The organism is Nonomuraea sp. NPDC059007, from assembly GCF_042740555.1.
Taxonomy (GTDB): domain Bacteria; phylum Actinomycetota; class Actinomycetes; order Streptosporangiales; family Streptosporangiaceae; genus Nonomuraea.
The window spans coordinates 1-55,570 of the sequence record NZ_JBHYJD010000005.1 but is presented as its reverse complement, the minus strand read 5'-3'; the positions used below and the strand labels follow the sequence as shown (position 1 = coordinate 55,570).

Below are 55,570 nucleotides of genomic sequence, written 5' to 3'. Positions count from 1 at the left end.
ACAAATCCGGACTTGATGACCAGCTCCGGCTTCGCCCCGAACCACGCCGGATGCCACAGCACGATGTCGGCCAGCCGCCCCGGCAGCAGCGTGCCCACCTCGTGCGCCATCCCGTGGGCCAGCGCCGGATTCACCGTCAGCTTGGCCAGATACCGCAAAATCCGCTCATTGGCACTCCGCGACCCCCCGCCGCGCCCGCCCGCCGGCCCCCCGCCGCGCCCGCCCACCGGCCCGCCGCCGGGCCCGGCGGCGCCGATCGCCGCGAGCTCGCGCAGTTCGTGCAGGTGGGCGAGCTGCCAGGTACGGCGCACCGTTTCGGCCACGCGGCCCATGCCCATCGAGTCGGAGTTCACGATGCTGATCGCGCCCAGGTCGTGCAGGACGTTCTCGGCCGCGATGCCGTGCGCGCGCACCCGGCTCCTGGTCACCTCGACGTCGCTGCCGATGTGGTGGTTCTGCCGGTGCACGGTCATCGTCATCGGGAACAGCTCGCCGACCGTGTTCGTCGTGTACGGGATCGTCGGCGTCGTCGAGGACGGCAGCACGTGCGGCTCGCTGAGGATCTCCAGCAGGTCGGGATGCCCGCCACCCCCCTCCACGTGGTACGCGTGCACGGTCCGCCCGCGCGTCGCCGAGATCGTGTCGGCCAGGTACCCCGACTCGTTCATCGAGTCGGAGTGCAGCGCCACCGGCAGGTCGGCGTCCTCGGCTACCCCGAGACAGGTGTCGATGATGCGCGGCGTCGCCCCGAAGTCCTCGTGGATCTTGAAGCCTCCGGCGCCCGCCAGCACCGCCTCCTCCAGAAGCTGCCGCGAGCTGGAGGAGCCGCGGGCCAGGAAGGCGACGTTCAGCGCGGTCCCGCGCCAGGCGGACATGAGCATGTGCAGGTTGCGCGCCGGGTTCACGCCGACGTCCCACACCCCGCCGAGCCCCATGCCGACCACGGTCGTGACGCCCGAGGCCAGCGCCGCCGGGGCGATCTGGGGAGAGGACAGGTGCACGTGCGAGTCCACGATGCCCGGCGTCGCGATCAGGCCCTCGCCCGGCACGATCGCGGTGTGCGAGTCGATGATCGCACCCTGGAACGGCACGACCCGCCCGTCCTTGACCCCGATGTGCGTCTTGCGCACCCCGAGCACCGGGTCGATCAGCACCACCCCGGCCACGACCAGGTCCAGCGCCGACTCCCGGTCGCCGCGCGGGCGGGCCAGCAGGCCGTCGCGCAGCGTCTTGCCGCAGCCGCCGAGCAGTTCGTCGCCGTGCGGCACGTCGTCGTGCTCGACCTCGGCCCACAGGCTCGTGTCGCCCAGGCGGATCCGGTCGCCGGTGGTGGGGCCGTAGATCGCGTTGTAGGTCTCGCGGTCGATTCCGGGTGTGGTCATGACTCGATCACCTCCACGTCGACGCTCTCGCCGGGGCGGAACGCGGTAGCCGTACCGGCTGGGATGTCCAGGCGCAGGCCGGATGGGTCGCGGTCGAAGGTCAGCGCCGCGTTGACCTCCCCGAGCGGGAAGTGCGACGAGACGAAGACCGTGCGCGCGCCCTCGTTGGTCACCCGCAGCCTGGCGCGCGGGCGGCCGGGGTTGATCGCGACGGGCTCGGCGGCGGTCCGCACCGCGCCGGGTCCGCCCTCGCGGGCCGGGCCGATGGGGGCGTCGACGGCGACCAGCGCGGTGCCGTTCGGGAAGAGCGCCTCGACCTGGACGTGCGTGACGAGCGCGGCCACACCGTCCATGACCTCGCCCTCGTCCAGTACGGCCTTCGCCCCGGCGATGACCTCCTCCAGGGACAGGCCGTCCCAGGCGAGCTCCAGGATCTCGTCGCAGATGAGGGCGATGGACTCGGGCGCGTTGAGCGGGCGGCCGCGGGCACGGCGGCGGCGGGCGAGCTCCGCGAGCGTGAAGATGGTGAGCCGCTCCTGCTCACGAGGCGTCAGATGCACGTGCTTCCTCCCTTGCGGCCACCGTAAGCCCAGGTCACGGAGGTGGCCAACGGTGATACGGCGCGTAAACAACGCGTTAGATTGTGCATATGACCAACGATGTCGTCTCGCGGCTGGCCACGCGATGCCTGAGCGGCTACGACGACCTCATCGACGCCTGGCTGCCCGAGGTGATGGCCATCGAGCCCTACGCGCGCGGGCTCGTGCCGCCCGAGGAGGTGCGGGCGGGGGCGCGGGTGGGGTTCGCGCTGATCCTGCGCGTGCTGGCCGACGGGCGTACGCCGGAGGAGCTCGCGCCGCATTCGGAGGGCATGGGCGAGCGCCGGGCGGGGCAGGGCGTGCCCCTGGAGTCGCTGCTGGCCGCGGCGCGGCTGGACGCGAAGGTGCTGTGGCACGGCCTCATCGCCCAGGCCGAACCGGACGACCTGCCCGGCCTGCTGATCTCGGCGAACCTGGTATGGGAGGCGGTCGAGCAGCACAACACCGGCCTCATGACCGGCTACCAGCGGGCGGTGCTGGAGATGGGCCGCCAGCGCGAGGACCAGCGGCGCACGTGGTTCGCCCGGCTGCTGGACAACGACGGCCGCAACCCCGACGTGGTGCGCGACGCCGGACGGGTCCTCGGCTTCGACACCTCGGCCGCGTTCGTCGCCGTCGTCACCGACGGCAGCACGGGCCCGCTCCGCTCCGGCTCCGCGCCGTCGTCATCGCTCGCCGACCCCGCCGCGGGCGCCTCGCTCCGGGCGGCGGTCTCCACGCTGAGCTCGCTCGGCCTGCGCCTGCACCGCCACGACGCGCCGACCGGCGACATCCTCGTCGTCCAGCTTCCGGCCCGCGCGGGCGGGGCGGAACGCGTGGTGCTCGACGCGCTGGCGGGCGTCCCCTGTGGCGTCTCGCCCGAGGTGGCGGGCCTGGCGAGAATCCCCCACGCCGTACGGCTGGCCGCCGCGACCGCCCGCGCCTCGGCGCCGGAGGGCGGCCCGGTCCGCCTGGAGGACAGCTGGCTGGAGGTCTTCACCGCCCACAACCCCGAGCTGTCGGCCGAACTGGCCGCCCGGGTCCTCGGCCCTCTCTACGCGGTGGGCGCGGCCGAGCGGGAACGGCTCCTGGAGACGGTCCGCGTGCACCTGGCGGGCGACGGGGCGATCGCCGCCACCGCCGCCGCCCTGTACTGCCACCGCAACACCATCCAGCACCGTTTCGCCCGCTTCAAGGACCTGACCGGCCGCGACGTCCGCGCCCCCGAGGACGCCGCGGTGATCGCGCTGGCCCTGCGCGCGGCCACGTTCTGACCTACTCGGTGACCGTCCTGGCCGGGGCCGGGTCCAGGTGGTCGGCGGTGCGGCGCAGGGTGCGGGCCAGCCGGGCCCTGACGCGTTCGACGTCTCGGCCGGGCTGTCGCGGGGCGTCGGGCAGCGCGGTGCGAAGGCCGTCCTCATACCCCATCGCCGTCTGGTGGGCGAGCACTTGCATGGCATCCATGTTGCCTCCTTAATCCATTAAGAGCTTAACTGATTAAGAAGCCGTTCGCTAGGGTGTGTGGATGACCGAGCGAGTGACCCTGCAGACGATCGCGGACCGCGTGGGCGTCTCGCGCGCCACGGTCTCGTACGCCTTCTCCCGCCCGGACCAGCTCAGCGCCGAGTTGCGCGAGCGCATCCTGCGGGTGGCCGACGAGCTCGGGTACGCCGGCCCCAACCCGACCGCGCGATCCCTGAGACTCGGCAGGGCGGGGGCGCTGGGCCTGATCTTCACCGAGACGCTGCCCTACGCCTTCGCCGACCCATACGCGATCGGCTTCCTGCAGGGGCTGGCGGTCGCGGCCGAGGAGGCCGCGGTCGGGCTGCTCATCCTGCAGCAGCCGCGCGGCGTCGAACGTACCGAGCTGGTGCGCGACGCCGTGGTGGACGCCTTCTGCGTGTTCTCGCTGCCCGACGGGCACGCGGCGCTCGACGCCGTGCTGGCCAGGCGGCTGCCGACGGTGATGGTGGACGAGCCGTTCGTGGAGGGCGTGCCGTTCGTGGGAATCGACGAACTGGCGGCGGCCGGATCCGCCGCGCGGCATCTGCTCGACCTCGGGCACCGGCGGGTCGGGCTGGCCGTCGTCGGGCTCCACCAGGACGGCCGCCACGGCTGGGCCGACATCGAGCGGCAGGAGAGCGCGGTCTTCCAGGCCATGCGCAACCGGGTCCTCGGCTACCGCGCCGCCTTCGAGGCCGGGGGAGTCGACTGGGCCGACGTGCCGGTCTACGAGGTGGTGGGCAACGAGCGCGAGGCGGGCCGCGAGGCCGGCCGGGCGCTGCTGGCCCGCTCACCCCGGCCCACGGCGGTGCTGTGCAACACCGACGTGCTGGCGCTCGGCGTGCTGGACGCGGCGGCGGAGGCGGGCCTGAAGGTGCCCGGCGAGCTGTCGGTGGTCGGCTTCTCCGACAGCGCCGCGGAGGAGGCGGACCTCACGTCGGTCAGGCAGCACAGCCAGCTCGCCGGCCAGACCGCGGGCCGGTTGCTCCTGTCGGGCGACCCGCGGCCCGAGCGGCTGCTGCTCCCGCACGAACTGCACGTCAGGAACAGCACCGCCGCGGCCCCGGCCTAGCTCGGGGCGTCGCGCAGGTCCTTGAGCGCCTGGATGTCGATGCGGTACTCCGGCGGCTTGCCCGGCGTCTCGATGCAGACCGGGACCCCGGCCACGATGTCGTGCCGGAAAAGCTCGCCGAAGGCGGCCAGCCCGATCTCGCCCTGGCCGATCTTCTCGTGGCGGTCCTTCTTGGAGCCGCAGACGTCCTTGGAGTCGTTGGCGTGGACCAGCTTCAACCGGCCCGGCGCGATCTTGTGCAGCGCGTCGAGGGTCTCGGTGACGCCGCCCTCCTTGGCCAGGTCGTGCCCGGCGGCGAAGGCGTGGCAGGTGTCGAAGCAGATGCCCGCCTTCGGATGCCAGTCGAGCGCCGCGAGGTAGGGCTCCAGGTCCTGGACCGTCGCGCACAACATCGCGCCCTGCCCGGCCATCGGCTCCAGCAGCAGGTCGGGGCCGCCGTCGGGGATCTCCTCCAGGAGCGGCAGCAGGTGCTCGTGCAACTGCGCCATCGCGGCCTCGCGCGGCTGCGTGACCGCCGAGCCGGTGTGCACGACCACGCCCTTGGCGCCCGTCTCGACCCCGCGCCGCAGCGTGTAGCGGGTCAGCTCGACGGAGTTGGCGAGCGTGTCGGGGTTGGGCGAGCCGAAGTTGACCAGGTAGGGGATGTGGATGAAGCTCTCCACTCCCGACTCGGCGAGCTTGGCGTCCTCGTCGGGCTTGCGCTCGGTCAGCGCCCACGAGCGCGGGTTGGTGACGAAGACCTGCATCATCTCGGCGCCGATGTCGGCCATGAACTTCAGGCCGCCGGTGGCCAGGCCGCCCGCGACGGAGACGTGCCCGCCGATGAGTGAAGTGGGAGTCATGATGGCGTCCAGTCTATCGCCGCGCTCCGTCCGTCTCCGTCGCCATGACCTCTCTTTACCCGCCTAGCCCAGCCGCAGCGCCAGGAAGAAGTCCACCCGGTCCTCCAGCCGCGACAGGTCGCGCCCGGTGAGGTCCTGGATGCGCTGGATGCGGTAGCGCAGCGTGTTGACGTGCACGTGGAGCAGCTCGGCGCACTTGGTCCACGACCCCGAGCACAGCAGGAACGCCTCCAGCGTGCGCACCAGGTCGGCCCGGTGCACCTGGTCGTAGGAGCGCAGCGGGTCCAGCAGCCGCACCCGGAACATGTGCCGCACGTCGTCGGGCACCGACGCCAGCAGCAGCACGTGCGTGGCCAGCTCGTCGTGGCCCACGACCGCGTCGGGCTCGGCCCTGCCCTCGGCCATCCGGCGCGCGTAACGGGCCTCCTCGACCGCGCCGCGCAGGCCCTCCACCTGCGCCTGGCCGCTCACCCCGACCTTGAGCCTGCTGCCGCCCAGCCCCGGTGCCAGCGCGTGTACGGCGTCGCGTACCCGGCCGGTGACGTCCTCGCCGGTCGCCGGCACGAGGGCGATCGTCTCGTCCTCGACGACGCCGATGACGGGGCGCAGGCCGTACAGGATCTCCTTGACGACCGCCCGCAGCTCGCCGGGGCGCAGACTGCCCCCTGCCGCGGCGGCGACGGCGACGTAACCGGCCGCGTCGGCCAGGCCGGTCACCTGCAGGCGCGGCAGGATGTCGCTGGGCCGTCCGTCGGTCAGCACGAGCCGGACCAGTTCCTGGCCGATGCGGCCCTCGGGGCTGAGCCGGTCGTCCAGCCGCATGCGCTCCAGCGCGGCGACGGCCGCCAGCTCCGCGGCCAGCGCGAGCCGTTCCTCCGGCCAGTCGTCCATGGAACCCTCGAAGGCCACGAACCAGTCGGCCACCCGCGAGGTGGTCTGCTCGTCCACGGGGAAGATCGTGTAGCCGCCGCGTACGCACGGCAGCCGCTTGGCCGTCAGGAACGCCCTGGCCAGCATGGCCGTGTCGGATGGCGGCTCGGCGCCGGCCACGGTACGGCCGGAGGCGGTCAGCACCCAGCCGCGCATGCCGAGGTCGCGCCCGATCATCTCCATCACGGGGTCGAGCCCGGCGCCGGAGACGAGCTGGCGGTGCCGGTCGAGCACGGCCTTGACGTCGGAGGCCCGCGCGCCCGACAGCCGGCGCACGATGTGCTCGGTCACCTCGGCGAACCCGAGCGCCTGCGGCACGTGGAACAACGGCACCCGGTGCCTCTCGCACGCGGCCACCAGGTCGGCGGGCAGGTCGCCGGAGGCCGCCTCGCAGGCGCCCAGCCCCGAGACGCCGGCGGCGGCCAGCGCGGCCACGAACGTCTCGCTGTCGGCGGGGGAGTTGCGCCAGATGAGGCCGGTCAGGACGAGTTCGCCGCCGCTCAGGTAGCGGCCCGGGTGGAGCAGGTCGGTGGTGACGACCCAGCGCAGCGGCCGGTCGAGTTCGTCGTGTCCGACCACGGTCGACAGACCCAGCTCCGGCATCTCCAGCAGCGCGTTGAGTCGCATGCACGGACAGTACCCGCGGGTGCGGGCTCCAAGAACTTGGAGCATGACACGAAAAGTCCTGACCAACCCCTGGAGCAGTTCGGAGTTCTTGCGGATGGACCGGGCACGAGAGCCCTGTGTGTACTTCTGACATGCCGAACCTGCAGACCGTGTCCGGGCTGGCCGACTTCAACGCCCTCGGCCCGGCCGACGCCGAGCGCGAGCTGATGGCCTGCTGCGCCTCGCCCGCCTTCGCCAGGACTGTGGCCGCGCTCCGGCCCCACCGGGACCTGGCCCAGCTCACCGCCACCGCCGACACCGCGGTGCGCGCGCTGGAGTGGCCCGAGATCCTGGAGGCGCTCGGCGCCCACCCGAGGATCGGGGAGCGCACCACGGAGGCGTGGTCCCGTCAGGAGCAGGCCGGAGTCGGTGACGACGTGCTGGCCGAGCTCGCGCGGGGCAACCGGGACTACGAGGACAGGTTCGGCCACGTGTACCTGATCTGCGCGACCGGCCTGAGCGGCCGCCAGATGCTGGACCGCCTCAACGAGCGCCTGCTCAACGACGAGGAGACCGAGCGCCGCGTGGTCCGCGACGAGCTCGCCAAGATCACCCGGCTGCGCATGGCGAAGCTGGTGGGCGTGGCATGAGCTTCTCCACCCACATCCTGAACGCCGCGACGGGCCGCCCCGCCGCGGGAGTCCCCGTACGGCTGGAGCGGGACGGCGAGGTCGTGGCCGAGGGCCGCACCGACGACGACGGCCGGATCAAGGGCTGGAACCCCGGCCGGGGCGTGCACCGCGTCGTCTTCGACACCGGCGCGCTGACCTCCTTCTACCCCGAGGTGGTCATCACGTTCGCCGTCGAGGACCCGGATCAGCACTACCACGTGCCGCTGCTGCTCAGCCCGTTCGCGTACTCCACCTATCGAGGGAGCTAGATGCCTGTCATTCTCGGGCCCAACCGCTACGGAAAGGCGGAGACCAGGGTCGTCCGGGTCGTGCGCGACGGCGGTGTCCATCACATCAAGGACATCAACGTCAGCTCGGCCCTGTCCGGCGACATGGCCGATGTCCACCTGACCGGCAGCAACGCGGCCGTTCTCCCCACTGACACGCAGAAGAACACCGCGTTCGCCTTCGCCAGGAAGCACGGCGTCGACCAGATCGAGGACTTCGCCCTCCTGCTGGCCAGGCACTACGTCGGCAGCCAGCCCACGATCGGCCACGCCCGCGTGGAGATCGAGGAGTACGCCTGGCGGCGCATCCCGGTCTCCGGAGAACACCGGCACTCCTTCGTCCGCGACGGCCAGGAGGTGCGCACCTGCGTGGTCCACCACGACAGGGACGGCCGCACCACCGTCGTGTCCGGCCTGAAGGACCTCGTGGTTCTCAACTCGACCGGCTCGGAGTTCCACGGCTACATCGAGGACGAGTACACGACGCTGCAACCCACCACCGACCGCATCCTCGCGACCGCGGTCTCCGCCCAGTGGCGCCACACCGGCGAGACCTCCTCCTTCGGCAAGTCCTACGACGAGGTACGGCGCTGCCTGCTCGAAGCCTTCGCCGAGACCCACAGCCTCTCCCTCCAGCAGACCCTCTACGCCATGGGCAGGCGGGTGCTCGACGCCCGCGAGGAGGTCTGCGAGATCAGGTTCGCGATGCCGAACAAGCACCACTTCCTCGTGGACCTAGCGCCGTTCGGGCTCGACAACGACAACGAGGTCTACTACGCGGCCGACCGGCCCTACGGGCTGATCGAGGGCGCCGTCCTGCGGGACGACGCTCCTGAGGCCGCCTTCGCCTGGGAGTGACTGACTGATGGAGTTCTTGCGGCCCACCACGTGGGCGGAGGCGCTGGCCGCCAAGGCGGACCAGCCGGAGGCCGTGCCCATCCAGGGCGGCACCGACGTGATGGTGGAGATCAACTTCGACGTGCACAGGCCGCCGGCGCTGCTCGACCTCAACCAGGTGGGCGAGCTGGCCACCTGGTCGCGGGAGGGCGACACCTACCGGGTCGGGGCGGGCCTGCCGTACGTGAAGATCATTGAGGAGCTCGGCGGGGTGCTGCCCGGGCTCGCGCAGGCCTCGCGGACGGTCGGCTCGCCGCAGATCCGCAATCGCGGCACCGTCGGCGGCAACCTCGGGGCGGCCTCGCCCGCGGGCGACAGCCATCCGCCGCTGCTGGCGGCCGGGGCGGTCGTCGAGGTGGAGTCGCGGGCGCGCGGCGTGCGGATGATCCCGGCGCACGAGTTCTACCTGGGCGTCAAGCGCAGCGCGCTGGAGCCGGACGAGCTGATCAGGGCGGTGCGGGTCGAGGCCGCGGGCGGTCCGCAGTACTTCTCCAAGGTCGGCACCCGCAACGCCATGGTCATCGCGGTCTGCTCGTTCTCGGTCGCGCTGCACCCCGGCGAGCGCCGGGTCGGGACCGGGATCGGCTCGGCCGCCCCCACCCCGCGCCGCGCCCTTGAGGCCGAGGAGTTCCTGGCGAACGAACTCGACTGGGACACCCGCCTCGACACCGCGGTGCTCAGGCGCTTCGGCGAGCTGTGCTCCCGTGCCGCCTCGCCGATCGACGACGTGCGCGGCACCGCCGACTACCGCAGGCACGCCATCGCCGTGATGGCCCGCCGCACGCTCACCTGGGCGTGGAACGACTACCGGAAAGTGAGGGCCGCCTGATGAGGGTCTCCTTCACCGTCAACGGCCGCGAAGAGTCCGTCGACGACGTGTGGGCCGGAGAGAGCCTGCTGTACGTGCTGCGCGAGCGGGTGGGGCTGCCCGGCTCCAAGAACGCCTGCGAGCAGGGCGAATGCGGCTCCTGCACCGTCTACCTGGACGGTACGCCGGTCTGCGCCTGCCTGGTCGCCGCGGGACAGGCCGAGGGCCGCCAGGTCCGCACGGTCGAGGGCCTGGCCGACGGCGACCGCCTCGACCCCGTGCAGGAGGCGTTCGTCGAGTGCGGCGCCGTCCAGTGCGGATTCTGCACACCAGGGCTGATCGTGCAGGCGCACGACCTCATCGGCAGAGTGCCCGATCCGTCCGACGCGGAGATCCGCGAGGCGCTCGCGGGCAACCTGTGCCGCTGCACGGGCTACGAGAAGATCCTCGACGCGGTACGGCTGGCCGCGTCGCGAAAGGCCGCCACCCCATGATCATCGAGAACGTCTACATCGCGCCGGTCACCGGCCCGGAGATCCCGTCCGGATATATCAGGATCGAGGGAGACCGGATCACGGAGGTCGGCTCCGGCGCCGTCCAGGCGAACCCGGGCGAGACCCGCATCGACGGCACCGGCTGCCTGGCCACGCCCGGCCTGGTCAACACCCACCACCACCTCTACCAGTGGGCCTCGCAGGGCCTGGCCCAGGACGCCACCCTGTTCGAGTGGCTGGTCGCCAGCTACCAGGTGTGGGCCGCCATGGACGCCGAGGTCGTCAAGGGCGCCGCCGCCGCCGGGCTCGGCTACCTGGCGCTGTCGGGCTGCACGCTCTCCAGCGACCACCACTACGTCTTCCCGAAGGGCCGCGGCGACCTGTTCGCCGCCGAGATCGAGGCCGCACGGGAGCTCGGCATCCGCTTCCACCCCGCCCGCGGCTCCATGGACCGCGGTCAGTCGCAGGGCGGCCTGCCGCCGGACGTGGTGGTCGAGGACCGCGACACCGTCCTGGCCGCCACCTCCGAGGCCATCGACGCCTACCACGACCCGTCGTTCTCCTCGAAGCTGCGCGTCGCGGTCGCGCCCTGCTCGCCGTTCTCGGTCACCGCCGAGCTGATGACCGACGCCGCCGAGCTGGCCAGGGCCAAGGGCGTACGCCTGCACACCCACCTGGCCGAGACGCTCGACGAGGACGAGCACTGCGTCGAGGCGTTCGGCGTGCGGCCGGTCGACTACATGGAGAAGCTCGGCTGGCTCGGCCCCGACGTGTGGTTCGCCCACACCGTGCACCTGAGCGACGCCGACATCGACAAGTTCGCCGCCACCGGCACCGGCGCCGCCCACTGCCCCTCCTCCAACGGCCGCCTCGGCGCCGGGATCGCCCGCGTCTCCGAGATGCTGCGGCGCGGGGCCAACGTCGGGCTCGGCGTCGACGGCAACGCCTCCTCCGAGCTGACCACGCTGTCCGGCGAGATGCGCCAGGCGCTGCTGTTCCAGCGCGCCGCGCACGGGCCCACCGCGCTCACCGCCCGCCAGGCGCTGGAGATGGCCACCATGGGCGGCGCGCGCAACCTCGGCCGCGCCGGCGAACTGGGCTCGCTGGAGGCGGGCAAGCTCGCCGACATCGCGCTGTGGCGCGTCGACGGCGCCTTCGCCGGCGCCGTCCAGGACCCCGTCTGCCAGCTCGTGTTCGCCACCCGGCAGCCGCCGCTGGCCCGCCTGCTCGTCGGCGGCGAGAGCGTCGTCGAGAACGACGAGTTGAAGACCGTGGACCAGGACGCGTCGGGACGCGCGGGCGCCGAGGCGCACCGCCGCCTGATGCGGCTGGCGCGGGAGCAGGGATTCTCCGTCGCCAAGGAGGTACACACGTGACACTCCCGCTGCGCGCGCCGCACGAGATCGCCGCCCCCGGCATCGGGGGAGTGGGCGAGAGCACGTTGCGGCCCGACGGGACGCTCAAGGTCAAGGGCGAGTTCGCCTACGCCTCGGACCTGTGGGCGGAGGGGATGCTGTGGGGCGCGACGCTCCGCAGTCCCCATCCGCGCGCCCGCATCGTCTCGATCGACGTCGCCGCCGCCCTCGCCCATCCGGGGGTGCGCGCCGTACTCACGCATGAGGACGTGCCCGGCCGCAAGCACTACGGGCTCGACCTCACCTGGGACCAGCCCGTGCTGGCCATCGGCGAGGTACGCCACCAGGGCGAGGCGATCGCGCTCGTCGCGGCCGACCACCCCGAGACCGCCCGCCGCGCGCTCGACAAGATCGCGATCGAGTGGGAGATCCTGGAGCCGCTGACCGACGCCAGGCGGGCCGCCTTCGACCCTTCCTACCCGCAGGTGCAGGACCGGCCGAACCCGGCCCGCCACCAGCCGGTCAGGGTCGGCGACGTCGAGGCCGTGCGCGCCGCCGCCGAGGTCGTGGTCACCGGCACCTACGAGGTCGGCATCCAGGATCAGGCCTTCCTCGGCCCCGAATCCGGCCTCGCGGTGCCCGCCGAGGACGGCGGCGTCGAGCTGTACGTCGCCACCCAGTGGATGCACAACGACCTCAAGCAGATCGGCCCCTGCCTCGGCCTGCCCGAGGAGCGCATCCGGATGACGCTGTCCGGGGTCGGCGGCGCGTTCGGCGGGCGCGAGGACCTGTCCATGCAGATCCACGCCGCCATGCTCGCCCTGCACACCGGCGCGCCGGTCAAGATGATGTACAACCGGCACGAGTCGTTCTTCGGCCACGTGCACCGGCATCCGGCCCAGATGCGCTACGAGTACGGCGCTTCCAGGGACGGCAAGATCCTCTACGCCGACGTGGAGATCGTCCTGGACGGCGGCGCGTACACCTCTGCCACGCTCAACGTCGTGGGCAACGCCGCTTCGCTCGGCGTCGGCCCCTACGAGATCCCGAACGTCAAGATCGACGCTTATGGCGTCTACACCAACAACCCGCCCTGCGGGGCGATGCGGGGGTTCGGCGCGGTTCAGGCGTGTTTCGCCTACGAGTCCATGATGGACAAGCTGGGTGAAGCCTGCGGGATCGACCCGGTGACCATCAGGCGAACAAACGCCGCCTCCCAAGGGTCCGCGCTGGCCACCGGGCAGATCATCCACGCGCCGCTGCCCATGAAGGACATGCTCGCTCAGGCCCGCGACCTGCCCATGCCCCCTCCGCTCGACAGCTCCGACATCCGCAACCTGCCCGGCGGCGCCTCCCAGACCACCCACGGAGAAGGGGTACGGCGCGGCGTCGGCTACGGCGTCGGCCTCAAGAACATCTGCTTCTCCGAGGGCTTCGACGACTACTCCACCGCCCGGGTGCGCCTGGAGGTCATCGGCGGGGCCGCGACCGCGCTGGTGCACACGGCCGCCGCGGAGGTCGGTCAGGGGCTGGTGACCATCGAGGCCCAGATCGCTCGCACCGAGCTGGGAATCGAGAACGTGGTCATCCATCCGGCCGACAACCAGGTGGGCAGCGCGGGGTCGTCGTCGGCGTCGCGGCAGTCGTACATGACGGGCGGCTCGGTCCAGGCGGCCTGCTGGGCCGTACGCGATCGCCTGCTCGCCCTGGTAGACGGGTTCTATGACGATTTGTCGCTCGTCGGGGGAAAAATCATCTCAGCCTCGCGAGGGGTGATCGCGACCATCGAGGACGTGCTGGGTGACCAGGTCATCGAGGAGACCCGCGAGTACCACCACCACCCCACCACCGGCATGGACCCGGTCACCGGACAGGGCGACACCCACACCCAGGTCGCGCTCTGTGTGCACCGGGCCGTCGTCGACGTCGACGTCGAGCTCGGCCTGGTGAAGGTGGTCGAACTGGCCGCCATCCAGGACGTCGGCAAGATCCTCAACCGCCTCTCCCTGGAAGGCCAGATCCACGGCGGCACCGCCCAGGGCCTCGGCCTCGCCGTGATGGAGGAGATCGTGGTCAGCGACGGCAAGGTACGCAACCCGTCCTTCACCGACTACCTCATCCCCACCATCCTCGACATGCCGCCCATGCGGCTGGAAATCCTCGAGAACGCCGACCCGCGTGCCCCATACGGGCTGCGTGGCGCCGGAGAGCCACCCACGCTCTCCTCCACCCCGGCCATCGTCGCGGCCATCCGCGACGCCACGGGGCTCGCACTCCACCGAGTGCCTGTGCGTCCGGAGCACATCACGGGATGAACCACTCCGGGTGAGTTGATCAACAGGGGCAGCCCGCACCCCCCATGTCAGCGGGACAGACTCCACAACCGCACCCAGCGGCAGCGCAGCCGCAGGTCGACCACGCCCGAGGAGGGCCCCGACCATGACCCAACTCCAGACAAAACCCCCAACCGGAGCGCTGGACCGGTTCTTCGACCTGTCGGGCCGGGGGAGCACCGTGGGCAGGGAGGTGCGCGGCGGCATCACCACGTTCGTGGCCGTCGCCTACATCATCCTGCTCATCCCGATCATCCTCAGCGGCGCCAAGGACGTCACCGGAGCCCAGCTCACCATCCCGCAGCTGACCACCGCGGTCGCGCTGTCGGCCGCGCTCACCACCATCCTGATGGGCCTGGTGGGCAACGCCCCGTTCGCGCTGGCCTCCGGGCTCGGCGTGGCACCGGTGGTGGCCTTCCAGGCGGCGCCGTTCATGACCTGGGACCAGGCCATGGGCCTGGTCGTGCTCGAAGGCGTCGTGATCGTCGTCTTCGCCCTCACCGGCATCAGGCAGCTCATCATGGACGCCATCCCCACCGGCCTGAAACACGCCATCGGGGTCGGCATCGGCATGTTCATCGCGCTCATCGGCCTCGTGGACGCCGGATTCGTCGGCAGGGGCGAGGGCACGCCCATCACCCTCGGCACCGGCGGCCACCTCCAGGGCTGGCCCGTGGTCGTCTTCTGCGCCGGGTTGCTGCTCATGCTCGGCCTGTACGTGCGCCGCGTGCCCGGAGCCATCCTCATCAGCATCGTCGCCGCGACCGCGCTGGCCATCGTCATCAACGCCGCCGTCGACGGGCTGAAGTGGGGCGTCGTCACCCCGGCCATGCCCAAGGACATCGTCGCCACCCCCGACTTCGGGCTGCTCGGCTCCGTCGACCTGTTCGGCGGCTTCGGCCAGGCCGGGATCCTGACCGCCACCGTGGTGCTGTTCACGCTGGTGCTGTCGGGCTTCTTCGACGCGATGGGCACCATCATCGGCGTCGGCGAGGAAGCCGGGCTGTCCGATGACAAGGGGCAGATCAAGGGCATCGGCAAGATCCTCACCATCGACGGCTTCGGCGCCATCATCGGCGGCGGCACCGGAGCCTCGGCCAACACGGTCGTCGTGGAGTCGGCGGCGGGAGTCGGGGAGGGCGCTCGCACCGGCCTCGCCAGCCTCGTCACCGGCGGGTTGTTCGCGGGGGCCATGTTCCTCACCCCGCTGGCCGCGGTCGTGCCCGCCCAGGCGGCGGCGCCCGCGCTGGTGCTGGTGGGGGCGCTCATGATGACGGCCGCCCGCAAGATCTCCTGGGACGACCTGGAGCTGGCCGTTCCGGCCTTCCTCACGATCTCCCTGATGCCGTTCACCTACTCGATCACCAACGGGGTCGGGGCGGGGATCGTCGCCTACACCGTGATCAAGGCGGCGCGCGGCAGGTTCTCCGAGATCCACTGGCTGCTGTGGCTGATCACGGCCATTTTCGTGGCCTATTTCGGGATCTCGTTCATCGAGGGGCTGTTCGGCTAGGCCCCTTCTGCCCGGGGGAACGCCCGGTGGCGTTCCCCCGCCTACAGCTCAAGGAGACACCATGCGTGATCTCGTCGACGACCTCCTGGCCTGGACCGGGGAGGGCCGGCGGTTCGCTGTCGCCTCCGTCGTCGGGGTCAGCGGCAGCGCGCCCCGCGAGCCGGGAGCCGCGCTGGCCGTGGCAGAGGACGGCACCGCCGTCGGCAGCGTCTCCGGCGGTTGCGTCGAAGGCGCGGTGTACGAGCTGTGCCTGCGCTCCCTCGAAGAGAACCGGCCCGTGCTGCAGACGTTCGGCTACAGCGACGACGAGGCGTTCGCGGTCGGGCTGACCTGCGGCGGCATCATCGAGATCCTCGTCTGGCCGAACACCACGGAGCCCGCCTTCCGCGCCTACCTGCGGGCGCTGGCCGCCGGTGAGCCGGCCGCCCTGGCCCGGATCCTGCCTCCGGCCAGCGGCGGCCCCTCCACCCCGACCCTTGAGGCCTCCCCGGCCCTTGCGGCTTTCCCGACTCTTGGGGCTTTCCCGGCTCTTGGGGCATCCCCGGCCCTTGAGGCCTCCCTGGCCTCTGAGCCATCCCTGACGCTTGGGGCTTCTCTGACGCTTGAGGCCGATGGGGGAACCACCGGCACGGCCGGCGACCCGGTCGTCGACCGCCTGGTGGCGGCGGAGGCGGCGGCCATGCTGGACACCGGCCTGACCGGCGTCAGGGAGGTGGGATGCGACGGCCTGCGGATGTTCGTGGAGACCTACGCGCCCCCGCCCCGGCTGCTGGTGTTCGGCGCCGTCGACTTCGCCGCCGCCCTCACCCGGGCCGGCCGCTTCCTCGGCTACCACGTCACCGTCTGCGACGCCCGCCCGGTCTTCGCCACCCGCAAGCGTTTCCCCGACGCCCACGAGGTGGTCGTCGACTGGCCGCACCGCTACCTGGAGCACACCCCCGTGGACGCCCGCACCGCCATCGCCGTGCTGACCCACGACCCGAAGTTCGACATCCCCCTGCTGGAACGGGCCCTGCGCACCGATGCCGGTTACGTGGGCGCGATGGGCTCGCGCCGTACCCACGACGAGAGGTCGCGCCGTCTGCGCGAGGCGGGCCTGTCCGAGGCGGAACTGTCGCGCCTGCGCTCCCCGATCGGCCTCGACCTCGGCGCCCGCACCCCGGAGGAGGTCGCAGTCTCCATCGCCGCCGAACTCGTGGCCACCCGCCGCGGCGGCACCTGCCGGCCGCTGACCACCACCTCCGGCCCCGTCCACGCCCTCACCCGCTAGGCGCGCCTGCGCTCCCGGTAGGCGCGGACCTTCGCGATGCTCCCGCACCCCCGTGAATCCGAACCACCCGGGCTCATCACGCACCACCGGCGGCTGCCGTTGCGGCTGTGGTCGTAGAAGACCCACGAGCAGTCGGGACAGGCCTTGAGCCGCGCCCACTGGCCGGCCCGCACCGCCTCAGCCACCACCGCCAGAACCCGGCCCGCCGCCGTGCCGTCCTCGGGGGTCAGCACGAGCGGCGGGCTCCCGGGGTCGGACGAGAGCTCGGCCCGCAGCGGGTGCCGCTCCAGCCATGACGCCAGTACGGCCGGCCGCTCGACCCCCAGCGCCGCCCGCAACGCCGTCCTGAGCTCCGACATCTCACCGAGGTCGGCCGGATCGGCCAGCGTCTCTGGCAGCCTGTCCTCGGCCACCCGCGTGTCGTTGGGCACCCACCACGTGTTGAGGAACGTCCGCACCTGCTCAAGCGCGCCCGGCGCCACACTCTCCGTCATGTAACCAGTTTACACGATAGCCGGTAACTGTTACCGTCTATAAGTATGACCGGTAAACAGTATGTGACAGTACTGCGTTCGCCGGGGGTCGGGGTCTGGTTCGCCGTCCTGGTCTGCCAGCGGTTCCCGGTGGCCGCCGCGCCACTCGCGCTGGTCTTCCTCGGGCACGCCGTCACCGGCTCCTACGCCGTCGGCGCCCTCCTGGGCGGTGGCCACGCGCTCGCCGAGGCGGTCGCGGCGGGCCCCCTGGGCCGGCGCTTCGACCGCCGCCCCGCCCGCTCCGAGACCGCCCTGGTCCTGGGCGTGGAGGCCGCGGCCTTCGCCCTGCTGGCCCTGCTCGCCACCGCTTCGCCCCGCGCCGAGTGGTGGACGCCCGCGGGAATGCTCGCCCTGGCCGGGCTCGGCGGCGCGATCTCCGCGGGCGCCCACGGCGGCCTGCGCGCCCTCCTGGTACGGCTGGCGCCACCCGAGCGACGCGTGCCCGCGCTCAGCCTCGAATCCGCGGCAAGCACGACCGTCTGGACCGTCGCCCCCGCGGTGGTGGCGCTCCTGGCCGTCGTGGACGCCCGCCTCCCGATCCTCCTCATGGCCGCAGTGGCGGCGGCCGGAGCGCTGGCCGGACGCCGCCTCCTCGACCCGCCCAGGACCACCACCGCCCACCGCGCCCGCCTGTGGCGGATCAGCTGGCCCGCGATGGCGTACGACGGGGCGATGATGTTCGCCTTCGGCGCCGTCAGCCTGGCCCTGCCGGTCCTCCTGGCCACGCACGACGCCGGCGCCGCCCTGGCCGGCCCGGTCCTGACCGCGTACACGCTGGCCGGCATCGGCGGCGGCCTCCTGTACGGCGCCCGCGCCTGGCCGGGCACCCCGCTGGCCCAGGCGGCACTGCTGTCGGCCGGCATCGGTCTCGCGCTGGGCGCGGCCGCGCTGGTCCCGGTGCTCGGCCTGGTCGTGGCCCTGTTCGCGGTCGCCGGCCTTCTGCAGACGCCCGCCCTGACCGCCCGCGCGGTGTCCCTGCAGGACCGGCTGCCGGAGTCGCAGTGGGCCGTGGGCTTCTCCGGCATGTACGCCGCCGGCGGACTCGGCTACGGCGCCGCCGGCATGACCGTGGCCTGGCTCGTGGAGCGCGTCGGCGCCCAGCCCGCCATCGGCCTGTGCGTGGCCCTGAGCACGCTGGTCGCCCTGGGCTCCTCCGTCGCCGAACGCCGCCAGCTCGTCACGGACGCGGCGATGGCCTGAGGCCGCTCACGCCGGGTTGCCGTGCAGGCGCCTCACGCCAGGTTGCCGTGCGGGTGGCTCACGCCAGGTTGCCGTGCAGGCGGATCCTGGCCAGGCCGCCGTCCGGGTAGATGTCGGCCCGCACGTGGGTGACGGGCCGGGCCTCCTCGACCCGGAAGCGGTGCGGGGTGTCGGGCTGCAGGCCGGTCCGGGGGAGCAGGTCGAACCAGTCGCCCTCGCCGTCCCTGCCCCGCAGCCGGATCGCGCCCGGCGCGTTGAACAGCAGGTTCGTCGTGTCGATCTCGGCCAGCCTGACGACGCCCCGTCCGGCCAGGCGCACCACGATCCAGTCGTTGCCGTCGTCGCGCCGCCGCGCCGTCTCCCAGCCCTCCGCCTGGTGCCTGCCCAGGCCGGGGGCGATGGCGTTGTGGGGCGCGGAGTAGAACTCGTCCGAGCACCCGGTCACCACCGCGCCGTTGGCCAGCGCGGCCAGGTCGAGGCTCAGCCCGTCATACAGCGACAGGTCCGGGCGTACCTCGCCGTGCACGCGCAGCCGGGCGATCCCCCCGTCGGGGTACATGTTCAGCCGCACATGGGTGTAGCGCCGCTCGTCGCGCACCTCGAAGTGATGCTCGGCATCGCCCTTGAGGTCGGCGCGCGGCACGATCTCCACCCACGCGGCCGTCGCCAGCTCCTCCGGCGACGGGGTCCCGGCCACCTCGCACGCCTCCACCGAGGCGTGCGGCGGGAAGTTCCCCTTGAACCACGCCGTGTCGATCACCACGCCGCGCACCGTGCCGGGCAGCCCCAGCCGGATGATCGCCCAGTCGTGGCCGGGCGTGCGGCGACGGCGGGTCTCCCAGCCGTCGTACACCTGTCCCTTGTTGCCGAACGTCTCCGCCTGGAAGGCCGGCCTGCCCGGCCGGACGAGCGCCTCCTTCTCGGCGAACGACTCATCGCTCGCGGCGATGACGGCGCCGCCGTACCCGCGCAGGGCGAGGTCGGGAAGTCTGGTGAAGGCGGGCATTCAGTGTGCTCCCAACTGCAGAAAGGTTCCGTACGGCGCCGCCGCGACGTCGACGCGCCGGCCGCGGAGCCAGGTGGTGCGGACGACGCCCCGCAGGGCGCGCCCGTGGTAAGGGGTGACGGGGTTCTTGTGGTGGAGTGCCTGGGCGTCGACCCGGTGACCGGCCTCGGGGTCGAAGGCGACCAGGTCGGCGTCGTACCCGGGGCGGATGGCGCCCTTGCCGGCCACGCGGGCCAGGCGGGCCGGGTTCTCCGACATCCAGCGGGTGACGTCGGCCAGGCCGTACCCGCGTCGCGATCCTTCGGTCCAGACGGCGCTCAGCCCGAGCTGCAGCGAGGCGATGCCGCCCCAGGCGGCGGCGAAGTCGGGCACCTTCAGGTCCGCGGGTGACGGCGAGTGGTCGGAGACGACGCAGGTCAGCACGCCGTCGGCGAGTCCCTGCCAGAGCAGGTCGCGGTTGGCGGCCGAGCGGATGGGCGGGCAGCACTTGAACGCGGTCGCGCCCTCGGGCACCTGCTCTGCGGCGATGGTCAGGTAGTGCGGGCAGGTCTCGGCGCTGATCGGCAGGCCCTCGGCCCGCGCGGCGCGCAGCGGCTCCAGACAGTCGGCGCTGGAGACGTGCAGGACGTGCGTGCGGGCGCCGGTCTCCCGGGTCAGCCTGATCACCTGCTCGACGGCGCTGCGCTCGGCCGAGCCGGGGCGCGAGCCGAGGAACTCGGGGTAGCCCGGGCCGGCCGGGTCGGTCAGCAGCGCGGGATCCTCGGCGTGCACGATCATCAGGCCGTCGAAGGCGGCGATCTCGGCCAGCGCGCGGCGTACCTCGTCGAGTGACAGCGGCGGGAACTCCTCCACGCCCGACGGCGACAGGAAGCACTTGAAGCCGAACACGCCCCGTTCGTGCAGCGGCCGCAACTCCTTGACGTTGCCGGGCACCGCCCCGCCCCAGAACCCGACGTCCACGAAGCACTGCCCGGTGGCGGCGGCCCGCTTGGCCGCGAGCGCGGCGGGCGTCACGGTCGGCGGCAGCGAATTGAGCGGCATGTCCACGATCGTGGTGACGCCGCCCGCCGCCGCCGCGCGCGTCGCCGAGGCGAACCCCTCCCAGTGCGTGCGGCCCGGCTCGTTGACGTGCACGTGGGTGTCGACCAGGCCGGGCAGCAGCGCCACCTCGCCGAGGTCGAGCTCGGCGGCCGCGGGCGTGCGCGCCTCGTGCGGGCGCACCGCCGCGATCTTCCCCTCCCGTACGGCCACCGCCGCCGCGCGCACCCCCTCCGGGGTCACCACGCGCCGCGACCGGATCACCAGGTCGTCGTCCATCTCACCTCCATTCGGCGGCGATGCGCGCCGCCAGCCGTTCGAGCAGCGGGCCGGCTTCGGCCATGCAGCGGTCCAGGTCGGGCTCGATGTCGCTGAGCGCGTAGGCGGCGCGGATCCCGGCGGCGTTCAGCTGCTCGTCGGTGAGTGTGCGCCGCCCGCAGACGGCCACGACCGGCACACCCGCCCTGGCCGCGGCCCTGGCGACGCCCACGGGTGCCTTGCCGCGCAGCGACTGCTCGTCGAGCGAGCCCTCGCCGGTGACGACGAGGTGGGCGCCGCGTACCTGCTCGCCGAAGCCGAGCAGGTCGAGCAGGTACTCGATGCCCGGCTGGATCTCGGCCTTCAGGAAGGCGAGGGCGGCGAACCCGACCCCGCCAGCGGCTCCGGCCCCCGGCGCGCCCGCGACGCCCATGGGCCGGGGCGTGCCGTCGTGTTCCACCGCCCCGACCAGGCCGTGAGTGGCCGCCGCACGGGCCGCCAGCCGGGCCAGCCCGGCCTCAAGCACTTGGACGTCCGCGGGCGAGGCGCCCTTCTGCGGCCCGTAGACGGCCGCGGCGCCGTGCGGGCCGAGCAGCGGGTTGTCGACATCGCTGGCGACCACCACCTCGACCCCGGAAAGGTCGATAAAGGCGGACATGTCGATCTTCGCCAGGTTCCGCAGCGTCGCCCCGCCCTCGGGCAGCTCCGCACCCGCCTCGTCCAGGAACCGGGCGCCCAGCGCCCGCGCCATCCCGGCGCCTCCGTCGGTGGAGGCACTGCCGCCGATGCCCAGCACGATGCGCGTGGCGCCCCGCTTGACCGCGTCCGCGATCAGCTCGCCGGTGCCGTAGCTGGTGGCGCCGAGCGCGTCCGGCGCGCCGGGCAGCCTGCGCAGCCCGGACGCCTCGGCCATCTCGACGACGGCGACCGGCGCCCGCCAGGCGTACGCGGCCTCGACGGGCTCGCCGGTGGGACCGGTGACGGTCAGGGGCACGCGCTCGAAACCGCAGGCCACGGCGGCATCGACGGTTCCGTCGCCACCGTCGGCCACGGGCAGCTCGACCGTCGCGACACCCAGGCCGGCGCTGACCCGGGAGGCCACTTCGGCCGCCGTGAGCGACCCCTTGAACTTGTCGGGGGCAACAAGCACGTGCTCCACCACTACGAACTCCTCGCGAGCTGTTACAGAATGGCCGGACGCGCCTTCCTGCCCGGTGCGAGCGGGCAGGAAGGCGTGCCTATCATCACACCTGCTCCGGAAGGGGTTCGAACTCCCGCACCGCGTCGATGGACGACAGGCTGTGCGGGGTGTTGGCCTCACGCTCGATCATGATCTCGACCAGCACGGGCCGCGAGGTCCGCCCGGCCTCCTTCGTGGCCCATTCCAGCGAGGAACGGATCTGGGCCGGGTCGAAGACGCGCGTGCCGGCGCAGCCGTACGCCTCCATGATCTTGACGTTGTCCGAGCCGAACTCGTCGTAGTGGATGTTCACCTCGTAGTTCATGTCGTAGCCGATCGAGGCCTGCCGGATCAGCCCCAGGTACTCGTTGTTGAGCATCACCAGCACGAACGGCACGTTGTACTGCGCCGCCACCGCCAGTTCCTCGACCAGGAACTGGAAACCGTAGTCGCCCACGACTCCCACGACGGTGGCCTCCGGCCTGGCCTTCTTCACGCCGATGGCCGCCGGGATCTCCCAGCCGAGCGGCCCGGCCTGCCCGCACACCTGGTAGCGGCGCGGCTTGCCGGCCTTCTGGTGCTGGCCGCCCCAGATCTGGTAGAGGCCGATCGCGGTGACGAAGTACGTCTCGTCGTCGAAGTACTCGTTGATCTCCTTGTAGACCCGCGGCGCCTTGATCGGCACGTCGTCGAAGTCCTCGCGGCGGGTGAGCGTGCGCTTGAGCTCCCGCACGCGCGCCACCCACGCCCCCGGCGTACGGCTCACGCCGCGCTCGCGCGCCAGCGCGATGACCGCCCGCAGGAACAGCCGGGTGTCGGAGACGACGCCCAGGTCGGGACCGAAGACCCGGCCGAGCTGCGTCGGCTCGATGTCCACGTGGATGAACTTGCGCGAGCCCCGGTAGACGTCGAGCGTGCCGGTGTGCCGGTCGCCGAACCGGGCGCCGAGCGCCAGCACCAGGTCCGACTCCAGGAAGGAGGCGTTGCCGTACCGCTGGGAGGTCTGGATGCCGGTCATGCCGCAGTACAGCGGGTGGTCCTCGTCGATGGAGCCCTTGCCCATGAGCGTGGCCTGCACCGGGATCTGCAGCAGCTCGGCCAGCTCGGCCAGTTCCCGCGAGGCGTCGGCGAGGATGACGCCGCCGCCGGACAGGATGATCGGCCGCTCGGCGGCCAGCAGCATGTCCAGGGCGCGCTCGACCCGCGGCGGGTGCGGGTGCGCCTGGGTGACGGGCAGCGGCGCGTCGATGACCGGGTCGTACTCGATCTCCTGCTTGGCGATGTCCACCGGGATGTCGATCAGGACCGGCCCCGGGCGGCCCGATCGCGCGATGCGGAAGGCCTCGCGGAAGATCCAGGGGGCCTGGGCGGCCTCCTTGATCTGCACGGCCCACTTGGTGACGGGCTTGGCGATCTCCACGATGTCGACCGCCTGGAACGCCTCCTGGTGCAGCTTCGTCGAGGCGGCCTGGCCGGTGATGCAGATCATCGGGATCGAGTCGGCGATCGCGGTGTACAGGCCGGTGATCATGTTGGTGCCGGCCGGGCCCGAGGTGCCGATGGCGACGCCGACCCGGCCGTTGGTGCGCGCCCAGCCGTCGGCCATGTGGGTGGCGCCCTCTTCGTGCCTGACGATGAGGTGCTCGATGCCGCCGAGCCGTTCCATGGCCTTGTACAGGGGCAGGATGGCCGCGCCCGGGCAGCCGAAGGCGACGTCGACGCCCTCCGACCGCAGGACGTGGACGACGGCCTCCATCGCTGGCATCTTCATCGGCTGAGCCCTTCGACGACCTTGAGCAGGGCGGAGTGGTCGAGGCCGCCGTGCCCCTGTGCCCGCGCGGCGGCGACGAGCTGCGCGGTCAGCGCGCCCATCGGGATGGCCACCTCGGCGCCGCGGGCGGCGTCGAGGATGATGCCCATGTCCTTGTGGTGCAGGTCGATGCGGAAGCCCGGCCGGAAGTCGCGGGCCAGCATCGAGGCGCGCTTGAGCTCCAGGATGCGGCTGCCGGCCAGGCCGCCGGCGAGCACGTCCAGGCCCGCGGCGGCGTCCACCCCCGCCGCCTCCATCAGCACGATCGCCTCGGCGACGAGCGCGTAGGTGCCGCCGACGACGAGCTGGTTGGCGGCCTTCACGTACTGGCCGGCCCCCGGGCCGCCGACCAGCTTGTACGTCGTGCCGACGGCCTCGAAGACCGGCCTCGCGGCCTCGAAGTCGTCCGCCGAACCGCCCACCATGATCGACAGGACCGCGTCGACCGCGCCCTTCTCCCCGCCGGAGACCGGGGCGTCGAGGCTGCGCTTCCACTGCTGGGCGACCTTCAGCGAGGTCTGCGGGGTGATGGTGGAGAAGTCGATGTACAGGGCGTCCGGCCGGGCGTTCGCCGAGATCTCCGGGAAAACGGCCTCGACCTGCGGGTCGGCGGGCAGCATGGTGATCACCACGTCCGCCCCGCTCACCGCCTCGGCCACGCCGCCCGCGAGGGCGCCCCCGAACTCCACGGGGTTCAGGTCGTAGCCGGTCACCTCGTGTCCCGCCTTGACCAGATGCCCGGCCATGGGCCTGCCCATGATCCCGAGCCCGATGAAACCGATCTTCACTAGCTGAACTCCTTGATCCAGTCGAAGTCGAGGCCGGGGTCCTTGTACTCCAGCCCCACCCAGCCGTCGTAGCCGTCCAGGAGGCGCTTGAGCGGGATCTCCCCGGTCCCCGGACGGCCGCGGCCCGGCGCGTCGGCGATCTGGACGTGGCCGACCAGCGGATGTGCGAGAGCCGCGGTCAGGTCCTCGCCCATGCGGGCCAGGTGGTACAGGTCGCACAGGAAGCGCACGTTCGGCTCCCCGACGTTCTCGATCACGTCGATCGCGCCCTTCACCGACACCAGCGGATAGGACGGCGACTCGTAGCTGTTGAGCGCCTCGACCAGCACCACCGCGCCGATCGCCGCCGCCTTGCGCGCGGCCAGCGCCAGGTTCTCCAGCGCCAGCACGTCCTGCTGCCGCTCCTGGCCGGCGACGCGGTTGCCGTACAGGGCGTTGAGCGCCGTGCATCCCAGCCGCTGCGCGATGCCGACCGCGACGTCGAGGTTGTCGCGCAGCCGCGCCCGGTCGGCGGGCCGCGAGAACAGCCCGCGCCCGCCCTCGGCGATGTCGTCGGCGAAGTTCAGCCCGACCAGCCGCACCCCCGCGTCCTCGACCGCGGCGACGAACGCGTCCACCTCATGGTCATCCGGTACGGCGGCCGCGAACGGCCACCAGAACTCCACCCCCTCGAACCCGGCGGCCTTGGCCGCGGCCGGCCTCTCCAGCAGGGGGAGGCCGGTGAACAGGATGGAGCAGTTGACGTCGAACCTCACGCTCTCTCCTTGTAGGTCGTCCAGGAACCGAAGTCGGTGATGTCGGCCAGCTCGGCGTGCGAGGTGTTCGGCCGGCGCAGCAGCATGGCCAGCGCCGACCTGCCGTCGGCCAGCTCGATCACCCCCAGCTCCAGCTCCGGCGGCTCGGCCGGCAGGACCTGGTCACGCAGCCGGTCCAGGTCCAGGTCGTACAGCTCGCCGTCGATCTCGGCGCCGCCGTGCGAGACCGGGTACAGCGCGGGGCATCGGCCGCCGACGGAGTAGAAGCGGTACTTGGCCGCCGTACGGGTCTCGGCCACGAGTGGCGCGTCGCCGAGCAGGTGGTGCAGCGGTCCGCCCCGCATGGCGCCGCCGTTCAGGAACATCAGGGTCATGCAGGCTCCTTCGCTGTGGACGGGGCCCGTAGGTCTGCCCGGTGGCGGGCAGCGCGGTGCCTGAGTGCCGTTTCAGTACACCCAGCGGCCTCGTGGCCGGTCTAGCCGCCAGACGTCCGAAGCTGGCGGGTGCCGTACGCGATCAGCTTGTGCGTTGTGCCAAGCCGGTGCGGCTGAAGAGCGCGTTGTGTGCGATGGTGGCCTCGGCCAAAAGGATGGAGGCACTCGTGGAGCGGATCACCGCGCGGCAGCGGCGCGCCCGCCTGGGCGTACGGCACGCGCTGGCGCGCAAGGCGGCCGGCGTCGAGCAGGCCGTGGAGTCGGTCGTGGCACTGCACGCGACCGATCCCGCGACGGTGTTCCTGTCGGCGGGCGCCCGCCTCGCCCTGCCCACGGTCTCGGCGGTGGAGAAGGCGCTCTACGCCGACCGGACCCTCGTGCGGATGACCAGCATGCGGCGCACCGTCTTCGTCGTGCCCGAGGCGCTCGTCCCCGTCGTGCACCACTCCTCGACCGTGGCCATCGCCGCCAGGGAACGCCGGGTGCTGGTCAAGCACTTCGCCGAGGGCGGGCCGTACGACGAGGAGTGGATCGCCGCCGCGGAGGCCGCGGTGGTCACGGCGCTGGGCGAGCTCGGCGAGGCCGCCGCCACCGAACTCGGCGCCGTCGTGCCCGAACTGCGCCGGCAGATCGTGTACGCCCCCGGCACCCGCCAGGAGACCCGCCAGGGAGTGGCCACGCGCCTGCTGACGTTGATGGCCATGGACGGCACGGTGGTGCGCCGCGGCCGCCCGGCGGGCTCGTGGATCAGCGGCCAGCACAAATGGGCCCTGGCCGGCCCGATGCCGGGCCTGCCGGTGGAGCAGGCCCAGTCCGCGCTCGTGGAGCGGTGGCTGCGCGCCTTCGGCCCGGGGACCGAGGCCGACATCAAGTGGTGGACCGGCTGGACGCTGGGCGACACCCGCCGCGCGCTGAAGGCGCTGGACGCGACAGAGGTCGAGCTGGACGAGGGCACCGGCTATGTCCTCCCCGGCGACCCCGAACCCCCGGAACCCGAGCCGTGGGCGGCCCTGCTGCCCGCGCTGGACCCGACCCCGATGGGCTGGCAGGGGCGCGACTGGTACCTCCCCCGGGAGTACCGCGCCGACCTGTTCGACCGCAGCGGCAACGTGGGCCCGACCGTCTGGTGGAACGGCCAGGTGGTGGGCGGCTGGGCCACCCGGGCGGACGGCGAGATCGTCTGGCGCCTGCTGTCCGACGTGGGTTCCGAGGCCCGCTCCGCCATCGAGTCGGAGGCGGCCGGCCTGGCCACCTGGCTGGCCGGAGCCAAGGTCACCCCCCGCTTCCGCACCCCTTTGGAACGCGCGCTCACCGCCTGATTTATCGGGACTTAGCACCACTGGCCCTACAAAGATCCTCGGCGTGAGGGACACCTCCTCGTGCCGCCGGACGTTGAAGGGACCATTGTGGGGAAACGTATGACCGCGGGACTGGCCGGTGCCGTACTCGCGCTGGGCCTGGCCCAGCCCGCCACCGCCCGGGTGGACCCCGGCACGGACGACGTACGGCGGGCCATCGCCGGACTGGCCGACGCGAACGGCGTGCTGGGGGCGATCGGCGAGCTGTACGTGGACGGCAGGCGCGTGGGCCGCAGCAGCGCCGGGTCGCGGCTGCTCGGCGGGAAGGGCGGGAAGATCCCGACGGACGCGCGCTACCGGATCGGCTCCCAGACCAAGGGGATGACCGCCACCGTGATCCTCCAGCTCGTCAAGGAGGGCAGGCTCGGCCTCGACGACAAGCTCGCCGACGTGCTGCCGGTCGTGGCCGAGAAGGACCTGGTCGAACGGGCCGCCGAGATCACCGTGCGGCAGCTGATCAGGCACACCTCCGGCGTACCGGAGTGGTTCAGGCCGGACCTCGTCGACGTCTTCGACTTCACCACCTACTACCGCCCGGCCGACCTGCTCAAGGTTTCGCGGGCGCAGGCGCGTACCGGCGAGCCGGGGGAGAAGTACTCCTACTCCAGCGCCAACTACACGCTGCTCACCATGATCATCGAGCGGATCACGGGCAGGAGCCTGGCGACCGAGTTCGAGCGGCGGTTCTTCCGGCCGCTGGGGATGAGCGGGACCTACCTGCCGATCCGGCCCCCGCAGGCCATCAAGGGCCCGCACGGCCACGGCTACGCGCCCGGCCCCGACGGCAGGCTCCACGACATGGACCGCCTGAACGCCAGCTGGGGACACGGCGCCGGCGGCGTCATCTCCACCGCCCGCGACATGAGCACCTACCGGCGGGCCTTCCTCCAGGGCAGGCTCCTGCCGGCCGACCTCCAGCGAGTGATCACCGACCCGCCGGAGGGCGGGCCTCCGCTGCCGCCACCGCCGTGCGGCGGGAAGATCGTGCAGACCAACGGCGGCGCCCCCGGCTTCACCTCGGCGACCGTCAGCACCCGCGACGGACGCAAGCACTTCGCGATCTCCACCACGCTGGACGCCGAGCCAAGCCTGAACGTGGTCAGGGCCATCTCCAAGGCGGCGGAGTCGGTCCTCTGCCCGAACACCCCGGGCAGCCCGCAGAGCGGGGGGAGCCAGGGATAGCGGGGAAGCGGTCAGCGCGGGGCGAGGACGGCGACTTCGCCCCGCGCGACCGGCAGCCGCTTCACCCGCACCGCACCCTCGCCCGGCCGCCAGTCCACCACCATCGACGCGTAGTCCGGCTCGGCCGGATACACCTTGTCCGTCATCACGTAGTCCCCCGTCAGCACCAGCCGCCCGTCCGGGGTCCACGCCATGGACGTGGTCTTGATCGAGGCGGGCACCGGCATCGACGGCAGCCGGGTCCACCGGAGCGTCCCGATGTCCAGCACCCACACGTCCAGGTACTGCCGGGGCCCGGGAAACGCCGGATCCACGAAACGGACGGCCAGCAGCCGCCCGTCCGGGCCGGGCACCGCCTCCGCGGCACGCCCTTCCGTGGCCGGAAACGGCACCGGGGTGACCCGGCGGGTGGCGGGATCCAGCAGCCCGAGCGACTCACTCCCGGAAGCCCCGAGCGAGCGCACCAGCGCCCGCGCCTGCCGCCGCGTGGTCCCCAGCACCTGCCACCCGGGCTCACCCCTGGACACGCTCAACGGCCGCCCGCTGTCGCGAGAGAGCACGGCCATGGTCCCGTCGTTCCGGTTGGCCAGCAGGCCGAGCACGGAGTCGGCGAAGGGCGCCTCGTCACAATCGACCGGGAACCCGGGCCGCGAAGCCGTACCGGTGAAGGAGAACTCGCGCAGCTCGCACCGGGACCCGGCGGGCCGCGTCACCCACACCCCGCGCCCGTCGCGCGAGGCGAACGCCCACACCCCATCCGCCAGCGCCCGTGCCCGCACACCGTCGAGCACGTAGACCCGCCCGGGATCGCGCCGGCCTGGCCTGACCGCGGCCACCACCACGGTCCGCCCCGCCGCGAACCCCCAGTACTCCCGGCCGGGCGGCAGCCCCTTGACGGCCGTCCGCCGCCCGGAGTCCACCTCCAGCAGGTACACATGAACACCGGTCACCAGCACCCTCAGCCCGCTGCCGGTCAGCGGCTCGCCTGCCAGCGGCGCCATGGGCCGATCGCCCCGGGCGAAAGCGGTGGGAGGAGGCGCGGCCGTACCCGATGACGTGCACCCCGCCACGACCGCCACAGCGGCCAGTACCACAGCGACTCTCATGAACCTCATACCGCGCGAGACGGCGAAAGGTTCACCGCCAGAGGTACACCAGCGCGCCCGGCGGACGCTCGCTGTTCGGCGTGGGCCGCTGGTAGCGCACCACATCCCCGCCCAACAGGCTGCGCACCCTGACCTTGAACCCCTGCGCCGACAGCTCGCTCCTGGCGTCGTTCACGGTCTTGCCGATCACCTGCGGCACGATCCGGAACTCGGCGTCGTCACGGGCCTCGTCGTCGTCGCCCCGGAACCAGTCGAAGAAGTCGCGGCAGCGCGAGATCGTGAGCTGCGCGGGCGTGCCCTTGTCCACCTCGGACTTGGCCTTGGGGCTCTGCGCGATGACCGTGCACGGCTCGGCGTCGTCGTCGACCTCGTTGACCTGCACCCCGAGCCCGCGCTCGCCCAGGTAGGCGGCGGCCTCGTCCTTGGGCATGCCGCCGACGTCCGGCATGATCAGCCCGGCGCTGACGAACAGCCCGATCTTCGAGCCCTCCTTGACCTGCTCGCCCACGTCGGGCGAGGAGCGGATGACGGTGCTGCGGGGCACCTGGAGGTTCTCGATCCGCCGCACGTTGCCGACCTGCAGCCCCGCCGCGGCGATCGCGGCGCGCGCGTCGGCCTCCGACATGCCCTGGGTCTTGGGTACGGCCACGCGCTTCGGCCCCAGCGACGGCACGATCGTCAGCGTCGAGCCCTCCGCCAGCTCGGACCCGGCGACGGGATCGGTGCTGAGCACGAGCCCCTTGCCGTACTTCTCGTCGTGGCGGCCCTCGGCGGGCTTGACGACGAAGCCCATCCCCTGGGCGTTCTTGATGGCGACGTCGACGTTCTCCCCGATCAGGGTGGGCACCTTGACGTAGCGGGTCTGCGCGAAGTACGCGCCGGTCATCGCGATCGCGGCGACCATCACGGTGGCCAGCCCGATGAGGAACCAGCTGGGCTTGAACCCCTTGCCACTGCCACGCGACCGGCGCGGCGGCGCCGGCGGGGCGGTGTGGAGGTCGGCGCGCGGCTGGATGAGCGTGTGGCTGGGCGGCGGCACGTGCTGCGGGCCCGACATGCGGGCGTGCGCCCCGCTGTGGGGCGAGGTGTGCGGCGGGGTGCTCTGCCTCGGCAGCATCCGGTGGGCGTCGACGGCGGCGACCAGCATCGCGGTGGCGTCGGCCGGCCGGTCCTGCGGGTCGCGGGCGGTGGCGTGGGTGACGAGCGTGTCGATGAGCGGCGGCGTCTCATGCACCAGCGACGACGGCGGCGGCACGCTGTCGTGCACGTGCCGGTAGGCCACCGACATGGGCGTCTCGCCGTCGTAGGGCTGCTGCCCGGTGACCAGCTCGAACAGCATGATCCCCGCGGCGTAGACGTCACTGCGCACGTCGGCGCCGCCGGTCGTCACCTGCTCGGGCGACATGTAGCCGATCGTGCCGATCATCACGCCGGTACGGGTCTGGTTCGTGGCCTCGATGGCGCGGGCCAGGCCGAAGTCCACGACCTTGACCCGGCCGTCGTCGGTCAGCAGGACGTTCTCCGGCTTGACGTCGCGGTGGACCATCCCGCTCTGGTGGGCGGCGCCGAGCGCGGCGAGCACCGGGATCATGATCTCCAGGGCCTCGCGGGCGGGCAGCCTGACCCGCTCGCGCAGGATGTCGCGCAGCGTCTTGCCCGGCACGTACTCCATCGACAGGTAGACGATGTCGCCGTCGGTGCCCTGGTCGAAGACGTGCACGACGTTGGGATGGGAGAGGCTGGCCACGGACTTGGCCTCGCCGATGAACCGGCGCACGAACGCGGGGTCCTCGGCCAGCGAGCGGTGCATGACCTTCAGCGCTACCGTGCGGTCGAGCCTGACGTCGAGCGCGAGGTAGACGGTCGCCATCCCGCCCCGGGCGATCCGGGACTCGATGCGATAGCGCCCGTCGAGCAGTCGCCCGACGAGAGGGTCCGCGGTCGTCGTGTCCACGTGGCCGAGTTTACGGTCGTTTTGCCACTGGAGGGGCCTGACCATCCGAAACCGATGCCATTACGTGGCACTCCGTCGTCACTAAGGGTGCATGGGCGAGGACGCTTCAGCATAGCGGCGGCGGGGGATGCGCCCGGCCCGGCGCGCCATCAGGCCGGCCTGAACGGCCTGCTTCATCGCCGCGGCCATGAGCTCGGGCCGCTGCGCCCTGGTCACCGCGGTGGCCAGGAGCACCGCGTCACAGCCCAGCTCCATGGCGAGTGCGGCGTCGCTGGCGGTGCCGATCCCGGCGTCCAGGATGACCGGCACGGAGGCGGCCTCGACGATGAGCTCGATGTTGTGCGGGTTGCGGATGCCGAGCCCGGAGCCGATGGGCGCGCCGAGCGGCATGACCGCCGCGCATCCGGCCTGCTCCAGGCGGCGGGCCAGAGCGGGGTCGTCGCCGATGTAGGGCAGCACCACGAACCCGTCGGCCACCAGCCGCTCCGCCGCGTCGAACGTCTCGATCGGGTCGGGCAGCAGCGTGCGCTCGTCGGCGATGACTTCGAGCTTGACCCAGTTGGTGCCGAGCGCCTCGCGGGCCAGCCGGGCGGTCAGGACCGCCTCGCCCGCGGTGAAGCACCCCGCGGTGTTGGGCAGCACCTTGATGCCGCGCTCGCGCAGCACGTCGAGCACGGAACCGGGCGCCGACGGGTCGAGCCGCCGCATCGCCACCGTGGTCAGCTCGGTGCCCGAGGCGGCCAGCGCCTGGTCGAGCACCTCCAGCGAGGGGGCGCCGCCGGTGCCCATGATGAGGCGGGAGGCGAACTTCTCCCCGCCGATGATCAGCTCATCCACCCTGCACCGCCGTCAGCACCTCGACCCGGTCGCGGTCGGCCAGCGCCGTGGTCTCCCACGAGCTGCGCGTGACCACCTCGTCGTTCACGGCCACCGCGACGCCCTTGGTGGCTTCGGTCAGCGTCCGTACGGCCTGCGCCACCGTCGTCCCGCGGGGCACCTCATGCGCGGCCCCATTGATCGTCACATTCATGAAATATCCCCCTTCGGGATGAAAATTCGGGTTGGTTCTGGAGGCGGTGGACCTAGGGCGTGAACCGGGCGGGCGAGCACAAGGACGACAGCTCGCGCTCCTCGCCCATGAGGACGGCGGCCGTGAGCGGGGCCAGCAGCACCCCGCCCCGGTGATGCCCGGTGGCCACCAGCAGCCCCGGCTCAGCACCCGGCCCGATGAGCGGCAGGTTGTCCGGCGTGCCGGGCCGCAGCCCCGCCACCACCTCCGCCAGCTCCAGCTCGGTCACCCCCGGCACCAGCTCGCGGGCGTCGCGCAGCAGCTCGTACACCCCGCCCGCGGTCACCCGGGTGTCGAACCCCAGCTCCTCCTGCGTGGCCCCCACGACCAGCTCGCCGTCGCCGCGCGGCACCAGGTAGACGGGCAGCCCGTGCACCGTGCCCCGCACGCACCTGCCCAGGAGCGGCCGCGGCGAGCGCAGGCGCAGGATCTGCCCCTTCACCGGCCGCACCGGCACCGGGGCCAGCGCGCCGCTCCACGCCCCCGCCGCCAGCACCACCCGCTCGGCGCGCAGCTCCTCCCGATCCGGCTCTGGGTACGGCTCGCCGCCGGAGTCACCCGGGCTCAGCCGTACACCCTGGACGCCCTCATCGCCGCGCAGCAGCTCGCGCACCCGCGCCCGCACGATCGGGACCCCGAGGCGCTCCAAGGCGGCCAGCAGCGCGCCGGCGACCCTGCGCGGGTCCACCCAGGCGTCGCCGGGCGCCAGGAGGCCGCCGCGCACCGACGGCGCGAGCATGGGCTCCAGGCGGCGGCACTCGCGCCCGCTGAGCCGTTCGACCCGCAGGCCCAGCTTCTCCATGAAGCCCGCGGTCTCCTCCAGGACGGCCAGGTCGTCGGCGCCGAAGGCCACGTCGAGCGTGCCGTCGGCGCGGTAGTCGAGCGCCCCGGGGCCGAGGCCCGCGTCGGCGGTCAGCTCGGCGGCGAAGGCGGGCCAGCGCGCCAGCGAGGCCGCGCCCAGGCGCAGCAACGGCTCCTCGGTGAACGTGACCTCGCTCACCGGCGCGAGCATCCCCGCCGCGGCGTGGGTGGCGCCCGAGGCGGGCGCGGGGTCGACGACGGTGACGGGCCGTCCTGAGCGGGCCAGGCGCCAGGCCACGCTGAGCCCGACGACGCCGCCGCCCACGATCACGTGCATGTCCGCTCCCTACGCCGGCATGATCCGGATCAGGTGTCTTGCGGTCGAAGGCCCGATGAAGCCTTCCTCTCAGTCCGGTTAAGGCCGGACTCCCGCGCGTCTTACGGTCCCAGCCTACGGCCTCGGCAGGCACTCCCACGAATGACCCCGGTATGGTCGGAACCGTGGATCACGTGGTGGTGGTGGGAGCCGGCCTGGCCGGAGTACGCAGCGTCGAATCGCTGCGCGGGCGCGGGTTCGAAGGAAGGATCACTCTCCTCGGCGAGGAGCGGCACCGGCCCTACGACCGTCCACCCCTGTCGAAGGCGGTGCTGCTGGGCACGAGCGACGACAGCTTCGTCGACACCGACCTGGCCGCCCTGCGGGCCGACTTCCGGCCGGGCGTGGCCGCGAAGAGCCTGCGTGAGGGCGTGGTGGAGACCACCGAGGGCGAGCTGCCCTACGACGGCCTGGTGATCGCGACGGGTTCCGAGCCGATCCGGCTGCCGGGCGAGGGCCCCCAGCTGGTGCTGCGTACGCTCGACGACGCCCACGTGCTGCGGGCCGCCCTGGTGCCCGGCGCGCGGGTGGCCGTGGTGGGCGCGGGCTGGATCGGCGCCGAGGTGGCGACCGCGGCGCGCAAGGCGGGCTGCGTGGTCACCGTGATCGAGGCGGCCGGCACGCCGCTGTCGCACGCGATCGGCGAGATGGGCGCGCGCACGCTGCCCTGGTACGAGGGCGTCGACCTGCGGCTCGACACGATGGTCAGCGAGGTCGTCGAAGGCGGCGTGGAGCTGGTCGGCGGCGAGTTCGTGCCCGCGCACGTCGTGGTCTCCGGCATCGGAGCCCGCCCGGTGCTCGAATGGCTCGCCGACGCCGACATCGACCTGCACAACGGCGTCGTCACCGACGAGCACCTGCGTACCTCCCTGCCCGGCGTGGTGGCCGTCGGCGACTGCGCCAGCTGGTGGTCGCGCCGGTTCCAGACCCGGATGCGCGTCGAACACTGGGACACCGCGCTCAACTCTCCCGACGTGGCCGCCGCCACGCTGCTGGGCGAGAAGGCGGTCTACGACCCGGTGCCGTACTTCTGGTCGGAGCAGTTCGGCCACATGCTGCAATACGCCGGATATCACCCCGCGGGCGGCCGGGTCGTGTACCGCGAGGGGGAGAAGTGGTCGGCGGTGTGGCTGACCGCGGAAGATCGGATCACCGCCGTGCTGGCCGCCGACCGGCCCCGCGACCTCGTCCAGGGCCGCCGTCTCATCGAGGCTGGCGCCCGTCTTGATGTGGAACGCCTGGTAGATCCGGATGTGACCCTACGAGATTGTGTTGTTTGAGCAAGCACTCCATGTGGTAGTTGTGGTTTCGTGACGCTTTCTGTTGCACAGATCGACCGGGAGACCGACCAGCTCGTCAGCGAGTGGCTCACTCTCCCCGAAGTGGCCGCGCGCCTGGATCTCACGATCGGGCGGGCCAAGCAACTCCTCAAAGACCACAAGCTCCTCGGCGTACGGCGAGGCAGCGGCGGGCCCCAAGTGCCCGCGGTCTTCCTCGACGGAAAGGAAGTGATGAAGGGCCTGCCAGGCACGCTCACCGTGCTGCAGGACGCCGGCTACGACGAAGCCGAAGCCCTGCGCTGGCTCTTCACCCCAGATGACTCACTGCCAGGATCGCCCGTTGACGCGATCAAGGCCGGTCGGCACACAGAGGTCAAGCGGCGTGCCCAGGCCCTCGGTTTCTGAGGCCCGCCTCTACCTCTGCACCGACGGGCGGCGAGGACGCGGCGACCTGGCCGACTTCCTCGACGCCGTGCTGGCCAACGGCGTGGACATCGTCCAGTTGCGGGAGAAGGGACTCGAGGCGCGCGAAGAGCTCGCGCTGCTCGAGGTCTTCCGCGACGCCTGCGACCGGCACGGCAAACTGCTCGCCGTCAACGACCGGGCCGACATCGCCTACGCGGCCCGCCCAGACGTGCTCCACCTGGGGCAGGACGACCTTCCAGTGACGGTCGCACGAGAGATCCTCGGCGACGACATCGTCATCGGACGGTCCACCCACTCCGCCGCGGAGGCTTCCGCCGCCGCGGTGGAGCCGGGCGTCGACTACTACTGCTGCGGCCCGATCTGGCCGACGCCGACCAAGCCCGGACGCCACGCGCCCGGACCCGCGCTGCTGAGGCACGCGGCGGCGCTCGGCACGGACCGGCCGTGGTTCGGCATCGGCGGCATCGACCTGGACAACCTCGACGAGGTGCTCTCCTACGGAGTGCGCCGCGCCGTGGTCGTCCGTGCCATCACCGAGGCGGCCGACCCCGGCGCCGCGGCGGCCGAGTTCGCCAAGCGCCTGTCCTCCTGATGCGGTAGGCGTCCGGGGCCGTGCGTCGGTCAGACGTGCGGCCCCGCCGCTCGGCCGGGTCAGGACTTGCGGGACGTGGCGGCGACGGCCAGGCCGTCCAGCGCCGCCCGCGCCTCCTCCGTGATCGGCGCCCTGGCCAGCGCCGCGAGCGCCTCGTCCAGGTAGGACGCGATCAGGTCCTCGCACTCCTGCAGCGCCCCGGTGTCGGCGATGATGCCGCGCAGCGTCGCCACCCCCTGCTCGTCGAGCGCCGGATCGCCCAGCAGGCGGCGCACGATCTGGGCGTCGTCGGAGGAGGCGGCCGCCAGCGTCTTGGCCACCAGCATCGTCCGCTTGCCCTCGCGCAGGTCGTCCCCGGCCGGCTTGCCCGTCTGCGCCGGGTCGCCGAACACGCCCAGGATGTCGTCGCGTAGCTGGAAGGCGATGCCGACGCGCCGGCCGTACTCCACGCAGAGCTCGTCGATCCACGGCTCCGCGCTGCGGGCCGCGAGCACGAGCCCGAGCCGCAGCGGCTGCTCCACCGAGTACTTGCCGCTCTTGTACAGCGCCACGCGCAGCGCCGAGTCGAAGGAGTTCTCGCCGTGGGCCTGCTCCAGCAGGTCAAGATACTGGCCGCACATCAGCTCGGTGCGCATGTGGTCGTGCAACGGCTGCGCGGCCGCCAGCGACTCCGGCGGCAGCGCGCTGGTGCGCCACATCTCGCCCGACCAGATGAGCAGCAGGTTGCCCAGCAGGATCGCGGCGCCCTCGCCGAACTGCTCGGCCGCGCCGTGCCAGCCGGCCTTTTCGTGCAGCGCCTGGAAACGGCGGTGCGCGGACGGCATGCCGCGGCGCAGATCGCTCTTGTCCATGACGTCGTCGTGTACAAGAGCGCTGGCCTGCAGCAGCTCCAGCGAGGCCGCCGCGGCGAAGATGCCGGGCCCGTCCTCGCCGCCCGCGCCGCGCCAGCCCCAGTAGCAGAACGCCGGGCGCAGCCGCTTGCCACCCGACAGCAGGTCGTTCGCCGCCGCCAGCAGCGGCTCCAGGTCGGGATCGCCGAGGGCAGGCTCCTGCCGCCCGACGAACTGCCTGAGCGAACGGTCCACCTGCTGGCGCAGGGCGTCAGTGGTCATGCTCATGAGACTAACGGGCGGTGGACCAGGCTACGATCTCCGCTCGATCCGCGGGCGGTAACCTTGGTGCATGGCGCTTGGTCGACCCTCCATCCTGCCCGATCGTGTTCCCACCGTGCGCGAGCTGCTCGCCTCCGGTGGACGGTCGTTCTCCTTCGAGTTCTTCCCGCCGAAGACCGACGAAGGCGAGCGGCAGCTGTGGCGAGCCATCCGCGAGCTGGAGTCGCTCCGCCCCACCTTCGTCTCCGTGACGTACGGCGCGGGCGGCACCACCCGCGACCGCACCGTCGACATCGTCGAACGCGTCGCCCACGAGACCACGCTCACCCCGGTGGCGCACTTCACCGCCGTCAACCACTCCATCCGTGAACTTCGTCACCTGGTGGGCCGCTTCGCCGACGCCGGCGTACGCAACATCCTGGCCGTGCGCGGCGACCCTCCCGGCGACCCGGGCGCCGAGTGGGTCCAGCACCCGGAAGGCGTCCTCTACGCCGAGGAACTGGTCCGGCTGATCCGCCAGGCCGGCGACTTCTGCGTGGGCGTGGCCGCCTTCCCCTACAAGCACCCCCGCTCGCCGTCGATCGAATCGGACACCGACTACTTCGTACAGAAGTGCCGCGCGGGGGCCGACTACGCGATCACCCAGATGTTCTTCCAGGCCGAGGACTACCTGCGGCTGCGCGACCGGGTGGCGGCCAAGGGCTGCGCCACCCCGATCATCCCGTGCATCATGCCCGTCACCCAGATGAGCACGATCGCCCGTTCCGAGCAGTTGTCCGGGGCGCCGTTCCCGCCGGACGTGGCCGCGCGCTTCGAGGCCGTGGCCGACGATCCGGCGGCGGTGCGGCGGCTGGGCATCGACCACGGCGCCGAGCTGTGCCAGCGGCTGCTCGACGAGGGCGCGCCGGGCATCCACTTCATCACGTTCAACCGCTCCAGCGCCTCCGCGGAGGTCTTCGCGCGGCTCAACCACTCGGCGGTGGCGGTCTGAGCTGAGGCCCGCCGTACCCGCTCAGAATCCGCACAGCGTGCGGATGTCGCGGCAGGCGCCCACCACGCGGTCCACGTCCTGGTCGGACAGGGCCGCGTGCAGGGCCAGGCGCACCAGGCCGCGCTCGTGCGAGCCGGACGGCGGGAAGCAGACCGAGCCGTAGACGCCGCGCTGTTCCAGCAGGTCGCGGGCGAGCAGGACGTCGGTCCTGCTGCGCGCGCCCAGCGCGAGGATGTGGGCGTGGCCGGGCTCCGGGGCGTAGCCGAGCGTGGTGATCTCCTGGCGCAGGCGGCGGGTGATCTCGCGCAGCCGGGTACGCCGCCAGTCCTCCTCGCGCACCAGCGCCAGCGCCGCGGCCAGGCCCGCGATGTCGTGCGGTTGCAGCGGCGAGCTGAACATCGCGGGAAAGGCCTCGGCCCGGAAGTACGGCACGAACTCCGGGCGGTCGCAGACGATCAGTCCCGCCCGCCCCGGGATCGCCTTGGCCAGGCTGGCCGTCCTGAAGTCGGCGCCCACCCGCGCGGCCAGCCCCTCGCCGTGCGGCCCGTGCGTGCCGAGCGCGTGCGACTCGTCCACCACCAGCAGGCTCTCGTACTCCCGCGCCGTCGCGGCCATCTCCGCCAGCGGGCAGACCGCGCCGTCGACGCCGTAGACCGCGTCCACGGCGATCACCCCCGAGCCGTTCCTGCGCAGGCGGCCGCGCAGGTGGTCGGGATCGTTGTGGCGGAACCACACCACCGGCGCGCGGGCCGCGTGCGCGCCCTCCCGCAGCGAGCGATGCGCGCGCTCGTCCAGGTAGACGGGCAGGTGCGGGTCGGCGATCAGCTGGATCAGCCCGGTGTTCGCCGCCCACCCCGACGGGCACAGCACCGCCGCGGACGCGCCGAGGAAGGCGGCGAACTCCGCCTCCAGACGATCCTGCTTCTCCGGTACGGCCGCCGCCTCCATCGCCCGCGCCATGGCCGAGACGATGCGCGGATGCCGGGCGATCGCCAGGCAGTCGCTGCCGGTCAGGATGATCGCGTCGGGGTCCGGCGGCCGGCTGGCGAGCACGAGCGGCCCGGCCCAGGTGCCCGAGATCCGCGCCAGGTGGAAGGCGTTGAGCCGCTCGTCGAGGCGGTCCGGGGCGCTGGGCATGGCAACCCCTTCAGGGAGTCAATAAACGATTACGTTATGTGATCGAATGGATGCCCGGAGTGCCGGCGGTCAAACACCGCCGAGGGTCAAGAAAGGGGGAGGGGCCGGCCGACGATCGCATACTCCTCGTAGCCGCCGGGGAAGACGAAGTGCGTCAGCAGGTCGGTGAAGCCGAGTGCCGCGTACAGGTGGCGGGCGGCCGTCGGGCGGTCGTGCGTGGACAGCACGCCGGAACGCTCCTTCCTGCCCGCGCACAACGTGTTGATCATCGCCCGGCCGATGCCCTTGCCCTGGAAGTCCGGGTGCACATGGATCTCGGCCAGCTCGAACGCGTCGCCGAGCCAGGCGTCGGCGGCCTCGCCGCCCGACTTCTCGGCCAGCGCCCGGGTGACCACGTCGTGCCACCACTGGCCGATCGCGCCGTGGAAACCGTAGGCGAAGCCGACCACCTGGTGCTCATCCGCCGCCGCACCGGCCGGACCGAGGTCCACGGCGCCCGCGCGGACCGCGGGCACCTGCCGGAGCTCGGCGAAATAGCACTGGAACAGCGGGTACGTGCTGTGGTTGTGCATGATGCCCTTGCGACCGGTGACCTGCTCCACCGGCGGGCGCATGGCGGCCGTGTAGACGTCGATCACGGTGTCCAGCCGCTCGACGAACTCCGCCGGTCCCGCGCCGCGAAACTCGATCACCCGGTGCACGCTACTCCACGTCCGCGGGGGTGCCGCCGGTCATCCGGACCAGTTCGTCGAACGAGGTGGGGAAGACCGTGTGCGGATGGCCGCCGGCCGCCCACACCACCTCGTGCTTGCCGAGCCAGGTGTCGACCAGCGTACGGACCGGGGCGGGATGGCCGACCGGGGCGACGCCGCCGATGGGCTGGCCGGTCGCCTCCCTGACGAACTCGGGCGAGGCCCGGCGTACCTTCCGGACTCCCACGAGGCTCGCGATCAGCTCCACGTCGACCCGGTGGGCGCCGCTCGTCAGCACCAGCAGCGGGGCGCCGTCGGCGTCGAAGATGAGGCTGTTGGCGATGGCGCCGACCTCGCAGCCGAGCTGGGCCGCGGCGGTGGCGGCCGTCGGTGCTATCTCCGGCAATATCACGATCTCACCCGTCGCTCCGAGTCCGCGCAGGACATCGGCCACATGGACGGCGTTGGCAGGCAACTTCTCCGGCATGCCGACACTCTAAACAGATTGACCCGTGGATTACCTCGACATGGTGGTGGTGTAGGGTCCCTTGATTCGATTGTTAGTGATATGAGGGGTGATGTACGTGGGGGGACCTCGTCGGCGCGGGGCGCTCGGCTTTGCCGCTCTGGTGACGGTGGGGGCCGTCGCGTTCACGGGAGTGGGTACGGCCGGGGCTGAGGCCGTACCGGCCGCAAGCCAGATGGCAACAGACACGCGCACACAGGCGGCGCTGAGCACGAGCGGCACGGCCGCGAGCGCTGGAGGCGCGAGCACGTTCGCCGCCCCGAAGAAGAAGCTGAAACTCGGAGCCAAGGGCAAGACGGTCGTCCTGCTCCAGAAGCGGCTGGCGGAGCTGGGCTACCGCCCCGGCAAGGCCGACGGCCGCTACGGCGGCTCGACACTGACCGCCATCTGGGCCTTCCAGAAGGTCAACGGCATCAGGCCGACCAGCACGATCAGCAGCAGGACCTGGAACGCTCTGGAGACCCCGAAACTCCCCAAGGTCCTCGTCAAGAACGGCAAGCCGACCAGGGCCGAGGTGAACCTCAGCACCCAGATCATGGTCATGTACGTGAAGGGCGAGCCCAAGCTGATCACCCACATCTCGTCCGGCAGCGGCATCCCCTACTGCGAGACGACGACGTGGCAGGGCAAGAGCCAGCGCTTCTGCGGCTCGGCCCGCACCCCGACCGGCAACTTCCGGACCACGTGGCGCAGGAGCGGCTGGCACAAGAGCTACCTGGGCCAGCTGTACAACCCGATCTTCTTCAACGGCGGCATCGCGTTCCACGGAGCGCTGTCGGTCCCGCTGTCCCCGGCATCGCACGGCTGCGTACGTCTGCCGATGAACGTGGCACAGACGTTGCCCGGCATGCTCGGCAAGGGCGTCCCGGTCCACGTACGCGGCGCCTTCAAGCGCTGACCCCAAAGGCACGGTCCTCCCCATGGGCGCGCTTCGCGCGTCCGGGGGAGGGCTGGCCTCACGGGGGAGCCCAGTTCCCCCGAACCCCCTCGCCGGTGGCCTGCCGGCCCCCGGTCCCCCGGACGCGACCCCGGGCACCGTGGAAAAGCCCTGACCGCGGATCAGAATGCCGGGGATTTCTAGTACCTCCGGCCCCGTCTCAGGCGAATCGCCGCGTGGCGGGCGTTGTAGTCGAAACAAGTGATCATGCCCCTGACATCCGGCTCTTGTCTCCGAAACGGACCGCTGCCAGTCATGGGCTCGACCTCTCGGTGCTGCTGGCGGACACGCCGCCCCTTGTTACGGGGGCGGCGTGATGCTGGGCCTCACGCCGCCGTTACGGGTCTTGTTGCCGAAACCCGCCGTCACGTGTTGCCGACCGTCGCCGCGCACGCGATCGCTTCACGGCAGCGATCGAGAGCCGCTCGATGAGTGTGACTGAGGCCATGCCGGCGGGGATGCCGACTGCGGCGCCACCAAGCAGGGCGAAGAGGGTCATGAGCGCATTCTCTCCTGCAGATTCCAAACCCGTGGCCGCCACGTGCGCCGGGCACAACACCCACGCTCGTCACTCCGACGGGCGCAACGCGAAACGTATCCGCTGGGGCCGGAGCGGAATGGCGCCGGTGATTCTGCTCGTGCCTATCGTTGGCCGGTCGATGCGGGAATACGCAACTGCTCTATTCGCCCGGGGCCACGCCACAGCCAGGTTCCGCGGAATCGGCTGGTAGGCCGCGAAGTCTCTCCAGTGCGGCCGCGACCTCACTTACCTGCTCCGGTTCCCGGACGCACCAGTCGGAGACATTGTTGAACCACCTGTTCCAGATGGTGCCGACAGCGTCGGAGGTGATCTCTTCTCCGCCGCGGATGAGAGCGACGAGATCACGCACTTCGGGGTCGTATTCGTCGTCAGGAGCCCCCATGCCCAGCAACCCTTCGGGGTCATGAGCCTTGATCAAGGCACGGACGGCAGCCATCTGATCATCAGTCATGACTCCAGCATGTACCCCACCGCACCGAGCCCGCGAATTCGTTATGGCGATGGACAGGAGATCTGATCTTCGCGCATGGATGCCGCACAATCGAGAGAACGGCACGCCGATCGAATACGAGAGGGAGCCAGCAGCATGAGATTCCCGTGCCGCACCCTGTTCACCGCCCTGGCCTTATCCGTGGCACTCGGCGTAACCGCGTGCGGCGGCGATCCCGGTGCCGCTCCCAACCCGAGCGGCCCCGGAAAAGACCGGGCTGAAAGTAGACCCTCCCCATCATCGACAACGCCGCCCTTTATGTGGCCCTGAAAAACGGCCTGTTCGAAAAGGAAGGGCTCAAGGTAGCCCCGGTCCCCATCCAGGCGGGCCCGCAGGGCGTTCCCATGCTTCTCAACGGCGAAGCCGACATCATCTTCGCCAACTACGTCTCCACGGCCAAGCTGGGCGCCCGCAAGATCCTCGACCCCGCCTCCGGCCCGGCCGCCGAGTTCCCGATCTCCGGCTACGTCACCACGCGGGACTGGTTCGCCAGGAACCCCGCCGCCTCGGCCGCCTTCCGGCGGGCCGTCCAGGCGGCCGGGCGGCTCATGGCCGACCGCACGTCCGTGACCTCGGTGCTGCCCGAGTTCACGCAGGTCGACCGGGCCACGGCGGAGCGGGTCACGCTGCCGTTCTTCCCGGTTGAGGACGAACCCGTCCGGCTGCAACGCGTCGCCGACTGGATGAGCCAGGCCGGGTGGTTGTCCAAGCCGCTGGACGTCACGTCCCTCATGCAGTGAACGTTCAAGCTCTCGAAAGCGGAGCTTCTGACCCGGGTGGTCCTGCCCGCCGCGCTGCCGAAGGTCTTCGCCGGGCTCCGGCTCGCCCTGTCGCTCGCGCTGATCGTCACCGTCTTCGCCGAACTGCTGCCGGGCACCCGCGACGGCATCGGCTTCCACCTGACCGAGTCGTACGCCCGCTTCGACCTGCCCGGGATGTGGGCCGGCATCGCCCTGTTCGGATCCGCCTTTAACGAGCTTTTCGTGCTCGCCGAACGCCGCGCTCTCGGCCGGCGGAGCTGAAGGTCACCATTGCCAGTCGCAGATCGCGGCGTTTCTGGAATAGAGCCATTGTTTGTCGAGGAAATGCTCCACGAGCTGGGCGGCCGCGGCCTCGTCCTGGACGATGAATCCGTGATCCTGGGTCGTGTCGGGATACACGTTCCTGGAGCCGACGTAGAACGCCGTGTCGTCCACGCAGACCACTTTGCTGTGCAGCCGGTATTTGTAGCCGCCCGGCCAGGTCTGCTCGTTCGACACGCGCAACGGCGCCAGCTGCAGGCCGTGTCTCAGCACCCGATGCGCCTCCGCGTCATACGTGGTCTTGAGCCTGACCCGCTGGTACAACGATTTGTAGGCCACGTCCACGCTGCTGATGTTGGAGTAGTCCGGGCTCCCGGGATTGCTGATGACGATCCGGACCTTGACGCCGTCCATCATCTTCTTGGCGAGAACGTCCAGCAGCCTGACGTCGAACAGCGCGTGCATCAACGGCAGGCCGGTGAATCCGTTGATGTCCTGCTGGGACAGGATGATGCTGGTTTTCGCGTGGGCGACCAGAGCCCGGATGGCGTTCGCGTCGGGATTGACCGTCATGAAAGCGCTGTCGAGGTTGGTCTCGTTGTTCAGGTAGCTCGCGGCCTGCTCTTCTCGTTCGGCGTACGGCCGTTCGTAGCCGGAGTCCTTGTCGCGGTCCAGGATGCCGTATCCGAGGCTGCCGACGGAGATCACCTGAAGGTCGCCCGGGGTATAGGGCTCTTCGTCGGCCTCGTCGTACAACGACCATCCCTCGGCCGGCGGACTGGGCTTTTCCACGGCGATCCAGGCCGGATACTGCTTGCGGTTCTTGATCCAGCCTGACTTGACCCAGCCCGCGTGAGTGCGGGCCCACTCCCACAACATGTCCAGGAACTTGCCGGCCGACAGGGCCGCCGGGCCGCGCAGGGCGATGTCGAGGTCGGTCACCGGCGCCGTGTCGCCGAATCCCCGGCTGAACAACGGGCCTTCCTCGATGTAGTAGTTCGTCATCCAGTTGATGCCGCCGTGAATGACGGACCGGCCGTCCACGATCACGAACTTGGTGTGGTTGTAGGAGGACACACCGCGCGTCGTCATCGAGCAGACCCGCAGGTCGACCTCGCGGGCCAGCGTGCCGAGCCGCTTGATCAGCGCCTCGCGGAACACCCACGGATCGGCCGTGCGGTCCACGCCCACCACACCGGTCATGAACCGCACGATCAACCGGTCATCGCCTTCGTCACGGCGTCCGACGGCTTCCTTGATTCCGTCGAACATGGCGTCGAGGAAATTGCCGTCCGGAAATGGCCCGGCGGGGGAACCTATCATGTCCGGCGGCCCGAAACCGGTGATGTCCACGGTTCTGCTCGCCTGGGCGAGATTGTGCCGCAGCCGGTTCAGGAGCTTCTTGATGCCAGGTTTTTCGGCGCCTGCCGGGATGCCTTTGGAGGCGGTCCATCCCCAGCAGTCGGGAACCTGCAATATCCAGGAAGCGGCGTCATCGCCAATCGTGTCGAATTTGTTGCCCGGCGTGCGGCTCCACAGCTTCCCTTCCATGCCGGGCGAGACGGACTTCAATTCAGCTTCGACCGCGTTCAGATATTCCATGTCCGCATCGTCGCACCGGATTCGCGGACCGCCCAGGCCCATGGCCGGACCCCCATTCTGGGTGTTCAGGGCGCGCCGGCCACTCCGCCCTGCTCACAGCCCGGGCCTCGTGGCCGTTACGCCTGCCGCGTGTCCGCATTCGGCCGATAAAAGCTCCGCCGCCGGGTGGCGTCAGTGATTCCTGGGTTTGAAGTAATGCTTGACCATATAGGCGGTTACCTGCTTGCCGATCTTGGCGCCTTCGACGTCGGCGGTGCGGGTGTGGATTCCACCCCAGATGCGGGCATTGGTGACCTCCTCCAGAGCCTGGGAGAAGCTGCGGAAGTGGCGGGTCGTGCCCGAGTCGTTGCTGTAGCCGCTGAAGGAGATGTCGTCGCGGCCGAAGAAGTGCGCGAGCGCCGACATGCTCGCCCCGGTGAAGCAGGTGTGGCCGGAGGTGTAGTCGGGATGCGGCGGGGTGACCAGGAGCGGGGTCCAGTCCGGATCCTCGGCGGTCCTTGGGTTGCCGTCGGTGCCGGCCAGGCGGATGGCGGTGATGGGACGCCAGAAGTTCCAGGCGGCCTTCTCGTTGTAACAGGCGGTCGTGGCGTCGGCCTCCGCGAGGTCGACCATCGCGAACATGCGGGACGTCTGCAGCGGGGTCAGGCGCTGCTCGACGGCGAGCTGGCGCTTGATCTCCCATTCGGCCAGGTGCCGGTCGTGCCACCAGATGGCGGCCTGGGTCTGGTCCGGGGTCCTGACCGTGCTGGTGGCCGAGCCGACGGTCTTGACCTCGTTGAAGTCGCGGGCGTACCGGCTGCCGGTCAGGGCCGGCGGGCCGGCGGTGCGGAACATCGACGCCCTCGCCAGCATGAACGGCTTCAGGTAGGCGACCCAGGCGCCGTCCGTGCTCGGCACGGGCGGGGTCGGCCGCCACTGGCCCGGCTCGGTGCCGACGGGCCAGGTCTGGTCGCCGAACGCGCCGTCGTTCTCCCGCGCGGCGATCATCGCGGCGGCGGCCTGCCCGCCGACGGCGATACCGCGCCGCTTCGAAGTGCTGTCGGGAATCGTGGCGAGCGACTCGTCGTACTGCGTCCGCAGCCTTTCCCGCTGCGCCGGGAAAAGCGAGCGCAGAACGTGGAAAGCCGCGGTCGCGACGGCGGCCTGCGTCGATTCACTTCCGTCGGCGCGGGGCGCGCGAAGATAGGGCTGGTACGGCCGGCCGGCGATCGCGTTGACCGCGTCGTAAACGGCACCGTGCACCATGGCGAAACTACGGGCCTGGACCTGCGGCTGCTGCCGGGCGATTTCCCAGATCGCCGTTTCGGCGTTCCTGTCCCAGACGATGATGGCATTCGGCGGTGAATCCGCAGCGTACGCGGGCGGCGAACCGAGCGCGACAACTCCCGCGACCACGGCTAACACAACGGGCTTACGCCGGAGGAATGCTGGTGATCTAGGCATGCCAGCAAACTACTATGCGGTTCCTTTTCAGGGGCGCCAGGAATCAATGATGTCGCGTGGCGTCCACACGAGGTCCACGGAATGGGGATCGACATCCGGCGCCGCCCCCGAGAGCGAGGCGACGACGAGCGTGGTGGCCGCCGGGTCGTAGCCGGGAACCTGGACGACGGACCGGCGTACCGTGGCGAGGTCGTGGGAGTCGAAAGGGGACGCCAGCCATTTGATCGACCCGGCGAAGAGAACACGTCCGGCGACGGGCGCGCGGTCGGCTCCGACCAGGTCGACCTCGGGATCGAACCGGCGATTCCACCAGCCGCCCACCGCCTCCACCTCGGGCCAGGGCAGGCTCCCTGACAGCGCGGCGAGTTCGAGCGACTGCCTGACGAGAGGTTCGACGGCCCGGCCCCGCCAGGCGGTCCAACGCCGCTCGACCAGGCGGAACCCCGCCTCGGGGCGCCCCCGGCGAGCCTGCTCCTGGACCGCGCGGAGCACGCCGAGATAGAGCCGCAGATTGCTGTCGGCGACCCGGTACAGGCCCGGTTTCCCCGGCCTGGCCGACAGCGGCTCGTCCAAGGCGAGCACACGCTTCTCCGCCGTCAGCTTCCGCAGCAGCGGCGACAAGGTACCGGATGGCAGCGCCCCGTCGCGGCTGCCCGCCGTCGCGGCGATGTTGGCGTGGGTACGGTCCCCGGCGCCGATGGCCTCCAGCACTCTGCGAGAGACGTCTGGATTCGGAAACCCGGCCATCAGCACCGCTTCGGGGACGCTGAAGACTGCCGCGCCGGGATCCTCGGCCTCCTGGCGCAGAAACTCCAGCGCGGGCAGACCACGAGGCCAGGTCCTGATGATCCCGGGCAGGCCTCCGGTGATCAGGTGGGCGTCGATCGCATGGTCCGCGTCGAGGCCGAGGGCGTCGGCGACGTCACCGGGATGGAGCGGACCGAGGACCAGGTTGTCCGCACGCCCGAAGAACGGCCGGTCGTAGGCGGTCAGCCGCTCCATCATGTGGAGATCGCTGCCGAGGAGAAGCAGCAGCACGGGCCGGGTGGCGAGCAGGCGGTCCCATGCCGTCTGCAGCGCGCCCTCGAACAGCCCGTCCTGCTCCGACAGCCACGGCACCTCATCCAGGACGACCACGCAGGGCCGCGACGGCAGAGCCGTGGTCAGCGCACGGAAGGCATCAGGCCAGTTCCCCCCGACCGCGGTCGGAATCAGAGCGGGATCCTCAGGAAGTTCCGATTCCCGCAGATCCGCGAGGAAGGCCCCGACGGCCTCCACGGGAGAGGCCCCCTTGGTCGCGGTGGTGAACAGATAGGGCACGCCCGCACGGTCGCAGAACTCCTGGACCAGCCTGGACTTGCCCACCTGCCGACGGCCGCGCAGGGTCACGGCGACCCCCGCACCCGTCTGCCGTACCCGCCTGAGCCGCTTCGTGAGCAACGACAGCTCCGCGGTCCTGCCGATGAAGCCGCTCAAGCTGGCCTCCATTTATGTAGATGACATCTACGTAGATGAAGTCTACCTAATCCTTCGATCAGGAAGACGGCTACATCACCAATAAGGGAAACTCATCCCTCTGAGGCGACTGTTCGGAGATAGTCGAGCGTGCGCAGGATTGGCCGGTCGACAAGTGAGGGGACGCCGTGCTCGAGCGACGGAACCACCAGGGCAAGTTCGCCGAAGACTATGTACGGGCCCTCGCCTCTGCGGCCGGGCTCCTGGTCTACAAGGATGACCTTGACCATGACGGGATCGATCTCGGCTTCCGCTATCCGGGAAGGACCGGATACATCGCGTCGCCCGCGATCGAGGTACAGGTCAAGTCCTGGTCAGCCCCCGTGTGCAAGGGTCCGGACCTGCACTTTCGAGGCTTGAACGAGGTGCAGTACAACAAGCTTGTCGCCGGGCCGTTCCTCGTGCCCCGGTATCTGTTCATCGTGGTGGTCCCTCCGGACATCGATCGTTACGCGCGAGTGGAAACCGAGGGGCTGACCCTGAGCAGGCTCTGCTACTACCGGGGCTTCGAGGGCGACGAGCCCATCGCGTCCGCGAGCACGAAGCGGTACCCGGCCGTCGGGGTGCCACTCGGCAACGTCCTCACCGTTCGTGCCCTGCGCGAGCTCGTCGGCGCACCCGCCGGGCCGGCCGCGTGACCACTGACCTCTCGATCGCCGACATCGGCAGCTATCTCGCCGCGGCCGGCTGGGCACGCCAGGCGCAGGTGTGGCGGGGTGCAACCGTCTGGGTGCACGAAGGCGATCACGAGATACTGCTGCCGGGCGCGGACGGCCTCGGCGACGGGGCGCGGCGGATCAGGGAGATCCTCAACCTGCTGGCTCGCGTGGAAGGCCGCGCCCGCGAGGAAATCGCATCCGACATCGCCGCACCCATGGCCGACGTCCAGTGGTACCGGGCTCCCGTTGTGCCCTTGGACGGGCAATTCGCCCTGCTGGACGCGGTGACGGCGCTCACAGGCGCCCAATCGGTCTTGAGCGCGGCGGCGCGGGCCGCACTCACGGGTCCTCGGCCGGTGTTCGAGGGCGCGGCGCCCAAGGAGGTCCGGGACCTGCTGGCCCGGGTCAGAGTCGGGCCGATCGTCCCGACGGGCGATCTTCTCACGGTCCGCATCCCTCTGGACGGCTACGAGACCGGTGATCCCTTGCTGGCCCGCCGTACCTTGTTCCTGCTCCAACGCGCGGCGGTGCTCCTGCAGGAGGCCGCGGCCACCGTGCGCAGGAACGGCGACATCAGCGTCTTCGACGATCTGGTGCGTGACGGGGTGTCGGCGGACCTCTGCCTCGCGCTCGCGCGCTTCGCGGGCACCGACCCCGGAACCAGATTCGAGGTCGGGTTCCGATGGGCGCGTGCGGTGCCCTCGGAGGTGCCCGCGCGCACCGTGGTCTTCGAAGCCGAGACCGGGACATTGCTCCGCCGGGTCGCGCACCGGCTGAGACGCCTGCGTCGCGACACCGCCTCGGTCACCGGCCTCATCGGCACGCTGTTCGACAACGGAGGGCAGGACCGGTTCCGCGTGCACGTCCACGGCGAGGTGACGATCCAGCACGGTGATCCCCGCCGATCGATATGGGTGCGCCTGCCCGACGAGGCGGCCTACGACGTGGCCGTCGAGGCCCACAGGAACAGAACACCTGTGCGTGCTCACGGCACGCTCATGGAGGTCAATGGCCGTCTCGAACTGAAGGCGACCAGCTTCACCCAACTGGCCAACACCCCATTCGAGGAGAGCTGATCATGGAGAACGCCGTTTCCCGAGCCCAGGAGCGTGCCCTGCTTCTTGGCCTGATGACGCTGGGTGGGTCGGCGTCCAACCCCGAACTGCGGGACCACGTCGGAAACGCGCTCGACGGCGAATCCCGGCGCCGCCTGAACAAGCTCGAGCTGGTGGAGAGCGAGAAGCTGGGCAGGGCTTACCATCACACACTCACCGAAGACGGGTGGGCGTGGTGTGTCGCGGAGCTGGCCGGCTCAGCCCCGGCACGCGGCGGTCCGCTGGGTCGTACGCTCTACGGCGTTCTCGCCACCATCAAGGGGTACCTGGACGCGACGGACCTGAGCCTCGCGGAGTTCGTCGTCACGGCCAGGCCGGACGCTTCGTCCGCGGACGACCTGGGCGGGGCGATCCGGAGCGCGTACCGGCAGCTTGCCCGCGAGCCACAGGACTGGGTGTTGCTCAGCCGGCTGCGGCCGCTCCTCGGTGACGCGCCTCGTGACAACGTCGACGCGGCGTTGCGCGAGCTGGAACGCCTCCCGGGTGTCCATCTGGTCCCGGAAGCTGATCAGAAGACCCTCACCGACGAGGACAGGGAAGCGGCCGTCCTCGTGGGTGGTGTGAGCAAGCACCTGCTGGCGATCGAGGCGCCATGAGCGAAGCCGAGATGCGGGCGCTGCACGCCGTCTCCAGCGTCCTCGACTGGGCGGCCACGGCCGAGCACGCCTGGAACCCGCCGCCGTTCCACGTCGACGGCATGCATCCGCGAGCGGAGCGCCTGATCCTCGACGGTATCGACGACGCGTCGATCTCCTCGGGGACGAGCCCGCTCGGCGTGGTGATCCAAGGAGAGGGCGGCGCCGGCAAGACCCACCTCCTCGGTTGGGTCCGGGGCCGGATCGCGCAGGCGGGCGGCTACTTCTTCCTGGTCGACTTCAGCGCGGGAGAGGACTTCTGGCGCCAGACGACAAGGGCGATGGTCGAGGACCTAGGCCGCTCCGCAGGCGGCCGGGGAGCTCCGGTACAGGCGATGGTGGCGCTCCGTGCCCTGTCCACCCTCGCCGGGGCCGACATGCGGATGCGGACTGCGCTCGACGGTGAAGCGCCTCTGACGCGCGCAGACCTCGACGTGCTCGTGGATGGCCTGGTCGCCAAGGAACGCCGGTTGCTGCGGTGCCGGGACACGATCCGCGCGATGGCGCTCTACGCGGTCGCGTCAGGCCAGGCTCTGGACGTCGGCCACGATCATCTGATGTCCGCCGCGGAGGCGGAAGAAGGAGATCGCCAAGCATGGGGGATGAGCAGGCAGGTCAAGAGCCCGCACGACATCGCCATCGAACTGTCGATGATCCTCGCCCTCACCGGCCCTACCGTCATCGCGGTCGATCAGATCGACGCCCTCCTCGAGCACTCGCGAACGAGCGAGGGGGCGGAGATCGCGACCACGTCGCCGGGCGGGGAGCCGCGCAAGGACGTGATCGACCAGATCGCGGGCGGTCTCATGGCGCTGCGGCACGCCACCCAGCGAACGCTTTGCTTGGTGGCCTGCCTCCCGTCGTCGTGGACCTTGATCAAAGACCGGGCCATCGGAACGGCGCAGGACAGGTTCCGCACCTCGCTGATCCTCACCACGATCGCCAGCCCGGAGATTGCCACGAGCCTGGTCGAACGCCGGCTGGCCGAGGCCTTCGCGAAGTCCGGGTTCACACCGCCTCACCCGCTCTGGCCGATCGTTCCGTCGGCGTTCGACACCGCGCCCGGTAACACGCCCAGAACGCTGCTGCGCCGTATCAGCGAGCATGTCGAGGCATGCCGGGCTGAAGGCGTGGTCGGCCTGTTGGAGCGTTTCGACCAGGACGAACCGGGTCATACAAGCCCACTCCCCGCAGACGCCGAACCTGTCGTCCCCGAGAGCCACCTCGCACGACTCGACACCCGGTTCGCCGAACTGCGTGCCACGGCTGACGTGTCGGACGCGTTCGATCCCGAGCATGAGGACGAACTCGCGCCTCCGCTGCTGGGCGCCGGCCTTAATGCCTGGATCACGGAGCAGGGCGAGGCAGGCCGCGTCTTCTCCGTCGATCCTCTGCCCGGTCGTAGACCGAACCTGCACGCGCGATTGCGTCAGGCGCTGGACCCGGAGTCGGAGGAGCAGCGGCACTGGACGTTCCGGGTGATCGGCGCACGGCACCACATCGCCGCGCTCAAACGGCTCACCGATGGCATCGAGGCATCCGGGCTCAGCCCGGAGACCCCCGATCGGTGTTTCGTCGTCCTGCGCAACCAGGCCTGGTCGGACGGCCCGACCACCAGGGCGCGGCTGGCGCGGCTCGAGGAGTGCGGCGGGCGGTCACTGCCCTTGCGCGCTGACGACCTACGGGTCTTCGACGCCCTGAGGCAGATGGAGGGTGATCGAGATCCGGCCTTCGACGCGTGGTTGCGTGCCCGGCGCCCGGCGAGCGGTACCGAACTCCTGGGCGGCCTCCTCGAAGCAGCGGTCCAGGAACTGCCCGAGGAACCAGAGCCGGAAGCAACGGCACTGCCCACGGCCGCCGCCGGAATCACCGTCGGCAGGCGGCTGGACACCGGCACCGATCTCGTGGTGCAGCTCAGCACCCTGACGCGCCACACGGCGGTCTTCGCCGGATCCGGATCCGGCAAGACCGTGTTCCTGCGCAGGCTCGTGGAGGAATGCGCGCTGCACGGCGTGTCGTCCATCGTGCTTGATCCGAACAACGACCTCGCCAGGCTCGGTGAGCCCTGGCCTGCCACACCGCCGGGATGGAGTGAGAACGACGCGGCCAAGGCCGCCCGCTACTTCACCGAGGCAGAGATCGTGGTGTGGACGCCTGGCCGTTCACAGGGTCGGCCGCTGAGCTTCCAGCCGCTGCCGGACTTCGCTGCCGTCCTCGACGACCGCGACGAGCTGAACTCGGCGCTCGGCCTGGCCGTGGAGACGCTCGCTCCCCGGGCGAACGCCGAGGGGGCGAGCGCCAAGGCACGCAAGGCGAAGGCGGTGCTCCGCCAGGCACTCGAGCATTTCGCGCGTTCCGGCGGTGCCGACTTCACCGCCTTCCTCGGCATGCTCGCCTCGCTGCCGTTCGAGGCCAGCCAGATCGACAAAGCGGATCAGATCGCAGCCGAGCTGGGACAGCTCCTGACCGCGGCGATGATCAACGATCCGCTGTTCGCGGGCGGGGGTGAGGCCGTGGATCCCGCGCGCTTGCTCACGCCGTCGACGGGCAAGCGGGCGCGTGTCTCGGTCATCAGCTTCATCGGTCTCAACGACGACGCGAGGCCGGGATTCGTCAGCGGGCTCCAGAACTCCCTGTTCACCTGGATCAAGCGGAATCCCGCCCGCGGCCGTCCCCTGATCGGTCTCTACGTCATGGACGAGGCGCAGTCCCTCGTGCCCGCCGGATCCAAGACCGAGGCGCTGGCCAGCACCCTGACCTTGGCGTCACAGGCGAGAAAGTACGGCCTCGGCCTCGTCTTCGCCACCCAGATGCCGCGTGGCCTGCACAACCAGATCGCGGGCAACGCCACCACCCAGTTCATCGGCAGGATGAACAGTCCCACGCAGATCGCGGTGGTCAGGTCGCTGGCACAGGCCCGCGGCGGCCGAGCCGACCGGGTCGGGCGCCTGGAGGCCGGACAGTTTTACGCGGCGAGTACAGGCATCCCTGAAGCTCTGATCCGTGCACCGCACTGCCTGAGCCATCACCCGGCCGATCCACTCACCGAGCGGGAGATCATGCAGCGCGCGGCCGGCTGACTCACGCCTCCTCGTCCCCCTCACGCGGGGGCGAGGAGGTTCCAGAGCTGGTAGGGTGGACGGTCGAAATGGAGAGACGGAGAGAAAGGGAGGTGAGTTGATGACCGCGCCAGGGGCCACTGTCGTGCGCAGCGTCCGGAGCATCCTCACGTCCCGGACGATGGCCTGATCCGCGCCGTTCTGACCGGCCGGGTGCGTGAGCCCGCCGGAGGACATCGTCAACTCATCACGAAACGGATCTTCATCCATCATGTCTTCACCTTCTGAGTGGATCACGCGCGCCGAGACCACCGCTGACGTCCCCGTTGTCCGGGAGATCGTTCTGGGGGCGTTCGAGACCCCGCTGGAAGCGGATCTCCTCGACGCGCTCCGCACCGACTCCGCCTGGATCGACGGGCTGTCCGTCGTCGCGGTCGACGGTGACGACCGGCCGGTCGGCCACGCGCTGCTCACCCGGTGCCACATCGGGGACACGCCGGCGCTGTGCCTGGGGCCGGTCTCGGTGCGGCCCGACCGGCAGAAGACCGGCGCCGGGTCGGCCGCCACGCGGGCCGTGCTGCGGGCCGCGGCCGCCATGGGCGAGCGGTTCGTCGTCGTCCTCGGGCATCCGGAGTACTACCCGAGGTTCGGGTTCGGGCGCGCGTCCGAGCACGGGATCGGGGTCACGTTCGAGGTGCCCGACGAGGCGCTGATGGCGATGGCGCTCGTGCCCGGTGAGGGGCTGCCGTCCGGAACCATCCGGTACGCGGCGCCGTTCGGGCTCTAGCACCAGCCGTTCAAGGCTGAGCATCGCTGACGCCCCGTCCGGAGCGTGAATCGCCCCGTCCCGGGGCGTGAACCGCTCCGGGACGGGGCGTCCTACGACAGGCTGGTACGGGTGGGCTCGGCCAGCAGGGTCGTGGTCGCCTCGTCGGCCGGGACGTAGACGATCAGGCGCTGGTCGTCGGTGCCCGCCAGCGTGAGGGTCTCGTAGGCGAGCAGGAGTTCGCCTTCCGGGTGCGCCCATCGTTCGGTGCCGATGCGGGCGGGGAGCATCACGTTCGCGTAGGGCCGGGTGAAGGTGGCTCCGGCCGTCAGGGACAGTTCGCCGGCCAGGTGCGCCGCGTGCTGGTCGCCCAGCGCGGCGCTGGCGCGCAGGTCGGCGGCGTGTTCGGCGGCCACCTCCGTCCAGCCGGGGAAGGCGTCGCGGGCGCGGGGGTCGGTGAACAGGTAGCGGGCCAGGTTCGGCGGGTCGTCGTCGAGCAGGCCGAAGGGGCCGAGCAGGCGGGCGTACGCGGGAGTGTGGGCCAGGATCTCGGTGAGCTGGTTGACGACGACGGCGGGGGTGTGGGCCAGGCGGGCCAGCATCGCCTCCACCGTGGGGCGCAGCGTGCGGGAGAGCGGCGGGGCGCCCGCGCAGACGCCGCCGGCATCCGCTTTGTGCAGCCGGTGCAGGTGGATGCGTTCGTCGGGCGAGAGTGACAGCGCGTCGGCGAGCGCGGTGAGGATCTCGGTGGACGGGCGCCGGTCGCGGCCCTGTTCGAGACGCGTGAGGTAGTCGACGCTGACACCCGCGACCGTGGCCAGTTCGGCGCGGCGCAGGCCGGGGGTGCGGCGGCGCGTTCCCGACGGGAATCCGACCGCCTCGGGTGGCACCGCCTCGCGCCGGGCGCGCAGGAACGCCCCCAGCTCGTTGTTACCCATGGCCCGAGTGTAGAGGGTGGCCCTGCGGGAGCCAGGCTTGCGGCGGTCTCCCTCTCCCGTGTACGGCCCGGCAGTCTCGTCCCCATGAGCGCATTCACACCGGGCGAGATCGCCTACCTGACCAGCCAGCCCCTCGGCCGCCTGGCCACGACCGGAGCCGACGGCAGGCCGTCGGTGCGCCCCGTCGGGGTGATCTACGATCCCAGCTCGGGCGGGCTGATCGTGGGCGGCGTCGCGGGCTCGGGCATGGCTCGCAGCAAGAAGTTCCGCGACGCCCGGCGGCACCCGGACGTCGCGTTCGTGGTGGACGACCTGGCTTCGGTCGAGCCGTGGTCTCCGCGGGGCATCGAGATCAGGGGCGTGGCGCGGACCTTCGACGAGGGCGGCGTGGAAGTGGGGGAGCGGCTCGCGGCGCCGTTCCCGTTCGAGGAGGCGTGGATGCTGATCCTGCCGCGGCGGATCCTCGCCTGGGGCATCGAGGGCGACTTCGCCGCCAGGGAGGTGGCTGCCTAATGCTTCTGTCAAGCTGCGGTGCGGATCTGGTGCCCGGGGTCGTAGGGCTTGCGGGTGCGCAAGATGGCGTGCAGGACGTTGATGCGGCGGCGGGCCAGGGCGATGAGTGCCTGGTGGTGCCGCTTGCCCTCGGCGCGTTTGCGCTCGTAGAAAGCGCGGCTGGCCGGGTCGCAGGAGATGGCGACGAAGG

At 71.3% G+C, this 55,570-nt stretch carries 53 protein-coding genes, 2 pseudogenes and 1 riboswitch (1 of these 56 cut by a window edge); of the genes and pseudogenes, 27 read left to right on the top strand and 28 right to left on the bottom strand.

All coding sequences use genetic code 11. The features are described 5' to 3' along the window. Positions 1-1,382, bottom strand: the 5' portion of a protein-coding gene (locus ACFWY5_RS09590) for an urease subunit alpha (protein WP_379631057.1). Its footprint begins 349 nt before the window's first position; the window shows 1,382 of its 1,731 coding nt (coding positions 1-1,382); its start codon is at positions 1,380-1,382; its stop codon lies off the left edge, out of view. After that, positions 1,379-1,942 (bottom strand): urease subunit gamma, encoded by a 564-nt coding sequence (gene ureA / locus ACFWY5_RS09585; protein ID WP_379631055.1) that lies wholly within the window; start codon positions 1,940-1,942, stop codon positions 1,379-1,381. Before ureA ends, ACFWY5_RS09590 begins: the two co-directional genes overlap by 4 nt. A gap of 89 nt (positions 1,943-2,031) precedes the next feature. Here ureA and ACFWY5_RS09580 point away from each other — a divergent pair, with 89 nt between their 5' ends. Further along, positions 2,032-3,234: a PucR family transcriptional regulator gene (locus tag ACFWY5_RS09580; protein ID WP_379631053.1), complete on the top strand. Its 1,203-nt coding sequence runs from the start codon at positions 2,032-2,034 to the stop codon at positions 3,232-3,234. A gap of 1 nt (position 3,235) precedes the next feature. On the opposite strand, the gene ACFWY5_RS09575 is transcribed toward ACFWY5_RS09580, so the two are convergent. Then, complete coding sequence (locus ACFWY5_RS09575; RefSeq protein WP_379611723.1) at positions 3,236-3,424, bottom strand: hypothetical protein; 189 nt, start codon at positions 3,422-3,424, stop codon at positions 3,236-3,238. Positions 3,425-3,485: 61 nt separating this feature from the next. On the opposite strand from ACFWY5_RS09575, the gene ACFWY5_RS09570 reads away from it, so the two are divergent. Then, positions 3,486-4,535, top strand: a complete 1,050-nt coding sequence (locus ACFWY5_RS09570; protein ID WP_379631051.1) for a LacI family DNA-binding transcriptional regulator — start codon at positions 3,486-3,488, stop codon at positions 4,533-4,535. Here the strand turns inward: ACFWY5_RS09570 and ACFWY5_RS09565 are convergent. Together ACFWY5_RS09565 and ACFWY5_RS09560 are read right to left on the bottom strand one after the other, a co-directional pair. Then, positions 4,532-5,377, bottom strand: a complete 846-nt coding sequence (locus tag ACFWY5_RS09565) for a deoxyribonuclease IV (protein WP_379611725.1) — start codon at positions 5,375-5,377, stop codon at positions 4,532-4,534. The two genes, ACFWY5_RS09570 and ACFWY5_RS09565, sit on opposite strands and share 4 nt — an antisense overlap. A 63-nt stretch (positions 5,378-5,440) precedes the next feature. Beyond that, the gene (locus ACFWY5_RS09560) at positions 5,441-6,934 is read right to left on the bottom strand and encodes a PucR family transcriptional regulator (protein ID WP_379611726.1); all 1,494 of its coding nucleotides are present in this window, start codon (positions 6,932-6,934) and stop codon (positions 5,441-5,443) included. A gap of 131 nt (positions 6,935-7,065) precedes the next feature. On the opposite strand from ACFWY5_RS09560, the gene uraD reads away from it, so the two are divergent. The 9 genes from uraD to ACFWY5_RS09515 all read left to right on the top strand — a co-directional run bounded on the left by uraD (position 7,066) and on the right by ACFWY5_RS09515 (position 16,541). Then, positions 7,066-7,563 (top strand): 2-oxo-4-hydroxy-4-carboxy-5-ureidoimidazoline decarboxylase, encoded by a 498-nt coding sequence (uraD, locus tag ACFWY5_RS09555; protein ID WP_379611727.1) that lies wholly within the window; start codon positions 7,066-7,068, stop codon positions 7,561-7,563. After that, positions 7,560-7,853, top strand: coding sequence for a hydroxyisourate hydrolase (gene uraH, locus ACFWY5_RS09550; protein WP_379611728.1), 294 nt, complete (start codon positions 7,560-7,562; stop codon positions 7,851-7,853). Before uraD ends, uraH begins: the two co-directional genes overlap by 4 nt. Continuing rightward, entirely contained in the window at positions 7,854-8,729 is an 876-nt protein-coding gene (pucL, locus tag ACFWY5_RS09545) for a factor-independent urate hydroxylase (protein ID WP_379631049.1), read from the top strand. It begins immediately after the preceding gene. 7 nt (positions 8,730-8,736) lie between these two features. Beyond that, positions 8,737-9,597 (top strand): FAD binding domain-containing protein, encoded by an 861-nt coding sequence (locus ACFWY5_RS09540; RefSeq protein WP_379631047.1) that lies wholly within the window; start codon positions 8,737-8,739, stop codon positions 9,595-9,597. Further along, positions 9,597-10,070: a (2Fe-2S)-binding protein gene (locus ACFWY5_RS09535; protein WP_379631045.1), complete on the top strand. Its 474-nt coding sequence runs from the start codon at positions 9,597-9,599 to the stop codon at positions 10,068-10,070. Before ACFWY5_RS09540 ends, ACFWY5_RS09535 begins: the two co-directional genes overlap by 1 nt. Then, positions 10,067-11,446, top strand: a complete 1,380-nt coding sequence (locus tag ACFWY5_RS09530) for an 8-oxoguanine deaminase (protein WP_379621512.1) — start codon at positions 10,067-10,069, stop codon at positions 11,444-11,446. Before ACFWY5_RS09535 ends, ACFWY5_RS09530 begins: the two co-directional genes overlap by 4 nt. Next, complete coding sequence (gene pucD, locus ACFWY5_RS09525) at positions 11,443-13,740, top strand: xanthine dehydrogenase subunit D (RefSeq protein ID WP_379631043.1); 2,298 nt, start codon at positions 11,443-11,445, stop codon at positions 13,738-13,740. Before ACFWY5_RS09530 ends, pucD begins: the two co-directional genes overlap by 4 nt. Positions 13,741-13,864: 124 nt before the next feature. After that, on the top strand, positions 13,865-15,271 hold the full coding sequence (locus ACFWY5_RS09520) for an NCS2 family permease (RefSeq protein WP_379621508.1): 1,407 nt from the start codon (positions 13,865-13,867) through the stop codon (positions 15,269-15,271). Between the two features lie 61 nt (positions 15,272-15,332). Beyond that, a complete protein-coding gene (locus tag ACFWY5_RS09515) occupies positions 15,333-16,541 on the top strand; it encodes an XdhC family protein (protein WP_379631041.1) in 1,209 nt (402 codons plus the stop codon). Here ACFWY5_RS09515 and ACFWY5_RS09510 read toward each other — a convergent pair. Then, positions 16,538-17,035 carry a CGNR zinc finger domain-containing protein gene (locus ACFWY5_RS09510; protein WP_379631039.1) on the bottom strand — a complete coding sequence of 166 codons (498 nt, stop codon included), beginning with the start codon at positions 17,033-17,035 and terminating at the stop codon, positions 16,538-16,540. The two genes, ACFWY5_RS09515 and ACFWY5_RS09510, sit on opposite strands and share 4 nt — an antisense overlap. Positions 17,036-17,080: 45 nt before the next feature. On the opposite strand from ACFWY5_RS09510, the gene ACFWY5_RS09505 reads away from it, so the two are divergent. Then, positions 17,081-18,274, top strand: a complete 1,194-nt coding sequence (locus ACFWY5_RS09505) for an MFS transporter (protein WP_379631037.1) — start codon at positions 17,081-17,083, stop codon at positions 18,272-18,274. 58 nt (positions 18,275-18,332) lie between these two features. Here ACFWY5_RS09505 and alc read toward each other — a convergent pair whose 3' ends face one another. From alc to ACFWY5_RS09470, 7 genes are all read right to left on the bottom strand, one after another. Beyond that, positions 18,333-19,280 (bottom strand): allantoicase, encoded by a 948-nt coding sequence (gene alc, locus ACFWY5_RS09500; protein WP_379621500.1) that lies wholly within the window; start codon positions 19,278-19,280, stop codon positions 18,333-18,335. Further along, the gene (gene allB, locus ACFWY5_RS09495) at positions 19,281-20,597 is read right to left on the bottom strand and encodes an allantoinase AllB (protein ID WP_379631035.1); all 1,317 of its coding nucleotides are present in this window, start codon (positions 20,595-20,597) and stop codon (positions 19,281-19,283) included. A 1-nt stretch (position 20,598) separates the two neighbouring features. Continuing rightward, positions 20,599-21,735 carry a glycerate kinase gene (locus tag ACFWY5_RS09490; RefSeq protein ID WP_379631033.1) on the bottom strand — a complete coding sequence of 379 codons (1,137 nt, stop codon included), beginning with the start codon at positions 21,733-21,735 and terminating at the stop codon, positions 20,599-20,601. An 85-nt stretch (positions 21,736-21,820) separates the two neighbouring features. After that, entirely contained in the window at positions 21,821-23,521 is a 1,701-nt protein-coding gene (gene gcl, locus ACFWY5_RS09485) for a glyoxylate carboligase (RefSeq protein WP_379631419.1), read from the bottom strand. A gap of 2 nt (positions 23,522-23,523) precedes the next feature. After that, positions 23,524-24,354 carry an NAD(P)-dependent oxidoreductase gene (locus ACFWY5_RS09480; protein ID WP_379631032.1) on the bottom strand — a complete coding sequence of 277 codons (831 nt, stop codon included), beginning with the start codon at positions 24,352-24,354 and terminating at the stop codon, positions 23,524-23,526. Further along, the gene (locus tag ACFWY5_RS09475) at positions 24,354-25,109 is read right to left on the bottom strand and encodes a hydroxypyruvate isomerase family protein (RefSeq protein ID WP_379621494.1); all 756 of its coding nucleotides are present in this window, start codon (positions 25,107-25,109) and stop codon (positions 24,354-24,356) included. Before ACFWY5_RS09475 ends, ACFWY5_RS09480 begins: the two co-directional genes overlap by 1 nt. Beyond that, a complete protein-coding gene (locus ACFWY5_RS09470; RefSeq protein ID WP_184960572.1) occupies positions 25,106-25,483 on the bottom strand; it encodes a gamma-glutamylcyclotransferase in 378 nt (125 codons plus the stop codon). Before ACFWY5_RS09470 ends, ACFWY5_RS09475 begins: the two co-directional genes overlap by 4 nt. A gap of 227 nt (positions 25,484-25,710) precedes the next feature. Between ACFWY5_RS09470 and ACFWY5_RS09465 the strand changes: the two genes are divergently transcribed. After that, positions 25,711-26,862, top strand: a complete 1,152-nt coding sequence (locus ACFWY5_RS09465) for a winged helix DNA-binding domain-containing protein (protein ID WP_379631031.1) — start codon at positions 25,711-25,713, stop codon at positions 26,860-26,862. A gap of 99 nt (positions 26,863-26,961) precedes the next feature. Next, entirely contained in the window at positions 26,962-28,083 is a 1,122-nt protein-coding gene (locus tag ACFWY5_RS09460) for a serine hydrolase domain-containing protein (RefSeq protein WP_379631030.1), read from the top strand. An 11-nt stretch (positions 28,084-28,094) separates the two neighbouring features. Here ACFWY5_RS09460 and ACFWY5_RS09455 read toward each other — a convergent pair whose 3' ends face one another. From ACFWY5_RS09455 to thiO, 5 genes are all read right to left on the bottom strand, one after another. Continuing rightward, positions 28,095-29,189 (bottom strand): hypothetical protein, encoded by a 1,095-nt coding sequence (locus tag ACFWY5_RS09455; protein ID WP_379631029.1) that lies wholly within the window; start codon positions 29,187-29,189, stop codon positions 28,095-28,097. Positions 29,190-29,220: 31 nt separating this feature from the next. Continuing rightward, entirely contained in the window at positions 29,221-31,143 is a 1,923-nt protein-coding gene (gene pknB / locus ACFWY5_RS09450) for a Stk1 family PASTA domain-containing Ser/Thr kinase (protein ID WP_379621486.1), read from the bottom strand. An 81-nt stretch (positions 31,144-31,224) separates the two neighbouring features. Continuing rightward, positions 31,225-31,980, bottom strand: a complete 756-nt coding sequence (locus tag ACFWY5_RS09445; protein WP_379621484.1) for a thiazole synthase — start codon at positions 31,978-31,980, stop codon at positions 31,225-31,227. Next, positions 31,973-32,173, bottom strand: coding sequence for a sulfur carrier protein ThiS (gene thiS, locus ACFWY5_RS09440; protein ID WP_379621482.1), 201 nt, complete (start codon positions 32,171-32,173; stop codon positions 31,973-31,975). Before thiS ends, ACFWY5_RS09445 begins: the two co-directional genes overlap by 8 nt. 52 nt (positions 32,174-32,225) lie before the next feature. Further along, positions 32,226-33,350, bottom strand: a complete 1,125-nt coding sequence (gene thiO / locus ACFWY5_RS09435) for a glycine oxidase ThiO (RefSeq protein ID WP_379631028.1) — start codon at positions 33,348-33,350, stop codon at positions 32,226-32,228. Continuing rightward, positions 33,340-33,456: riboswitch (TPP riboswitch) on the bottom strand. Its footprint overlaps the gene before it by 11 nt. A 58-nt stretch (positions 33,457-33,514) precedes the next feature. Between thiO and ACFWY5_RS09430 the strand changes: the two genes are divergently transcribed. Genes ACFWY5_RS09430 through thiE form a run of 3 tightly spaced genes read left to right on the top strand, consistent with a single transcriptional unit; the run spans position 33,515 to position 35,687 of the window. Beyond that, positions 33,515-34,669 carry an NAD(P)/FAD-dependent oxidoreductase gene (locus ACFWY5_RS09430; RefSeq protein WP_379631027.1) on the top strand — a complete coding sequence of 385 codons (1,155 nt, stop codon included), beginning with the start codon at positions 33,515-33,517 and terminating at the stop codon, positions 34,667-34,669. Positions 34,670-34,699: 30 nt separating this feature from the next. Further along, positions 34,700-35,074 (top strand): Rv2175c family DNA-binding protein, encoded by a 375-nt coding sequence (locus tag ACFWY5_RS09425; RefSeq protein WP_379621476.1) that lies wholly within the window; start codon positions 34,700-34,702, stop codon positions 35,072-35,074. Continuing rightward, positions 35,052-35,687 carry a thiamine phosphate synthase gene (gene thiE, locus ACFWY5_RS09420; protein WP_379621474.1) on the top strand — a complete coding sequence of 212 codons (636 nt, stop codon included), beginning with the start codon at positions 35,052-35,054 and terminating at the stop codon, positions 35,685-35,687. The genes ACFWY5_RS09425 and thiE overlap by 23 nt, the downstream gene beginning before the upstream one ends. Positions 35,688-35,746: 59 nt before the next feature. On the opposite strand, the gene ACFWY5_RS09415 is transcribed toward thiE, so the two are convergent. Further along, positions 35,747-36,799 carry a polyprenyl synthetase family protein gene (locus ACFWY5_RS09415; RefSeq protein ID WP_379621472.1) on the bottom strand — a complete coding sequence of 351 codons (1,053 nt, stop codon included), beginning with the start codon at positions 36,797-36,799 and terminating at the stop codon, positions 35,747-35,749. A 70-nt stretch (positions 36,800-36,869) separates the two neighbouring features. On the opposite strand from ACFWY5_RS09415, the gene metF reads away from it, so the two are divergent. Beyond that, positions 36,870-37,790 carry a methylenetetrahydrofolate reductase [NAD(P)H] gene (gene metF / locus ACFWY5_RS09410; protein ID WP_379621471.1) on the top strand — a complete coding sequence of 307 codons (921 nt, stop codon included), beginning with the start codon at positions 36,870-36,872 and terminating at the stop codon, positions 37,788-37,790. A 21-nt stretch (positions 37,791-37,811) separates the two neighbouring features. On the opposite strand, the gene ACFWY5_RS09405 is transcribed toward metF, so the two are convergent. From ACFWY5_RS09405 to ACFWY5_RS09395, 3 genes are all read right to left on the bottom strand, one after another. Continuing rightward, complete coding sequence (locus ACFWY5_RS09405; protein ID WP_379631026.1) at positions 37,812-38,927, bottom strand: aminotransferase class I/II-fold pyridoxal phosphate-dependent enzyme; 1,116 nt, start codon at positions 38,925-38,927, stop codon at positions 37,812-37,814. Between the two features lie 86 nt (positions 38,928-39,013). Beyond that, a complete protein-coding gene (locus ACFWY5_RS09400; protein ID WP_379621467.1) occupies positions 39,014-39,619 on the bottom strand; it encodes a GNAT family N-acetyltransferase in 606 nt (201 codons plus the stop codon). 10 nt (positions 39,620-39,629) lie between these two features. Then, positions 39,630-40,106 (bottom strand): YbaK/EbsC family protein, encoded by a 477-nt coding sequence (locus ACFWY5_RS09395; RefSeq protein WP_379621465.1) that lies wholly within the window; start codon positions 40,104-40,106, stop codon positions 39,630-39,632. A 214-nt stretch (positions 40,107-40,320) separates the two neighbouring features. Here ACFWY5_RS09395 and ACFWY5_RS09390 point away from each other — a divergent pair, with 214 nt between their 5' ends. Beyond that, entirely contained in the window at positions 40,321-41,043 is a 723-nt protein-coding gene (locus ACFWY5_RS09390; protein WP_379631025.1) for a L,D-transpeptidase family protein, read from the top strand. A gap of 719 nt (positions 41,044-41,762) precedes the next feature. Here the strand turns inward: ACFWY5_RS09390 and ACFWY5_RS09385 are convergent. After that, positions 41,763-42,074 (bottom strand): hypothetical protein, encoded by a 312-nt coding sequence (locus ACFWY5_RS09385; protein WP_379621461.1) that lies wholly within the window; start codon positions 42,072-42,074, stop codon positions 41,763-41,765. A 383-nt stretch (positions 42,075-42,457) separates the two neighbouring features. Here ACFWY5_RS09385 and ACFWY5_RS09380 point away from each other — a divergent pair, with 383 nt between their 5' ends. Together ACFWY5_RS09380 and ACFWY5_RS09375 are read left to right on the top strand one after the other, a co-directional pair. Then, entirely contained in the window at positions 42,458-42,853 is a 396-nt protein-coding gene (locus ACFWY5_RS09380) for a hypothetical protein (protein WP_379621459.1), read from the top strand. Positions 42,854-42,871: 18 nt separating this feature from the next. Next, positions 42,872-43,135, top strand: a pseudogene (locus ACFWY5_RS09375) (ABC transporter permease); the annotation flags it as partial. Between the two features lie 3 nt (positions 43,136-43,138). On the opposite strand, the gene ACFWY5_RS09370 reads toward ACFWY5_RS09375, so the two are convergent. The 3 genes from ACFWY5_RS09370 to ACFWY5_RS09360 all read right to left on the bottom strand — a co-directional run bounded on the left by ACFWY5_RS09370 (position 43,139) and on the right by ACFWY5_RS09360 (position 47,656). Beyond that, positions 43,139-44,737 (bottom strand): phospholipase D-like domain-containing protein, encoded by a 1,599-nt coding sequence (locus tag ACFWY5_RS09370; protein WP_379631024.1) that lies wholly within the window; start codon positions 44,735-44,737, stop codon positions 43,139-43,141. Between the two features lie 171 nt (positions 44,738-44,908). Beyond that, entirely contained in the window at positions 44,909-46,132 is a 1,224-nt protein-coding gene (locus tag ACFWY5_RS09365; protein WP_379631023.1) for a hypothetical protein, read from the bottom strand. A 75-nt stretch (positions 46,133-46,207) separates the two neighbouring features. Beyond that, positions 46,208-47,656 carry an ATP-binding protein gene (locus ACFWY5_RS09360; protein ID WP_379631022.1) on the bottom strand — a complete coding sequence of 483 codons (1,449 nt, stop codon included), beginning with the start codon at positions 47,654-47,656 and terminating at the stop codon, positions 46,208-46,210. A 167-nt stretch (positions 47,657-47,823) separates the two neighbouring features. On the opposite strand from ACFWY5_RS09360, the gene ACFWY5_RS09355 reads away from it, so the two are divergent. The 5 genes from ACFWY5_RS09355 to ACFWY5_RS09335 all read left to right on the top strand — a co-directional run bounded on the left by ACFWY5_RS09355 (position 47,824) and on the right by ACFWY5_RS09335 (position 53,950). Continuing rightward, positions 47,824-48,333: a DUF4365 domain-containing protein gene (locus ACFWY5_RS09355; protein WP_379621451.1), complete on the top strand. Its 510-nt coding sequence runs from the start codon at positions 47,824-47,826 to the stop codon at positions 48,331-48,333. Then, entirely contained in the window at positions 48,330-49,430 is a 1,101-nt protein-coding gene (locus ACFWY5_RS09350) for a hypothetical protein (RefSeq protein ID WP_379631021.1), read from the top strand. Before ACFWY5_RS09355 ends, ACFWY5_RS09350 begins: the two co-directional genes overlap by 4 nt. A 2-nt stretch (positions 49,431-49,432) precedes the next feature. Further along, complete coding sequence (locus tag ACFWY5_RS09345; RefSeq protein ID WP_379631020.1) at positions 49,433-50,065, top strand: hypothetical protein; 633 nt, start codon at positions 49,433-49,435, stop codon at positions 50,063-50,065. After that, positions 50,062-53,184 (top strand): helicase HerA domain-containing protein, encoded by a 3,123-nt coding sequence (locus tag ACFWY5_RS09340; RefSeq protein ID WP_379631019.1) that lies wholly within the window; start codon positions 50,062-50,064, stop codon positions 53,182-53,184. The genes ACFWY5_RS09345 and ACFWY5_RS09340 overlap by 4 nt, the downstream gene beginning before the upstream one ends. Positions 53,185-53,434: 250 nt before the next feature. Then, positions 53,435-53,950, top strand: coding sequence for a GNAT family N-acetyltransferase (locus tag ACFWY5_RS09335; RefSeq protein WP_379621439.1), 516 nt, complete (start codon positions 53,435-53,437; stop codon positions 53,948-53,950). Positions 53,951-54,042: 92 nt separating this feature from the next. Here the strand turns inward: ACFWY5_RS09335 and ACFWY5_RS09330 are convergent, their stop codons facing one another. After that, entirely contained in the window at positions 54,043-54,867 is an 825-nt protein-coding gene (locus tag ACFWY5_RS09330) for a helix-turn-helix transcriptional regulator (RefSeq protein WP_379631018.1), read from the bottom strand. Positions 54,868-54,951: 84 nt separating this feature from the next. On the opposite strand from ACFWY5_RS09330, the gene ACFWY5_RS09325 reads away from it, so the two are divergent. Continuing rightward, entirely contained in the window at positions 54,952-55,380 is a 429-nt protein-coding gene (locus ACFWY5_RS09325) for a PPOX class F420-dependent oxidoreductase (protein WP_379631017.1), read from the top strand. 8 nt (positions 55,381-55,388) lie between these two features. Here the strand turns inward: ACFWY5_RS09325 and ACFWY5_RS09320 are convergent. After that, positions 55,389-55,570 (bottom strand): annotated as a pseudogene (locus tag ACFWY5_RS09320) (IS110 family transposase); the annotation flags it as partial.

What these genes read in the sequence shown, in the direction of transcription:
- ACFWY5_RS09580 (WP_379631053.1), top strand. Translation starts at nt 2,032, where the DNA reads ATGACCAACGATGTCGTCTCGCGGCTGGCCACGCGATGCCTGAGCGGC.
- ACFWY5_RS09575 (WP_379611723.1), bottom strand. Translation starts at nt 3,424, where the DNA reads ATGGATGCCATGCAAGTGCTCGCCCACCAGACGGCGATGGGGTATGAG.
- ACFWY5_RS09570 (WP_379631051.1), top strand. Translation starts at nt 3,486, where the DNA reads ATGACCGAGCGAGTGACCCTGCAGACGATCGCGGACCGCGTGGGCGTC.
- ACFWY5_RS09565 (WP_379611725.1), bottom strand. Translation starts at nt 5,377, where the DNA reads ATGACTCCCACTTCACTCATCGGCGGGCACGTCTCCGTCGCGGGCGGC.
- ACFWY5_RS09560 (WP_379611726.1), bottom strand. Translation starts at nt 6,934, where the DNA reads ATGCGACTCAACGCGCTGCTGGAGATGCCGGAGCTGGGTCTGTCGACC.
- uraD (WP_379611727.1), top strand. Translation starts at nt 7,066, where the DNA reads ATGCCGAACCTGCAGACCGTGTCCGGGCTGGCCGACTTCAACGCCCTC.
- uraH (WP_379611728.1), top strand. Translation starts at nt 7,560, where the DNA reads ATGAGCTTCTCCACCCACATCCTGAACGCCGCGACGGGCCGCCCCGCC.
- pucL (WP_379631049.1), top strand. Translation starts at nt 7,854, where the DNA reads ATGCCTGTCATTCTCGGGCCCAACCGCTACGGAAAGGCGGAGACCAGG.
- ACFWY5_RS09540 (WP_379631047.1), top strand. Translation starts at nt 8,737, where the DNA reads ATGGAGTTCTTGCGGCCCACCACGTGGGCGGAGGCGCTGGCCGCCAAG.
- ACFWY5_RS09535 (WP_379631045.1), top strand. Translation starts at nt 9,597, where the DNA reads ATGAGGGTCTCCTTCACCGTCAACGGCCGCGAAGAGTCCGTCGACGAC.
- ACFWY5_RS09530 (WP_379621512.1), top strand. Translation starts at nt 10,067, where the DNA reads ATGATCATCGAGAACGTCTACATCGCGCCGGTCACCGGCCCGGAGATC.
- ACFWY5_RS09520 (WP_379621508.1), top strand. Translation starts at nt 13,865, where the DNA reads ATGACCCAACTCCAGACAAAACCCCCAACCGGAGCGCTGGACCGGTTC.
- ACFWY5_RS09515 (WP_379631041.1), top strand. Translation starts at nt 15,333, where the DNA reads ATGCGTGATCTCGTCGACGACCTCCTGGCCTGGACCGGGGAGGGCCGG.
- ACFWY5_RS09510 (WP_379631039.1), bottom strand. Translation starts at nt 17,035, where the DNA reads ATGACGGAGAGTGTGGCGCCGGGCGCGCTTGAGCAGGTGCGGACGTTC.
- ACFWY5_RS09505 (WP_379631037.1), top strand. Translation starts at nt 17,081, where the DNA reads ATGACCGGTAAACAGTATGTGACAGTACTGCGTTCGCCGGGGGTCGGG.
- alc (WP_379621500.1), bottom strand. Translation starts at nt 19,280, where the DNA reads ATGCCCGCCTTCACCAGACTTCCCGACCTCGCCCTGCGCGGGTACGGC.
- allB (WP_379631035.1), bottom strand. Translation starts at nt 20,597, where the DNA reads ATGGACGACGACCTGGTGATCCGGTCGCGGCGCGTGGTGACCCCGGAG.
- gcl (WP_379631419.1), bottom strand. Translation starts at nt 23,521, where the DNA reads ATGCCAGCGATGGAGGCCGTCGTCCACGTCCTGCGGTCGGAGGGCGTC.
- ACFWY5_RS09470 (WP_184960572.1), bottom strand. Translation starts at nt 25,483, where the DNA reads ATGACCCTGATGTTCCTGAACGGCGGCGCCATGCGGGGCGGACCGCTG.
- ACFWY5_RS09460 (WP_379631030.1), top strand. Translation starts at nt 26,962, where the DNA reads ATGACCGCGGGACTGGCCGGTGCCGTACTCGCGCTGGGCCTGGCCCAG.
- ACFWY5_RS09455 (WP_379631029.1), bottom strand. Translation starts at nt 29,189, where the DNA reads ATGAGAGTCGCTGTGGTACTGGCCGCTGTGGCGGTCGTGGCGGGGTGC.
- thiS (WP_379621482.1), bottom strand. Translation starts at nt 32,173, where the DNA reads ATGAATGTGACGATCAATGGGGCCGCGCATGAGGTGCCCCGCGGGACG.
- thiO (WP_379631028.1), bottom strand. Translation starts at nt 33,350, where the DNA reads ATGCACGTGATCGTGGGCGGCGGCGTCGTCGGGCTCAGCGTGGCCTGG.
- ACFWY5_RS09415 (WP_379621472.1), bottom strand. Translation starts at nt 36,799, where the DNA reads ATGACCACTGACGCCCTGCGCCAGCAGGTGGACCGTTCGCTCAGGCAG.
- metF (WP_379621471.1), top strand. Translation starts at nt 36,870, where the DNA reads ATGGCGCTTGGTCGACCCTCCATCCTGCCCGATCGTGTTCCCACCGTG.
- ACFWY5_RS09405 (WP_379631026.1), bottom strand. Translation starts at nt 38,927, where the DNA reads ATGCCCAGCGCCCCGGACCGCCTCGACGAGCGGCTCAACGCCTTCCAC.
- ACFWY5_RS09395 (WP_379621465.1), bottom strand. Translation starts at nt 40,106, where the DNA reads ATGCCGGAGAAGTTGCCTGCCAACGCCGTCCATGTGGCCGATGTCCTG.
- ACFWY5_RS09390 (WP_379631025.1), top strand. Translation starts at nt 40,321, where the DNA reads ATGGCAACAGACACGCGCACACAGGCGGCGCTGAGCACGAGCGGCACG.
- ACFWY5_RS09385 (WP_379621461.1), bottom strand. Translation starts at nt 42,074, where the DNA reads ATGACTGATGATCAGATGGCTGCCGTCCGTGCCTTGATCAAGGCTCAT.
- ACFWY5_RS09380 (WP_379621459.1), top strand. Translation starts at nt 42,458, where the DNA reads ATGCTTCTCAACGGCGAAGCCGACATCATCTTCGCCAACTACGTCTCC.
- ACFWY5_RS09370 (WP_379631024.1), bottom strand. Translation starts at nt 44,737, where the DNA reads ATGGAATATCTGAACGCGGTCGAAGCTGAATTGAAGTCCGTCTCGCCC.
- ACFWY5_RS09345 (WP_379631020.1), top strand. Translation starts at nt 49,433, where the DNA reads ATGGAGAACGCCGTTTCCCGAGCCCAGGAGCGTGCCCTGCTTCTTGGC.
- ACFWY5_RS09340 (WP_379631019.1), top strand. Translation starts at nt 50,062, where the DNA reads ATGAGCGAAGCCGAGATGCGGGCGCTGCACGCCGTCTCCAGCGTCCTC.
- ACFWY5_RS09335 (WP_379621439.1), top strand. Translation starts at nt 53,435, where the DNA reads ATGTCTTCACCTTCTGAGTGGATCACGCGCGCCGAGACCACCGCTGAC.
- ACFWY5_RS09330 (WP_379631018.1), bottom strand. Translation starts at nt 54,867, where the DNA reads ATGGGTAACAACGAGCTGGGGGCGTTCCTGCGCGCCCGGCGCGAGGCG.
- ACFWY5_RS09325 (WP_379631017.1), top strand. Translation starts at nt 54,952, where the DNA reads ATGAGCGCATTCACACCGGGCGAGATCGCCTACCTGACCAGCCAGCCC.